At 65.0% G+C, this 57,671-nt stretch carries 48 protein-coding genes (2 of these 48 running past the window's edge); 28 read left to right on the top strand and 20 right to left on the bottom strand.

Annotated features, from left to right (window positions below; genetic code table 11):
• From ACUXH0_RS06730 to ACUXH0_RS06720, 3 genes are all read left to right on the top strand, one after another.
• Positions 1–990, top strand: partial view of a helix-turn-helix transcriptional regulator gene (locus tag ACUXH0_RS06730; protein ID WP_182594045.1) — the 3' portion only. It extends 264 nt beyond the left edge of the window; the window shows 990 of its 1,254 coding nt (coding positions 265–1,254); its start codon lies beyond the left edge, outside the window; the stop codon is at positions 988–990.
• Positions 991–1,294: 304 nt separating this feature from the next.
• The gene (locus ACUXH0_RS06725) at positions 1,295–3,382 is read left to right on the top strand and encodes a putative bifunctional diguanylate cyclase/phosphodiesterase (RefSeq protein ID WP_182594044.1); all 2,088 of its coding nucleotides are present in this window, start codon (positions 1,295–1,297) and stop codon (positions 3,380–3,382) included.
• A gap of 413 nt (positions 3,383–3,795) precedes the next feature.
• The gene (locus tag ACUXH0_RS06720) at positions 3,796–4,104 is read left to right on the top strand and encodes an H-NS histone family protein (RefSeq protein ID WP_004627393.1); all 309 of its coding nucleotides are present in this window, start codon (positions 3,796–3,798) and stop codon (positions 4,102–4,104) included.
• Positions 4,105–4,224: 120 nt separating this feature from the next.
• On the opposite strand, the gene ACUXH0_RS06715 is transcribed toward ACUXH0_RS06720, so the two are convergent.
• From ACUXH0_RS06715 to ACUXH0_RS06700, 4 genes are all read right to left on the bottom strand, one after another.
• Positions 4,225–5,766, bottom strand: coding sequence for a methyl-accepting chemotaxis protein (locus ACUXH0_RS06715; RefSeq protein ID WP_182594043.1), 1,542 nt, complete (start codon positions 5,764–5,766; stop codon positions 4,225–4,227).
• Between the two features lie 180 nt (positions 5,767–5,946).
• On the bottom strand, positions 5,947–7,374 hold the full coding sequence (locus ACUXH0_RS06710) for a PAS domain-containing protein (protein WP_182594042.1): 1,428 nt from the start codon (positions 7,372–7,374) through the stop codon (positions 5,947–5,949).
• Between the two features lie 38 nt (positions 7,375–7,412).
• On the bottom strand, positions 7,413–8,438 hold the full coding sequence (gene galE, locus ACUXH0_RS06705; protein ID WP_004627399.1) for a UDP-glucose 4-epimerase GalE: 1,026 nt from the start codon (positions 8,436–8,438) through the stop codon (positions 7,413–7,415).
• 167 nt (positions 8,439–8,605) lie between these two features.
• Positions 8,606–9,586, bottom strand: a complete 981-nt coding sequence (locus ACUXH0_RS06700; protein WP_182594041.1) for a tyrosine-type recombinase/integrase — start codon at positions 9,584–9,586, stop codon at positions 8,606–8,608.
• 86 nt (positions 9,587–9,672) lie between these two features.
• On the opposite strand from ACUXH0_RS06700, the gene ACUXH0_RS06695 reads away from it, so the two are divergent.
• The 4 genes from ACUXH0_RS06695 to otsA all read left to right on the top strand — a co-directional run bounded on the left by ACUXH0_RS06695 (position 9,673) and on the right by otsA (position 14,427).
• Positions 9,673–9,879, top strand: a complete 207-nt coding sequence (locus ACUXH0_RS06695) for a hypothetical protein (protein ID WP_012430284.1) — start codon at positions 9,673–9,675, stop codon at positions 9,877–9,879.
• Positions 9,880–9,986: 107 nt separating this feature from the next.
• The gene (locus ACUXH0_RS06690) at positions 9,987–12,038 is read left to right on the top strand and encodes an NADPH-dependent 2,4-dienoyl-CoA reductase (protein WP_182594040.1); all 2,052 of its coding nucleotides are present in this window, start codon (positions 9,987–9,989) and stop codon (positions 12,036–12,038) included.
• A gap of 161 nt (positions 12,039–12,199) precedes the next feature.
• Positions 12,200–13,000: a trehalose-phosphatase gene (otsB, locus tag ACUXH0_RS06685; protein ID WP_004627408.1), complete on the top strand. Its 801-nt coding sequence runs from the start codon at positions 12,200–12,202 to the stop codon at positions 12,998–13,000.
• Positions 12,997–14,427: an alpha,alpha-trehalose-phosphate synthase (UDP-forming) gene (gene otsA / locus ACUXH0_RS06680; RefSeq protein WP_012430282.1), complete on the top strand. Its 1,431-nt coding sequence runs from the start codon at positions 12,997–12,999 to the stop codon at positions 14,425–14,427. The genes otsB and otsA overlap by 4 nt, the downstream gene beginning before the upstream one ends.
• Here the strand turns inward: otsA and ACUXH0_RS06675 are convergent, their stop codons facing one another.
• The 3 genes from ACUXH0_RS06675 to ACUXH0_RS06665 form a co-directional block, all read right to left on the bottom strand.
• Positions 14,428–15,204 carry a Mut7-C RNAse domain-containing protein gene (locus tag ACUXH0_RS06675; protein WP_024974702.1) on the bottom strand — a complete coding sequence of 259 codons (777 nt, stop codon included), beginning with the start codon at positions 15,202–15,204 and terminating at the stop codon, positions 14,428–14,430.
• Between the two features lie 148 nt (positions 15,205–15,352).
• Complete coding sequence (locus ACUXH0_RS06670; protein ID WP_012430280.1) at positions 15,353–15,610, bottom strand: hypothetical protein; 258 nt, start codon at positions 15,608–15,610, stop codon at positions 15,353–15,355.
• Between the two features lie 97 nt (positions 15,611–15,707).
• Complete coding sequence (locus ACUXH0_RS06665; RefSeq protein ID WP_004627418.1) at positions 15,708–16,652, bottom strand: LysR family transcriptional regulator; 945 nt, start codon at positions 16,650–16,652, stop codon at positions 15,708–15,710.
• Positions 16,653–16,992: 340 nt separating this feature from the next.
• Here ACUXH0_RS06665 and ACUXH0_RS06660 point away from each other — a divergent pair, with 340 nt between their 5' ends.
• From ACUXH0_RS06660 to ACUXH0_RS06635, 6 genes are all read left to right on the top strand, one after another.
• On the top strand, positions 16,993–18,084 hold the full coding sequence (locus ACUXH0_RS06660; RefSeq protein WP_012430279.1) for an alpha/beta hydrolase: 1,092 nt from the start codon (positions 16,993–16,995) through the stop codon (positions 18,082–18,084).
• Positions 18,085–18,199: 115 nt separating this feature from the next.
• A complete protein-coding gene (locus tag ACUXH0_RS06655) occupies positions 18,200–19,510 on the top strand; it encodes an efflux RND transporter periplasmic adaptor subunit (protein ID WP_012430278.1) in 1,311 nt (436 codons plus the stop codon).
• Positions 19,511–19,539: 29 nt separating this feature from the next.
• Entirely contained in the window at positions 19,540–22,746 is a 3,207-nt protein-coding gene (locus ACUXH0_RS06650) for an efflux RND transporter permease subunit (protein ID WP_182594039.1), read from the top strand.
• 25 nt (positions 22,747–22,771) lie between these two features.
• Positions 22,772–24,340 (top strand): efflux transporter outer membrane subunit, encoded by a 1,569-nt coding sequence (locus ACUXH0_RS06645; RefSeq protein ID WP_310735951.1) that lies wholly within the window; start codon positions 22,772–22,774, stop codon positions 24,338–24,340.
• Positions 24,341–24,591: 251 nt separating this feature from the next.
• Positions 24,592–25,278: a molybdate ABC transporter permease subunit gene (gene modB / locus ACUXH0_RS06640; protein WP_004627431.1), complete on the top strand. Its 687-nt coding sequence runs from the start codon at positions 24,592–24,594 to the stop codon at positions 25,276–25,278.
• Complete coding sequence (locus tag ACUXH0_RS06635) at positions 25,275–26,018, top strand: sulfate/molybdate ABC transporter ATP-binding protein (protein WP_012430275.1); 744 nt, start codon at positions 25,275–25,277, stop codon at positions 26,016–26,018. The genes modB and ACUXH0_RS06635 overlap by 4 nt, the downstream gene beginning before the upstream one ends.
• 2 nt (positions 26,019–26,020) lie before the next feature.
• On the opposite strand, the gene ACUXH0_RS06630 is transcribed toward ACUXH0_RS06635, so the two are convergent.
• The 4 genes from ACUXH0_RS06630 to ACUXH0_RS06615 form a co-directional block, all read right to left on the bottom strand.
• Entirely contained in the window at positions 26,021–26,518 is a 498-nt protein-coding gene (locus tag ACUXH0_RS06630; RefSeq protein WP_012430274.1) for a flavodoxin family protein, read from the bottom strand.
• 7 nt (positions 26,519–26,525) lie between these two features.
• A complete protein-coding gene (locus ACUXH0_RS06625; protein ID WP_012430273.1) occupies positions 26,526–27,338 on the bottom strand; it encodes a TOBE domain-containing protein in 813 nt (270 codons plus the stop codon).
• A gap of 58 nt (positions 27,339–27,396) precedes the next feature.
• Entirely contained in the window at positions 27,397–27,900 is a 504-nt protein-coding gene (locus ACUXH0_RS06620; protein ID WP_012430272.1) for a DUF6622 family protein, read from the bottom strand.
• Between the two features lie 123 nt (positions 27,901–28,023).
• On the bottom strand, positions 28,024–30,774 hold the full coding sequence (locus ACUXH0_RS06615) for a sensor domain-containing protein (protein WP_012430271.1): 2,751 nt from the start codon (positions 30,772–30,774) through the stop codon (positions 28,024–28,026).
• 714 nt (positions 30,775–31,488) lie between these two features.
• On the opposite strand from ACUXH0_RS06615, the gene ACUXH0_RS06610 reads away from it, so the two are divergent.
• The 4 genes from ACUXH0_RS06610 (at position 31,489) to ACUXH0_RS06595 (ending at position 33,844) form a co-directional block, all read left to right on the top strand.
• Positions 31,489–31,851: a hypothetical protein gene (locus ACUXH0_RS06610; protein WP_012430270.1), complete on the top strand. Its 363-nt coding sequence runs from the start codon at positions 31,489–31,491 to the stop codon at positions 31,849–31,851.
• Positions 31,848–32,279, top strand: coding sequence for a hypothetical protein (locus tag ACUXH0_RS06605; protein WP_012430269.1), 432 nt, complete (start codon positions 31,848–31,850; stop codon positions 32,277–32,279). Before ACUXH0_RS06610 ends, ACUXH0_RS06605 begins: the two co-directional genes overlap by 4 nt.
• A 52-nt stretch (positions 32,280–32,331) precedes the next feature.
• Positions 32,332–33,249, top strand: a complete 918-nt coding sequence (locus ACUXH0_RS06600) for a helix-turn-helix transcriptional regulator (RefSeq protein ID WP_004627447.1) — start codon at positions 32,332–32,334, stop codon at positions 33,247–33,249.
• A gap of 154 nt (positions 33,250–33,403) precedes the next feature.
• Entirely contained in the window at positions 33,404–33,844 is a 441-nt protein-coding gene (locus tag ACUXH0_RS06595; protein WP_012430268.1) for a universal stress protein, read from the top strand.
• Between the two features lie 61 nt (positions 33,845–33,905).
• On the opposite strand, the gene ACUXH0_RS06590 is transcribed toward ACUXH0_RS06595, so the two are convergent.
• The 3 genes from ACUXH0_RS06590 to ACUXH0_RS06580 form a co-directional block, all read right to left on the bottom strand.
• Positions 33,906–34,478 (bottom strand): Spy/CpxP family protein refolding chaperone, encoded by a 573-nt coding sequence (locus ACUXH0_RS06590; protein ID WP_012430267.1) that lies wholly within the window; start codon positions 34,476–34,478, stop codon positions 33,906–33,908.
• 105 nt (positions 34,479–34,583) lie between these two features.
• Entirely contained in the window at positions 34,584–35,243 is a 660-nt protein-coding gene (locus tag ACUXH0_RS06585) for a response regulator (protein ID WP_004627453.1), read from the bottom strand.
• On the bottom strand, positions 35,227–36,783 hold the full coding sequence (locus ACUXH0_RS06580) for an ATP-binding protein (RefSeq protein ID WP_012430266.1): 1,557 nt from the start codon (positions 36,781–36,783) through the stop codon (positions 35,227–35,229). Before ACUXH0_RS06580 ends, ACUXH0_RS06585 begins: the two co-directional genes overlap by 17 nt.
• A 260-nt stretch (positions 36,784–37,043) precedes the next feature.
• On the opposite strand from ACUXH0_RS06580, the gene ACUXH0_RS06575 reads away from it, so the two are divergent.
• On the top strand, positions 37,044–37,823 hold the full coding sequence (locus ACUXH0_RS06575; RefSeq protein WP_015855709.1) for an AraC family transcriptional regulator: 780 nt from the start codon (positions 37,044–37,046) through the stop codon (positions 37,821–37,823).
• Between the two features lie 92 nt (positions 37,824–37,915).
• Positions 37,916–38,833, top strand: coding sequence for a DMT family transporter (locus tag ACUXH0_RS06570; RefSeq protein WP_012430264.1), 918 nt, complete (start codon positions 37,916–37,918; stop codon positions 38,831–38,833).
• Here ACUXH0_RS06570 and ACUXH0_RS06565 read toward each other — a convergent pair.
• Positions 38,830–40,410, bottom strand: coding sequence for a TerC family protein (locus ACUXH0_RS06565; RefSeq protein ID WP_004627460.1), 1,581 nt, complete (start codon positions 40,408–40,410; stop codon positions 38,830–38,832). The two genes, ACUXH0_RS06570 and ACUXH0_RS06565, sit on opposite strands and share 4 nt — an antisense overlap.
• A 123-nt stretch (positions 40,411–40,533) precedes the next feature.
• Positions 40,534–41,925 (bottom strand): cytochrome-c peroxidase, encoded by a 1,392-nt coding sequence (locus ACUXH0_RS06560; RefSeq protein WP_012430263.1) that lies wholly within the window; start codon positions 41,923–41,925, stop codon positions 40,534–40,536.
• Between the two features lie 274 nt (positions 41,926–42,199).
• Here ACUXH0_RS06560 and acpA point away from each other — a divergent pair, with 274 nt between their 5' ends.
• Positions 42,200–44,362 (top strand): acid phosphatase, encoded by a 2,163-nt coding sequence (gene acpA / locus ACUXH0_RS06555; protein ID WP_012430262.1) that lies wholly within the window; start codon positions 42,200–42,202, stop codon positions 44,360–44,362.
• 65 nt (positions 44,363–44,427) lie between these two features.
• On the opposite strand, the gene ACUXH0_RS06550 is transcribed toward acpA, so the two are convergent.
• Positions 44,428–44,676 carry a dodecin gene (locus ACUXH0_RS06550; RefSeq protein WP_004627468.1) on the bottom strand — a complete coding sequence of 83 codons (249 nt, stop codon included), beginning with the start codon at positions 44,674–44,676 and terminating at the stop codon, positions 44,428–44,430.
• 353 nt (positions 44,677–45,029) lie between these two features.
• Between ACUXH0_RS06550 and ACUXH0_RS06545 the strand changes: the two genes are divergently transcribed.
• Positions 45,030–45,308, top strand: coding sequence for a hypothetical protein (locus ACUXH0_RS06545; RefSeq protein WP_004627470.1), 279 nt, complete (start codon positions 45,030–45,032; stop codon positions 45,306–45,308).
• 18 nt (positions 45,309–45,326) lie between these two features.
• On the opposite strand, the gene ACUXH0_RS06540 is transcribed toward ACUXH0_RS06545, so the two are convergent.
• The gene (locus ACUXH0_RS06540; RefSeq protein ID WP_137910632.1) at positions 45,327–45,683 is read right to left on the bottom strand and encodes a DUF3175 domain-containing protein; all 357 of its coding nucleotides are present in this window, start codon (positions 45,681–45,683) and stop codon (positions 45,327–45,329) included.
• 152 nt (positions 45,684–45,835) lie between these two features.
• Between ACUXH0_RS06540 and ACUXH0_RS06535 the strand changes: the two genes are divergently transcribed.
• The 3 genes from ACUXH0_RS06535 to ACUXH0_RS06525 all read left to right on the top strand — a co-directional run bounded on the left by ACUXH0_RS06535 (position 45,836) and on the right by ACUXH0_RS06525 (position 52,019).
• Positions 45,836–47,134 (top strand): MFS transporter, encoded by a 1,299-nt coding sequence (locus tag ACUXH0_RS06535; protein ID WP_012430260.1) that lies wholly within the window; start codon positions 45,836–45,838, stop codon positions 47,132–47,134.
• Positions 47,135–47,273: 139 nt separating this feature from the next.
• On the top strand, positions 47,274–49,322 hold the full coding sequence (locus ACUXH0_RS06530) for an ATP-binding protein (RefSeq protein ID WP_024542573.1): 2,049 nt from the start codon (positions 47,274–47,276) through the stop codon (positions 49,320–49,322).
• A 267-nt stretch (positions 49,323–49,589) separates the two neighbouring features.
• A complete protein-coding gene (locus ACUXH0_RS06525) occupies positions 49,590–52,019 on the top strand; it encodes a penicillin acylase family protein (protein WP_012430258.1) in 2,430 nt (809 codons plus the stop codon).
• A gap of 327 nt (positions 52,020–52,346) precedes the next feature.
• Here the strand turns inward: ACUXH0_RS06525 and ACUXH0_RS06520 are convergent, their stop codons facing one another.
• A complete protein-coding gene (locus ACUXH0_RS06520) occupies positions 52,347–53,273 on the bottom strand; it encodes a sugar kinase (protein ID WP_012430257.1) in 927 nt (308 codons plus the stop codon).
• Between the two features lie 12 nt (positions 53,274–53,285).
• Positions 53,286–54,563, bottom strand: a complete 1,278-nt coding sequence (locus tag ACUXH0_RS06515) for an amino acid deaminase (protein WP_012430256.1) — start codon at positions 54,561–54,563, stop codon at positions 53,286–53,288.
• A 162-nt stretch (positions 54,564–54,725) separates the two neighbouring features.
• Between ACUXH0_RS06515 and ACUXH0_RS06510 the strand changes: the two genes are divergently transcribed.
• The 4 genes from ACUXH0_RS06510 to ACUXH0_RS06495 all read left to right on the top strand — a co-directional run.
• Positions 54,726–55,595, top strand: a complete 870-nt coding sequence (locus tag ACUXH0_RS06510; protein WP_024542574.1) for a MurR/RpiR family transcriptional regulator — start codon at positions 54,726–54,728, stop codon at positions 55,593–55,595.
• Between the two features lies 1 nt (position 55,596).
• Positions 55,597–57,081, top strand: a complete 1,485-nt coding sequence (locus tag ACUXH0_RS06505; RefSeq protein ID WP_182594038.1) for a D-aminoacylase — start codon at positions 55,597–55,599, stop codon at positions 57,079–57,081.
• Positions 57,082–57,122: 41 nt separating this feature from the next.
• A complete protein-coding gene (locus ACUXH0_RS06500; RefSeq protein WP_009240594.1) occupies positions 57,123–57,509 on the top strand; it encodes a RidA family protein in 387 nt (128 codons plus the stop codon).
• Positions 57,510–57,589: 80 nt separating this feature from the next.
• Positions 57,590–57,671 carry the 5' end (the start) of a GntT/GntP/DsdX family permease gene (locus ACUXH0_RS06495; protein ID WP_009240593.1) on the top strand. It continues 1,271 nt past the right edge of the window, so 82 of the gene's 1,353 nt are visible here — the first part of the coding sequence; its start codon is at positions 57,590–57,592; its stop codon lies beyond the right edge, outside the window.

The following is a 57,671-nucleotide window of genomic DNA, read 5'->3' as shown; positions in this document are numbered from 1 at the left end:
GGCGCCGAAAGCGCACACTATTTCGTCTGGGACAAGCACACCGACACGCCGCGCCACGGCGTTTCGTCGGGCTGGTGCCAGCACTGCCCGCAGCCGGGCCACTGCAACAGCTTCTGTCACGATCCGCAACTGATGAGCGCCGCGCCGCCCGAAGAGACGCCTTCGGCAGGCATGACACTGATCGATACGCCCGACATGCGCGGCACGATGCGCCTGCGCACGCGCGACGACGATGCATCGGAAGTCAGCACCATCGAACGCGAAACCCGCCTGCAGCGCGTGCTGCCGCACCTGCAACGGGCTGCGCGCATGCAGCAGCGCAATCTTGAGCTGAACGAACTCGCCGCACTCGGCATGGCCGGGCTGGATACGCTCGACTTCGGCGTGATGGTCATCGAGCGCACCATGCGCGTGAAATACGCCAACGCCTGGGCGCGCACGATGACGACGGAAGACGACCGCTTGTCGCTCGATGGCAGCCTGTTGCATTCGGCTGATCACACACACGACGCGGCGCTTCGCAACCTCATCGAACATGCTGCCGGGTCACTCGGCGTACAAGGCGCGGCCGGTTCGTGGATGTACCTGGCGCGCGATGGCCGCCCGGTACCGTTCATTGCCACGCCGCTCACGCCTTCCGATGCGATGCGTTCGGCCTGGGCCTCGCCGCTGGCGCTGGTGCTCGTCGGCAACTCCGAGGCACGGTCCGTCATGGACGCCGGCGTGCTCGCCTCGCTCTTCGGGCTGACCAACAAGGAATGCATCGTCGCTGCACGGCTGGCCGCAGGCGAAACCCTGCAGGAAATTGCCGAGCGCGAATTTCTCTCGCTGCACACGGTGCGCGTGCATATCCGCGACATCCTGCGCAAGACCGGCACGCATCGCCAGTCTGAGCTTGTGCGCCTGCTGCATCTGTTGCCCAGCGTCGATCTGGAACGTGCTGGCGCTGCCACTCCGGCTGCGCGCCGGCGGGGCCGCCTCAACGCCTGAGTACGTGCGCGATTTTCCTCCCCACTTCGCCTGACTTCCGACGCTCAATCACGAGCGGCGAGCCATCCGCGTATACCCGGCTCACGTTTCGGCGGTTTCTGCCGATCCCCCAAGACAGGCGTGGCGCCGTCATGCTGGCTTGATGCGAAGCGGTAACGGCGAATGATCCCGACGCATTCTGTGAATAACGCGCAACAAACGCGCCTTTTCGCGGCCTGAAACGACAGGTTTTTGCGCTATCCTCGCCGCAAAACACAGACTAGGCGCTGGTCGTAGATCGGGGGGCCGCGCCGGATGCGCTCGCATGCATAACGATTTCCATATTGCGCTGCTGCTGTTTGCGTGGGTCAGCACTGGGCTGACCACGTTTGCCGCACTGGACGCTGCGACACGTCTGCCGGGGGGCTCGACGATCGCAAAACGCCGCAACTGGCGCATCGCCTGTGCGGTCATTCTTGGCATTGGGCTGTGGGCGGGGCTTTGGCTCGGCCAGCTCGGCCTGCATCGGCAGGTCGGTGCGGCCGTATCCGCGCCCATTGTGGCGACACTCGTGACAGCGCTGGCGGCCTCGCTGGCGGCTTTCTCCATCGTGTTGCCGGACACTTCGGCTTCCAATGGCGCACAGGCTCCGCAACGACGCAGCATTGCCATGGGCGCCGTGGCGCTTGCCATCGGCCTGTTGACGATGGAGCTGTATATGACACGCCCCTGGGTGCATGACCAGGCATTGTCGCTGCGCCGCGCCGTGCTTGGCTGGGGCGGCGGCACGCTGGTGCTTGGTGCAGGCGTGTGCTTGGCGATGTGCATGGCATTTCATATGCCGCCCGCGCAGCGCCGCGCCGCCGTGGGTCTGCGCGCACGTGCCGCAGCCGTGCTGGCGACAACTGCGGTGCTATCGCTCGTGCTGTGGCCGTGCGCCGCCGCTTGGCCGGCCGATGAATCAACGATGCATATCGTGCCCGTCATCATGCTCAGCGCCGGCGGCGTGTTGATCGCACTGGGCCTGCACGCGGTGCTGATGATGCTCGAGACCCGTGTCGACTCGGCGCAGGCGCACCTGGAAGCTTCGCTGGCGCGCGTGGCAAACCAGACGCCCCGGCCCCAACTCCACGACGCGCTGACCGGCCTGCCGAACCGCCTGCATCTGCGCGAAGCGCTGGAGGCGGCAATCCTGTCGTCCACGCGACGCGGGCGTCCGTTTGCTCTCTTCTATCTGGATCTCGACAATTTCGGGCAGATCAACGACCAATACGGCCGCAACGCCGGTGACCGTGTGCTGCAAATCATTGCCGAGCGCCTGCGCCAGGCGATTCGCGGCGAAGACACCGTGGCACGCCTTGGCGGCGACGAATTCGGCATCCTCGTTGAAGGTCTGGCGCTGCCCGAGTCTGCCGCCACCATTGGCGACAAGCTGCTGTTCCGCCTGCGTGAATCGGTGGAAGTGGAAGGCCGGCGCCTGCGCGCGACCGCCAGCATTGGCGTAGTCGTTCATCCTCACAACGGCGCGACAGCAGACACGCTGCTTGAACATGCCGACACGGCCATGTTCGATTGCAAGCAATCCACCGGCAACGCCTACCGCTTCTTCGAGCCGCGCCTGAACACCACGGCACACCGCGTGCTGCAGATCCAACGTGCGCTCTCGCATGCGGCCCTCAACGGGCAGCTCTCCGTGTACTACCAGCCAAAGTACGACGCGCGCACGCAGGCCATGGCCGGCGCCGAAGCACTTCTGCGCTGGAACCACCCGGAGCTTGGCCCGGTGTCGCCAGCGGAGTTCATCCCGTTGGCCGAACGCACCGGCACCATCGTCGAACTGGGCGACTGGGTGGTCGAAGAAGTCTGTCGCCAGATCATGCACTGGGATGCCATCGGCATGGCGCCGCAGCGCATTGCCGTCAACCTCTCACCAAGGCAATTCCAGCAACCTGATCTCGTGCAGCGTCTGTCGCAGATCCTGCATCGCTATCAGGTTGCCGCACATCGGTTGATGTTCGAGATCACCGAGACCGCGGCCATGCGCGATGCGAGCCAAAGCATCGCGGTCATCCGTCAGATCCAGTCGCTCGGCTTCGAGGTGGCCATTGACGATTTCGGGACCGGTTATTCCAGCCTCAGTTATCTGCAGCGATTTCGCGCCCAGCAGATCAAGATCGATCGCGCATTCGTCTCCGCGCTCGATGACGATCCGCCCGAGGCAGCCGCCATCATTCGCGCCATTTGCGCGATGGCGCACTCGCTGGACATGACCGTGGTGGCGGAAGGCGTGGAAACCGAAGCGCAAATGCAGGCCCTGGTGAATCTGCAATGCGACCAGGTTCAGGGCTATCTGCTGGCGCGTCCGATGCCGGCCAAGGATTTTCAAGGGTTGCTTGTAGTCGAGTACGCCTGAACAGGCGGCATCGAATAGGCGGCACAGAAAATGCGCCATTTTGATGCATTCGGCATCGCGCTTCAGCAACCTTTCATCTTCATATTCGCCGATATTAGGCCAAGACCACCGGCAATTGCCGAAGCAATGAAGCAGTCACATAAGAAAAGAATTGAGTAGGGATTGCGTAGTTGGTGCGTTGCATCGATTGCAATACGGCCCAATGGTTTTGTAATGGTTCATATGTTTATGATTTCGACACATCGCGCAAACGCCCATCCCATGCAGGTTAGCGCAAAGAACGGTGCAGCAGAAAATCCACGTCGTTGACATGAGGTCTTAACGAAATTCAATTCTCAATGGCAAAGTCGTTATAATGCGCTGGGCTACGGGGAGCGTGCCCGCGTTTCAATTGCAAAGTTGAGGAATCCATAATGCCGACTTACAAGGAAATCGTTCAGAAGATCTCTGAACTGCAGCGCCAAGCCGATGAACTTCGGGCAAATGAACAAGCGACGGTGATCGCTGAAATCAAGCACAAGATCGTGGAATACGGCCTGACCGCCGAAGACCTCGGTTTTGGCGCCAAGGGTGCCGTGGCCTCGAAGAAGGCTGGCCGTAAGGTGCCGGTGCGTTACCGCGACAACAACGGCAATACCTGGACGGGCCGTGGCAAGCGCCCGGGCTGGCTGGTAAAGGAGCTGTCGTCGGGCCGGAAGATGGAGGATTTTCTGGTCGCCTGAGCAGCGCTTCCAGCGCAGCATTCCGAGCCCGCACAAAGAGGCGCGCCGGAAACCACAAAAGAGAAAGGCCGGCGAATTTGCCGGCCTTTTGCATGTCTGCCTGACAGTGGTCAGGCGCAGTTATACCTGGAAGCGCCCCACAGCCGTACGCAGCAATTGCGCCTGCTCTTCCAGCGACAGCGCAGCGGCCGCCGCCTGCTCCACGAGCGCAGCGTTCTGCTGCGTCACTTCGTCCATCTGGTTCACAGCCTGGTTGACCTGCTCGATGCCGGAACTCTGCTCGTCGGACGCCGCAGAAATCTCGCCCATGATGTCCGTTACGCGCTTCACGGCAATCACCACGTCCTGGATCACCACGCCAGCCTCTTCCACCAGCGCCGAGCCGTTCTGCACCCGGCCCACCGAATCGCCGATCAGGTCCTTGATTTCCTTGGCAGCGCTCGCCGAGCGCTGCGCCAGGCTGCGCACTTCGCCCGCCACCACGGCAAAGCCTCGGCCCTGCTCGCCCGCGCGGGCGGCCTCCACGGCAGCGTTCAGCGCCAGGATGTTGGTTTGGAAAGCGATGCCCTCGATCACCCCGATGATGTCGGCAATCTTCTTGCTGCTTTCGTTGATGCCGGACATTGTCTCGACCACGCGCCCGACCACCTCTCCGCCCTTGACCGCAATATCCGACGCATTGACGGCCAGTGTGCTTGCCTGACGCGCATTGTCGGCGTTCTGCTTCACGATGCTCGTCAGTTCCTCCATGCTCGACGCCGTTTCTTCCAGCGACGAGGCCTGCTGCTCCGTACGCTGCGACAGGTCGGCATTGCCGGCAGCGATCTGCTTGGTGGCGCTGGCAATGGAATCCGCCGAGCTCTTGATGTTGCCGATCGTGCCCGTCAGCTCACGCTGCATCTGCGCCATGGCGTAGAGCATGCTGTCGCGATCCCCCGAGCGGGTTTCAACCGGCACAGCCAGATCACCCGCGGCGATGCGGCCGGCAATGCGGGCAGCATAAGCGGGCTCGCCACCCAACTGGCGCTGCAGGCTGCGCGTAACGGCCACGACCACCACAGTCATCAGCAAGCCGACACCAAACAGCAGCCCCAGCGCCTTGATTAGCGACGCGTGGAATGCGGTCTCGATGTCGTCCATATACGTGCCCGTGACGAGGCACCAGTCCCAAGGCTGGTAATACAGGACGTAGCTCTTCTTCGGCTGCGGCGCTTCCGCGCCGGGCTTGGGCCATAGGTAATCGACAAAGCCGCCGCCGCTCTTGCCCACGCGAGAGATTTCCTCGAACAGATGATTCCCTGCCGGGTCGGTAAAACCCGACATGTCCTTGCCGTTCATTTCGGCTTTGATCGGATGCATCACCATCACCGAGTTGGTCTGGTTGATGCTGAAGTAGCCATCCTTGCCGTAGCGGATCATCTTGATGCGCGCGAGGGCCTGGGCGCGCGCCTCGTCGGCGGCGAGCTTACCGTCTTGCGCCATCTGTCCGTAGTCTTTGATGATGCTGAATACGGATTCACTGATGTTCTGCAAGTCGCGCTGGCGTTCTTCCAGGCGCAGGGTGCGGGTCTCCCAAGTGCTCCACAATGTGATCAACAACAGACAAAGCCAACTCAGGACAAGTGGCAGCCACAGCTTCTGACGAAGCGTGAGTCGATTCATCTTCCTTCCTCCAAGCGTTTTCTCTTTGTCCGCTAGGCACAGGTACCGATCGCGGCGCTCCCCTGGCGCGATTACACGCGCTCTGCTTGAGCTATCGAACACATATGCGAAAAACTTGAGTAGGACATCTACCCAAGTGCCAAGTCACCGCGGAGGAAAGGGGACACAGAGAAAGACGCCTCAACGCAAGGCGTCGGGATTGATGCTGGGAAGCGCGCCGCCTGTGGACGTCGTAGTGGGCCCAGGCGGTGATGTCGATTCTGTCTGCGGTGCGACAGCTTCTGCGGCGGGATGATCGGCAGGCGACCAGGATTCCCACAAGCCATGGCGACGCAGCGTTTCCGGTGCCTCGGCAACGATCGAAGCGGCTGAGCCGGCAACCCCCGCCGAGGCTGCTTTTGCAGCCACCTCGATATGCGACCCTGCCATGCGCACGGCATTACCACCGGCGTCGCGCACTGCCACGCCGTGCGCGGCAATCTGGCGATAGCTGCCGTCCTTGTGCCGCATGCGGAATTCCGCCACGTAAGCCGGCGTATTGCCGTCAACATGCGCCTGGATGCGATTGAGCACCATGGGCAGATCATCCGGGTACACCAGACGGAGATACTCGCTCGTGCTTGGACCGATCTCCTTGAGCGTGTAGCCCAGCATGGCGGCAAAGCGCGCGGAGAACTGCGCAGCGCGGGTGACCAGATCGAACTCCCACAGACCGACATCTGCGCCGTCGAGCAGCAGTTGATGGCGGGCAACGAGTTCGGCCTCGCGGCGGCGGTAGCTCTGCTCCAGGTCGTTGAGCGCCTGCACGGTTTCCTTGCGCAGACGGATTTCGCGAGTGGCAACGGCGGCCGCTGTGTCGCCTGTTGCACGATCCCGATAGCCCAGCAGCAAAGCAGCGAGCAATGTTGCAGCCGCACCCACCACGAGCAGCAACCGCAACCCTGCCGGCGCATTGCCGGGCATGTCGGAAAGCGTCGAAAACGAGCCTGCGAGCGACGCCGTGTACACCGCATCCGCCGTCAACGCAACGCCAAACAGCACGCTGACAAACAGACTCACGCCCGGACGGCGTACCGCTACCCCGGTCGCCCCCGACCGCGCCGAGAGCGCAAATTGCAGCGCCGCAGCACACGCCATCGCCGACAGAGCCATGACGATACCGAGCAGCCCGGCGTCTTCCCAGGCGGTGGCGCTGAAGCTGGTCACACCCGCCAGCAGCAACACCGCCACGGGGCCGCTTACGCTCAGCAACACGCCGAGCAACAGGGCGCGCATCAGGCCCGCACGGCCGCCCAGCACACACCACAGCGCCGCCACGGCCAGGCTCCAGCAGAACGACGCGAGCGTCATCACAAGCACCGCGGGACCTTCGTGCAGCGGCCAATGCGCAAGCAGCGGCAGCAGCGGCACTGCCCACAGCCCGACCGCCGAGAACAACGCTGTCATGACCAGCGGCACGCGCGTGCGCGGGGCCGTCGCACTGCGCAAGTCATCAAGCAGACGCAGCAGCAGACTGCCCGCGCCGCAGGCCACGACAAACGGCAGCAACGCAGGCAACAACGCGTGCGCCAGCGTATTGACCAGGTGAGCGATGAACGGCTCATCCACGACGGGGCGTCTCCTTTGGGTTCGAGTAGTTCAATGAATCAGCCACGGGTTTGAAAGCCGTCCGGATTCATGCTTTGCCAACGCCACGAGTCTTCACACATGCGCTCGATGCCGTATTGCGCGCGCCACCCCAGCAGCGAGGCCGCCAGTGCCGGATCGGCATAGCACGCTGCAATATCGCCGGGGCGGCGATCCACGATCTGGTACGGAACCGGCTTGCCGCTGGCGCGCTTGTAGGCCTCCACCACTTCCAGAACCGAATACCCGCGGCCCGTGCCGAGGTTGACCGTAAAGCCGCGGCCATCGCGACGCAGCGTGTCGAGCGCCGCAAGGTGCCCGCGCGCAAGGTCCACCACGTGGATGTAGTCGCGCACGCCGGTGCCGTCAGGCGTTGGCCAGTCACCGCCGTAAATGGAAAGCTTCTCGCGCTTGCCCACCGCCACCTGCGCCACATACGGCATCAGATTGTTGGGGATGCCGCGCGGGTCTTCGCCGATCAGGCCGCTGTGGTGCGCGCCCACCGGATTGAAATAGCGCAGGTAGGCGATTTGCCACGCCGCATTGGAAATCTCCAGATCGCGCAGCACCTGTTCGCCCATCACCTTGGTCTGGCCATACGGGTTGGTGGCCGACAGCGGAAACGATTCGGTGATCGGCACGGTGTGCGGATTGCCATACACCGTTGCCGACGAGCTGAAAACGAGCTGGCGCACATTCGCATGCGCCATGGCCGCGCATAGCGTGACCAGCCCGCCCATGTTGTTGTCGTAGTAGGCCAGCGGCTTCTGCACCGATTCGCCCACCGATTTGAGCGCCGCAAAGTGGATGACAGCTGAGATGCGCGAACTGGCAAACAGGTCATCTAGCAGGCGGCGGTCACGCACGTCGCCCTGCACGAACTTAGGCGTCTTGGCGGTGATCTGCTCGATGCGGGAGAGCACGGTCGAGCTGCTGTTGCAGAGGTTGTCGAGTCCGATCACCTGGTAGCCCGCATCCAGCAATTCAACCCAGGTGTGCGAGGCGATGTAGCCGGTAGCGCCGGTCAGCAGAATCGTTTCTGTCATGGGGTGCGAGGTATCGAGGAAGGAGAGAGCCAGCGTGCCGGTTTGAGCCCGGCATCATCGTTCTACGCTGCGCCGACCTGCTCCGCAGCGCGCAAAACAGCGCGATCATAGCAAAGCCAGCCAACGGCTAGCGGCCAGTTTGAAGCCTCGGTTGTCCAAAAAATGCACTACGGCTGGCCATCTGGATGGGCGGCCGCCTGCCACTCAGCATAGGCTGCGCGCAGACGCCATGCCGAAGTCGCATCGCGCAGGCCCAGTGCGTACCCCACCTCGGGAGGGTTTGCGCCTGCGTCGAACAGCGCGGCGGTGTAGCCATTGCGCAGCGTCTGCGGCGACAGCCGCTCGCTGCGGTGCAACAACGCCGGCAGCGCAGCCAGCCAGGCCTCCACGCGCCGGTACACCGACGCTGCGTGCATGACGCGCCCGCCGGCATCGGCAACGAACACGCGCTCGCCCGGCACCTCTGCGTGTGCACGCACCGCCAGCCAGGCGGCCAGCGCGGGGCGTGCAGCTTCAAGCATGGGCGCCTTGTACGACGGGCCGCGCGGGCGCTCGACGACGATCGCCTCAAGCGCCGCATCCACCTGGCGGAGCAGCAACGATTGCACCTGCGCGACCTTCAACCCCGCGCCATGGCAAACCGCAACGAGTGCGCGGTCGCGCGCCAGCTTGAACGCGCTGGCATTGGCGGCGGCCTCGCTGGCCTGCGCGTCCACCTCGAGGGAAGCCTCGATCGCCGCGCGCTCGGCAAAGGAGAGAAACGTGGTCGGATCGTTTTCGCCTTCCGCCAACTTCTGCTGCACCGCCGAGCTTGCAGGGTTGTGCGTGCCCGTGCGTTGTTGCTCGATCTGATGGAAGACGCGTTCGATCAGGCGCGCGTAGCGGTAGCGATGCAGCTTGGTCAGACCCGATTCATCAAGAAAGGCGGCGATGTCGCCCGCGCTCCAGTTGGCCAAGGCGCGTTGATGCGACTCGGCCCAGCGCAGCCATTTGCGCCACATCGCGCGATACACCGTCGCCGACGATTCGCGATAGCCTCGCCCGGCCAGCCAATGTTCGAAGGCTTGCGCGGGCCGCTCGGCCCAGTCTTGCAGGCTGGGCTCAAACAGGTCCGGAACGGGCGTGGCGGGCGGCGTGAATGAGGTCAAAGCGGTAGCGGAAATGCTGAAAAACGGGCGTGGGCGGACCGAGGGTGTGGCAATTCGCGTATCCTGCCGAGCGTAACACGCAGCTCATGTATCCCATTGCGGACCCCATCGTGAAGAAAACCGACCTCGAAAAACTCAAGGGCCTGAAAATCGCCAACAACCTCAAGCGCAACAGCCAGCGCACCGGCAAGCCCGGCCAGGGCACCGGCAAGGCGATTCCCCAGAACAAGCTGCTGAAAGCGCTGCTCGGCAAGCCAGCTGAAGACGACGCGAAAAAGTCGGAAAAATCCTGACGCGCAGTCCACACATCTAGAACCCCGCCCTGTTGTTCCAACGGGCGCTTGGGTGCTACCGTCCGGCGCGTTTCCACATCATCGCAGCGCCTCTCCCTGCGCCGGACATGCCAGCCTCCACGCCCTCCTCGCCGTACCCCCACCTACTGAGCCCGCTCGACCTTGGCTTCACCACGCTCAAGAACCGCGTGCTGATGGGGTCGATGCATACCGGGCTGGAAGATGGCAACCACTTCGACCGGCTCGCCGCCTACTTTGCCGAGCGCGCACGCGGCGATGTCGGGCTGATGGTCACGGGCGGATTCGCGCCCAATATTGCCGGTTGGACCAAGCCCTTTGCCGGGCGCCTGGCCACGCATGGTGCGGCCCGCCGCCACCGCGCGGTCACCAACGCCGTGCATGAAGAAGGCGGCAAGATCGCCCTGCAGATCCTGCACACCGGCCGCTATGGCTATCACCCGTTTGCGGTCGCGCCCACGGCGCTGCGCTCACCCATCAGCCCGTTCACGCCGCGCGAGTTGTCGGTGCGCGGTATCGAGCGGCAGATTCGCGCCTTCGTGCATTGCGCCCAGTTGGCCCGCGAAGCCGGCTACGACGGCGTCGAGATCATGGGTTCCGAGGGCTACTTCATCAACCAGTTCCTCGTCACCCACACCAACAAGCGCACGGACGACTGGGGCGGCAGCTATGCCAACCGCATGCGCCTGCCCGTGGAAATCGTCCAGCGCACGCGCGAGGCGGTCGGCAAGGATTTCATCATCATCTATCGCCTGTCGATGATCGACCTGATTCCCGACGGCAGCTCGTGGGAAGAAGTCGTGCAGCTCGGCAAGGCCGTGGAGCGCGCGGGTGCCACCATCATCAACACGGGCATCGGCTGGCACGAGGCGCGCATCCCGACCATTGCGACGAGCGTGCCGCGTGCGGCGTTTGCGTGGGTCACGAAGAAGATGAAGGGCGAGGTCGGCATTCCGCTGGTGACGTCCAACCGCATCAACACGCCCGAGGTGGCGGAGGCCGTGCTGGCCGACGGGTGCGCCGACATGGTTTCGATGGCCCGGCCGCTCTTGGCCGATGCCGACTTCGTACGCAAGGCCGCCACGAACCGCGCGCAGGACATCAATACCTGCATCGCCTGCAACCAGGCGTGCCTGGACCACGCGTTCAAGGCCAAGATTGCGAGTTGCCTCGTCAATCCGCGCGCATGCCACGAGACGGAACTCGTCATTCGACCGACGCCCGCCAAGCGTCGCTTTGCAGTGGTGGGCGCCGGGCCTGCGGGGCTATCCGCGGCGATCACCCTGGCCGAGCGTGGGCACGCCGTGGACCTGTTCGACGCGGCATCTGAACTCGGCGGCCAGTTGAACATGGCCAAGACGATCCCGGGTAAAGAAGAGTTTCACGAGATGCTGCGTTACCTCACCCGTCGCGTCGCCACGACGGGCGTGACGCTGCGCCTCGGTACACGCGTGGATGCGCAGCAGCTTCTTGCGGCCAAGTACGACGAGATCATCATCGCGACGGGCGTGTCGCCGCGCAATCCGAGGATCCCGGGGCAGGATCATCCGAGCGTGCTGTCGTACATCGATGTGCTGCGCCATCGCAAGCCGGTGGGCAAGCGCGTGGCGATTGTCGGAGCGGGTGGCATCGGCTTTGACGTGGCGGAATTCCTCGCGCTGGACGGCCACTCGCCCACGCTGGATCTGCAAACGTGGCGCGCCGAATGGGGCGTGGGAGATCCGACCGAAGTGCGTGGCGGTGTGGATGGCATCCGCCCTGAACCCCAAACACCCGCGCGCGACATCGTCCTGCTGCAGCGGCGTGCCGGCAAACTCGGCGGCGGTCTCGGCAAGACCACGGGCTGGATTCATCGGACCAGCCTGAAGAACCTGGGCGTGCGCATGGTGGGCGGCGTGAACTATGAGCGCATCGGCGACGAAGGCCTGCTCGTGAGCTACGGCGAAAAACGCGAGGCCGCCGAATGGCTGCCGGTCGATTCCGTCGTGCTGTGCGCCGGGCAAGAGCCACTGCGCGAACTCGTTGCGCCGCTGCAGGCGGGCGGAGCAAAGGTGCACGTCATCGGTGGTGCAGACGAGGCGCTCGAACTGGACGCCAAACGCGCGATCGACCAGGGAACGCGTCTGGCTGCATCGCTGTGACGTCTTGGGCACGCGGGATGTGAAGGTTTTGCATCACGTGCCCATTTTTACAATCTCGCCACCCTCTCCCGCCCGTTGCGAATGCCGAAATGACAACGGCTGGCGTGGCCGGCCCGGTTCTTGCGTGAACAGGCGCATCACGCACATTCACAAGAACCGGTTTGTCCAAGAACGTCTCTCCCCAGTCTTCTGCCAACGCGGCGCCCCTGCCCTCGCTCGACCTGGGCCGAACGGCCTTCCTGCTCGACTTTGACGGCACCCTCGTCGATATCGCGCCGCAACCCGAAGCGGTGCATGTTTCTGCGCCGCTGCGCGAAACGCTGGCCGCGCTGCATGCCGCCAGCGGGGGCGCGTTGGCGATCATTAGCGGGCGCACGGTGCATGACGTGGAGTCGCGCCTGTCTCTGCCCGGCCTCGTCATCGCCGGTGTGCACGGCGCCGAACGCCGCTATGCAGACGGCGGCTTCGTCCGCCTGAACGCTGACGCAGATGCACTCGCGCAACTGGAGCGCGAGTTGCGCGCAGAACTCACGCAGTTGTCGACGCAGTTTTCGGGCGTGGTGCTGGAAAGCAAGGGAATTGCGTTTGCCCTGCACTACCGCCACGCGCCTGAAGCCGAGAACGCCGTACTGACGGTAGCGGACCGCCTCGCGCGCCGCTATGCCGACCACGTGCGCCTGCAGGCCGGCAAGATGGTCGTCGAACTCAAGCCGCGCGGCGCCAGCAAGGGCGACGTAGTGCACACGCTGATGACCGAACCGCCCTTCATGGGCCGCACGGCGCTGTTTGCCGGCGACGACCTGACCGATGAAAGCGCCTTCGATGCCGTCAATGCGCTGGAGGGCTGGTCGATCAAGGTGGGGACGGGCCCAAGCCAGGCGCGTTGGCGCGTGCAAGACGCGGCGGCATTGCGGGCCTGGCTGGCAACGCTCACGGCCCCGTCCAAGCGAGGTGCCGCATGAGCCGACTCATTGTGGTTTCCAACCGCGTTGCGCCCGTTGCCGAAGGCCAGGGAACGGCCGGCGGCCTGGCCGTGGGTGTGTTCGATGCGCTGCGCGAAACCGGCGGCATCTGGTTTGGCTGGAGCGGCGAAAGCGCAGCCACTGTTTCACACGAGCCGACCATCGTCACCAAGGGCAATATCACCTATGCCACCGTCGGCCTGAACCGCAAGGACTACGACCAGTACTACCGCGGTTTTGCCAACGCGACGCTGTGGCCAATCTTCCATTACCGCGTGGATCTGTCGCGCTACGAGCGCCAGGAGTACCACGGTTACCGGCGCGTCAATGCGCAGTTTGCGCATCAGCTCAAGGCGCTGGTGCAACCCGACGACATCCTTTGGGTGCACGACTATCACCTGATCCCGTTTGCCGCAGAGTGCCGCGCGCTGGGGCTGACCAACCGCATCGGGTTCTTCCTGCATATTCCGTTTCCGTCGCCGGAAATCCTGACGACGATTCCGCCGCATGAAGACCTCATGCGCGCGCTGTGTGCGTACGACCTGGTCGGTTTCCAGACAGAGACCGACCGCGTGGCCTTCTACGACTACATCGAGCGCGAGGCGCGCGGCTACATCGAGCAGAAAGAGCAGAACGGCCCGGTACACGCCTATGGCCACACGCTGCGCGCGGAGGTCTACCCGATCGGCGTGCATCCGGACGAGATCGCGCAGCAAGCCAAGGCGTCGCTGGCACGGCGCAATCCGTTCATGCGGCATGCGGGCGCGCGCGGCGAGCGCATTGCGCCGCAGGGGCAAGGCCAAGGCCAGCCGCCCACGAAACTCATCATGAGCGTCGATCGGCTCGACTATTCCAAAGGCCTGCCCGAGCGCTTCCGCGCGTTCGAGCAATTGCTGGACGATTTTCCGGACCATCGCCGGCACGTGACCTTCATCCAGATTGCGCCCACGTCGCGCCAGGACGTGCAGAGCTATCAGCAGATCCGGCAGCGGCTGGAGGCTGAATCGGGCCGCATCAACGGCAAGCATTCGGAACTGGACTGGACGCCCATCCGCTACATCAACAAGCAGTACGAACGGCGCGTGCTGATGGCGCTTTTCCGCAGCTCGCAGATCGGTTATGTCACGCCTCTGCGTGACGGCATGAACCTCGTCGCCAAGGAATACGTGGCCGCACAAGACCCGGAAAACCCGGGCGTGCTCGTGCTGTCGCGCTTTGCCGGCGCGGCGCGCGAGTTGGATGCCGCACTGATCGTCAACCCGTATGACACCCGCGGCATGGCCGAGGCACTGAACCGCGCGTTGACGATGCCGCTCGAAGAACGCAAGGCGCGCTATGCCCACATGATGGATCGGCTGCGGTCGGCCAACCTCACCATCTGGCGCGAGCGGTTCGTGACAGACCTGCGCGGCGCGCCGTCGCGATAGTCAGGCGCCCGCGCTGCCGGTGCGCGGCATACGCTCGGCAGCTTCTGCTGTGTCTGTGGATGCGTCGGCCTCGGGCGAAAGCATGTCGGCCAACACGGCATTCATGCGCGCCCAGTGCGAACCGGGCCAATAGACGCGGCGGCAGACATCACAGGTGCTAAAGAGCCGCTGGCGCTCACGCACGCGGGGCGGCACGCTGGCGGAAGCCTCTTCCGGGCTCAGCATCCGCAACGGCACATTGCATTCGAGACAGCGAGAGAACGGCCTGGCCACATCGGCCAGCCGGAGGCGCATGACGATTTCGCGCATCTGCGCTTGCGGCTCACGCGCACGGATGAACGCGCCACGACGGATGCCACGTCGCTTGAGGAGTTCACGATCACGCGAGAGCACGATCCAGTCTTCTCCGTTCGCGAGAGCTTCGATGGCCGCGTCGGCGTAGTTGTTGTCGTAGGCGGTATCGAAGCCGGCCATGCGCAGCAAGCGCGCCGTTGCGCCCAGGTGGGCGTCGCACAGAAAGTGCAGCGGCGCGGTGGGCAACAGGGGCTCCACCGCTGAAACGGCAATGTAGCCCCGGGCGGGCAACATGGCCTCCAGCGCCATGGGCCGGCCGTCCACCAGGACTTGCCCTACTTCCGTATGCGGCACGCCAAGTGCCTCGATAGCGTGCTTGAGCGTGGCGCCGTCTGCCCACGCGCGTGCAACGGGATGCCCGCGCAACGCCTGCGGAAGAAGCGGCGTCAGATTGGAATCGAACGTGAGGACGACGGTTTGCATGCCTGCCACGATACTCCCAACCCAACATGGGTGCCTTGGCACGGTCGCGCCGCAAGGGTTTTGCCGGGCGCCTGAATAATAAAAATGCGGCGTGACCGCTCAAGCCACGCCGCAAACAGGGAGGAAAAAAATTCAGTCGATGCGCGGTTTATGCGCGCGATGCAGCGCCGCCGTTCGGATAGCTCGCATCTCCGTTCCACGACAGGTAGCCATACGTGTCGGCCTGGCGGTCAGTGCCTTGCGTGTACGGATCAAAGCGACCAGCCTGCGTTGCGGCCGGAGCGTCAAAGTTGGGCTGGATGGACGCCGTTGCGGGCTGCGACAGCAGCGTGGCGGAAGCCGACACGGTGGCCACCATGGCCAGGACAGCGCGGCGGGAGAAGGCGGAGAAGAGGCGGGAGTTCATGATCTGATCCTTGTTCGTTTGCGCTCGTTGTTGCGCTCGGAGGGCAGAATAGATCGTTGCTCCCGTCTAATAAATGCGACTTTGCAGAAATAACTGTTCAGGCGGCGCTAACAATGTGCAGTCGCGGATTTTCCTTGAGCTGCAGGCACGGGTGGTCGGCAAACAGCGTCGCAACCCAGTCCACAAACACCCGCACCTTGGGCGACAGATGCCGGTTGTGCGGATACACCACCGATACGGGCACCGCTTCGGAAATATGATCCGGCAGCACTTCCACCAGCGCGCCCGACATCAGGTGCTCATACACCAGGAAGCGTGAAGTCTGTAGCAGCCCCAGGCCATGCAGGCCACACGCCACCGCCGATTCGGCATCGTTGACGGACACCATGCTGCGCACCTTGTGAATCTGCTTCTGCCCGTCGATTACGAAATCCCAATCCATGCGGCGGCCGTTGCGCGCAGAGAAGTAATTCACCGCCGTGTGGTCCTGCAGGTCTTCCAACGTCTTGGGCGTACCGCAGCGGGCCAGATATTCGGGCGACGCGCAATTGACCATCGACAGCTGGCCGATGCGGCGCGCGACAAGGCTGGAGTCCTGCAACTCGCCACCGCGCACGGCGCAATCCACGCCCTCCTGCACGAGGTCGACGGTGCGATCGCTCATGCCGATCTCCAACTGAAGATCGGGGTACGCCTCGTGAAAATCGCGAATGCGCGGCACAAGCAACCGTTTGCCAATCGACGCAGGCACGTCGATGCGCAAGGTGCCGCGTGCGCCCGACGAGCTTTGCGAGAACGCAGCCTCGGTCTCTTCAAGATCGCCGAGCAAGCGTACGCAGCGCTCGTAATACGCAGCGCCATCGGCGGTGACATTCACACGGCGTGTGGTCCGGTGCAGCAGGCGCACGCCAAGGTGTGCCTCAAGGCTTTGCACCAGGTTCGTCACCGTGGCGCGGGGTAACTGAAGGCTGTCGGCAGCCTTGGTGAAACTGCTGGCTTCCACGACGCGCGTGAAAACCTGCATGGCCTGCAAGCGATCCATCTGCGGCTCCTTAGGGACGGACTCCACGGGGCGGGCGCACTGCCCGAATCAAAACGGCCAATGCGCCGGACTTGTGGAATCAAGGGGTCTGCTCATGTTCGAGAACACGCACGCGTTCTGAGCAAGAGACGCGATCAGGAAAGCTGCGACTACGGGTTTTCGCAGTGCAACAAGATCGGCCTTGAGCATGGACACTTTGTAGCACAACCGTAAATTCTGATTGTTCGGCTGCAACTAATAGTGATGTCTGATTATAGGCATTTATCCGCGTTCGTCTAATCACCATCATTCAGCCCATCGATATCCGGGTTATCCGCAAAGGTAAGCCCTGCCTGACATCATGGGTTCTTCTCCACCGCGCCTCGTTGTTTCGGATCGCTCGCTGCCCAGCGATGCGGCATCGGCCGCTGTTCGCCCAGCACAACCGTACGCAACGCCCGCTCCCACAAATGTTGCACTGAATAACAAATTGCGCGGCGCAGCATCGACGCTGCCTAAGCAAGCTTCTGCGTGCAAGGAAACGGCCGGCGCGGCGCCGTTGCCGCGCGAGGTCACGGCCGAAGACTATTGGACGCAGGGCTACGCGGGCCGTATCCGCCTGCGTGTGTTCCGCCCAGAAATGCACGCCGACGATGCCGCCGCACCGCTGCGCCGCCCTGGCGTGCTGTACCTGCATGGTGGCGGTTTCGTGCGCGGCTCCATTGATGATGCCGATGCGCCGGGACGCTACCTGGCCGCCACATTGCCCGCCGTGGTGGTCACGGTCGGCTATTCGCTGGCGCCCGCCGCGCCCTTCCCCGCCGCACCGGAAGACGTGTACGCCGCACTGTGCTGCATGGCCGACCATGCCGACGCATGGGGTATCGACCGCCGCCGCATCGCAGTGGCCGGGCACGACGCCGGCGGCAACCTGTCGGCCGCGCTGACGATGATTGCGCGCGACCGTGGCGGCCCAAACCTCCGTGCGCAGGTCCTGATCGCGCCGATGCTCGATCCGACCATGGCTCGCGTGCGCCCCGACCACCTGGCCAACGCAGACAACTCGGCTGAAGTCTGTGCCGATTGCTATCGCCAGTACCTGCCCCGCCCGACCGAGCGCGTGCATCCCTACGCCGCGCCGGTGGAATCGCGCCGCCTGCAGGGCCTGCCCCCCGCCCTGCTGCTCACTGCGCCGCAAGACCTGCTGCGCACCGAAGCAGAACGCTATGCCGCGTGCCTTATTGAAGCTGGCGTGGTCACGCAGGTCGTGCGCGTGAACGAGGCCTGCCATGACTCGATCGCCATGAGCGCCGTGGCGCAAGACGAGATGACGTGCTTCCTGCGCTGGCACCTTGGCATGACGCGCCAGACGGCGGCACCACGCAAACGCCGTCCACGTGCGGATCGGAAGGACCGCACTTCCATTGACCCGACCGGGGAGACGCCTGGCTGAACCCAGACAACAAGAAACGGAGTGCAAGGCCGCCCGCGTATTTCTACGCTGCGGCCAAAGCGCTTTTACCCAGTCTTTTTCTCTTTGCTTACCCAACAAAATCGAGAGAGTCATCATGAGCCTGTCCAAACGCACACTCGCCATTTCGGTTGCCGCCGTGCTCGGCGTTGCAGCTGTGGGCACCTACGGTCTGGTCTCCAGCGCCGGCGCATCGCAACAGCCGGCAGCCGCCCCCGCCGCCACGCCGGTGGATGTGGCGCCGGTGCTGGCCAAGAACGTTTCCGAATGGGATGAATTTTCCGGCCGAATCGAAGCCGTTCAACGCGTAGAAGTCCGCCCACTGGTGAGCGGCACCGTCACCGCCGTCCACTTCAAGGACGGCAGCATCGTCAAGAAGGGCGACGCGCTGTTCACCATCGACCCGCGCCCCTACGCGGCGGAAGTGGCCCGCACGCAAGCCGCACTGACCGCCGCCAAATCGCGCGTGGCCTACACCACGTCGGAGCTGGACCGCGCGCAGAAGCTGGTGGCCGACAACGCCATCGCGCGGCGCGAGTTCGAAGAGAAGGAAAACGCCGCCCGCGAGGCCCAAGCCAACCTGCAAGGCGCCGCCGCCGCGCTGGAAGCCGCCAGGCTGAACCTGGAGTACACGCACATCGTGGCGCCGGTCGCGGGCCGCGTGTCGCGCGCAGAAATCACCGTCGGCAACGTCGTCTCGGCGGGGGGTGCTGCGCCGGTATTGACGACGCTGGTGTCGGTCTCGCCGATGTACGTGGCGTTCGATGCGGATGAACAAAGCTACCTGCGCTACTCCGCCAAGGCCGCCCAGGGCGCCAAGACGCCGGTCTACATCGGGCTGGCCAATGAAGACGGCTACACGCGCGAAGGCGCCATCCAGTCCGTCGACAACCGGCTCGATGTGCGCTCGGGCACGATCCGCGTGCGGGCCACGCTGGACAACGCCGACGGCCGCCTCACGCCGGGCCTCTACGCCCGCGTGCGCATGAGCACCGGCGCACCGCACGACGCCATCCTCATCACCGACAAGGCCATCGGTACGGACCAGGACAAGAAGTTCGTCCTGGTGGTGGATGCGGCCAACAAGACGAGCTATCGGCCGGTGGTGCTGGGCGCCTCCATTGACGGCCTGCGCGTGGTGAAGTCGGGCCTGAAGGCGGGTGAACGGATCGTCGTCAATGGCATCCAGCGCGTGCGCCCCGGCGACGCCGTGGCACCCAACACGGTGACCATGGATAGCCTGGTCACCAAGCGCGTGGTGCTGCCCGGTGCACAACCCGAAGCGCCCGCAGCACCGGCCGAAGCCAAAGCCGACACAACGACTGCACCTGCTGCCAAGGCCGAGGCCAAGGCCGCCAACGCCAAGACCGCCGCTACCGCGCAACGCCTGCCGGCCGACCGCGCTTGATTTGCGACTGAACCTCATCGCTCACAGCCATGAACTTCTCTAAATTTTTCGTGGACCGCCCGATCTTTGCGGGCGTGCTTTCCACGCTGATCCTGCTGATCGGGATCATCTCGATCTGGCGATTGCCGATCTCGGAGTATCCCGAGGTCGTGCCGCCTTCGGTGGTGGTGCGCGCGCAGTTCCCGGGCGCCAACCCGAAGGTGATTGCCGAGACCGTCGCCTCGCCGCTCGAAGAGCAGATCAACGGCGTCGAGAACATGCTCTACATGCAGTCGCAAGCCAACAGCGACGGCAACCTGACCACGACGGTCACCTTCAAGCTGGGCACCGACCCGGACAAGGCACAGCAGCTCGTGCAGAACCGCGTGTCGCAGGCGCTGCCGCGTCTGCCCGACGTGGTGCAGCGCCTGGGCGTGACCACCGTCAAGAGCAGCCCCGACCTGACGATGGTGGTGCACTTGCTGTCGCCCAACGACCGCTACGACATGACGTACCTGCGCAACTACGCCGTGCTGAACGTCAAGGACCGCCTTGCACGGATCAGCGGCGTGGGCCAGGTGCAGCTGTTCGGCTCGGGTGACTACTCGATGCGCGTGTGGCTCGACCCGAACAAAGTGGCCGAACGCGGCCTCACGGCCAACGAAGTGGTCAAGGCCATCCGCGACCAGAACGTGCAGGTGGCAGCCGGTGTGATCGGCGGTTCGCCGTCGGTGCCGGGCACGGACCTGCAACTGTCCGTCAACGCCCAGGGCCGCTTGAAGACCGAGCAGGAATTCGGCGACATCATCCTGAAGAGTTCGCCCGATGGCGCCGTCACGACCCTGCGTGACGTAGCCCGCATCGAACTGGCTGCGTCGGAATACGGCCTGCGTTCGCTGCTGGACAACAAGCAGGCGGTGGCCATTCCGATCTTCCAGGCGCCGGGTTCCAACGCGCTGCAGATTTCGGATGACGTGCGCAAGACGATGGCCGAGCTGAAGGAAGACTTTCCCGAAGGCGTCGACTACCGCATCGTCTATGACCCGACGCAGTTCGTCCGCTCGAGCATCGAAGCCGTCACGCACACGCTGCTGGAAGCGGTGGCGCTTGTGGTGCTGGTGGTGATCCTGTTCCTGCAGACGTGGCGTGCGTCGATCATTCCGTTGCTGGCGGTGCCGGTGTCCATCATCGGTACGTTTGGCCTGATGCTGATGTTCGGCTTCTCGATCAACGCGCTGTCATTGTTCGGGCTGGTGCTGGCGATCGGGATCGTGGTGGACGATGCCATCGTGGTGGTGGAAAACGTCGAGCGGAACATCGCCGAAGGGTTATCGCCACGCGAGGCCACGTACAAGGCCATGCGCGAAGTGAGCGGCCCGATCATCGCCATTGCCCTGACGCTGATTGCCGTGTTCGTGCCGCTGGCCTTCATGACGGGCCTGACCGGTCAGTTCTACAAGCAGTTCGCGCTGACGATCTCGATCTCGACCGTCATCTCGGCCTTCAACTCGCTCACGCTGTCGCCGGCGCTGGCCGCCCTGCTGCTCAAGAGCCACGACGCGCCGAAGGATTGGCTGGCGCGTGCAATGGACAAGGGCCTGGGCTGGATCTTCCGTCCGTTCAACCGCGTGTTTGGTGCGGCGTCGGAATCGTATGGCCGCAGCACGTCGCGCGTGATCGGCCGCAAGGCCGTGATGCTGGGCATCTACCTGGCGCTGATCGGCGCGACCGCGCTGCTGTTCAACAAGGTGCCGGGCGGCTTCGTGCCGATGCAGGACAAGCAGTACCTGGTGAGCTTCGCGCAGTTGCCGGACGGTGCCTCGCTGGACCGCACGGAAGACGTCATCCGCCGCATGTCGGACATCGCCCTCAAGCACCCCGGCGTGGAAAGCGCCGTGGCGTTCCCGGGCCTGTCGATCAACGGCTTCACCAACAGCCCGAGCGCGGGCATCGTGTTCGTCACGCTCAAGCCGTTTGACGAGCGCAAGACCCCCAACCTGTCGGGCGGTGCCATCGCGGGGCAACTGAACCAGCAGTACGGTGCGATCAAGGACGCGTTCATCGCTGTGTTCCCGCCGCCGCCGGTGCAAGGCCTCGGCACGGTGGGTGGCTTCAAGCTGCAACTGGAAGACCGCGGCTCGGTCGGCTACGAACAGCTCTTTGCTGCCACGCAAGCCTTCATGGCGAAGGCACGCAAGACGCCTGAGCTGGGCCCGTCGTTCTCGAGTTACCAGATCAACGTGCCGCAGTTGAATGCCGACCTGGACCGCGTGAAGGCCAAGCAGCTTGGCGTGCCGGTGACGGATGTGTTCGACACCATGCAGGTGTATTTGGGCTCGCTGTACGTGAACGACTTCAACCGCTTCGGCCGCACGTATCAGGTGAAGGTGCAGGCAGACGCGCCGTTCCGCGCGCATGCAGAAGACATCCTGCAATTGAAGACGCGCAACACCGCGGGCGAGATGGTGCCGCTGTCTTCGCTGCTGCGCGTGTCGCAAGGCTTTGGGCCTGACATGGTCGTGCGCTACAACGGCTACACCGCTGCCGATATCAACGGTGGCCCGGCCCCGGGCTTCTCGTCGGGCCAGGCGCAGGCGGCCGTGGAACGCATCGCGCATGAAACGCTGCCCAAGGGCGTGCGCTTCGAGTGGACGGATCTGACGTATCAGCAGATCCTGGCCGGCAACTCGGCCGTGTGGATCTTCCCGATCTGCGTGCTGCTGGTGTTCCTTGTGCTCGCCGCGCAGTACGAAAGCCTGACGCTGCCGCTGGCCGTGATCCTGATCGTGCCGATGAGCCTGTTTGCCGCCATGCTGGGCGTGTGGGTCTCGCATGGAGACAACAACATCTTCACGCAGATCGGTCTGGTGGTGCTGGTGGGGCTGGCGTGTAAGAACGCCATCCTGATCGTGGAGTTTGCGCGCGAGCTGGAGCTGCAAGGACGCACCATCGTGGAAGCCGCCATCGAGGCTTGCCGCCTGCGTCTGCGCCCGATCCTGATGACGTCGATCGCTTTCATCATGGGCGTGGTGCCCCTGGTGGTATCGACCGGCGCCGGTGCGGAAATGCGTCATGCCATGGGCGTGGCCGTGTTCGCGGGGATGTTGGGTGTGACGCTGTTCGGCCTGTTCCTCACGCCGGTGTTCTACGTGCTGCTGCGCACGCTGGCGGCACGCCGCGGCCAGCGCTCGGAAGACGCCCCCGATCGTGATCTGGACCTGGATGGCACGCTGCCTGTGCCGTCGACCCAGCACTAAGGTCAATACTCATCAAGACATCGCTATGAACGCGTCGACACAACAACAAACAGGTCCGGCCATGCGCGCGGGCCGCTGGACTCCGCTGGCGCTGGCCGCCGCGCTGTTCCTCGCGGCCTGCTCGCTCGCCCCGACCTACGAGAAGCCGGACGTTGGCACACCCAACGCCTTCAAGGAAGCAGCGCAACCAGCACAAGCGACCGATGCACCGCTGGCGGCAAACGAGCAAGGCAAGTGGAAGACCGCCGAGCCCGCCCTGCCCGCCGACGGCGCGTGGTGGAAGATCTTCAACGATCCGACGCTCGACAAGCTCGAAGCGCAGGCCGCTGAAGCCAGCCCCACGCTGGCCGCCGCAGCCGCGCGTGTGAACCAGGCGCGCGCCTTCGTGCAGGCCAACCGTGCATCGCTGGTCCCGGAACTGGATGCGGGCTTCGGCCCGACGCGCCAGCGGGCTTCGGCGGCATCGGCGGGCCTGCCGGTCGGCGCGCCCGTGCAACCGCAGACGTACTGGCGCGCGCAATCCACCGTGGCGTATGAAGTCGACTTGTTCGGCCGCGTGCGCAACAACATCGATGCCGCCGGCGCCGACGCCGAGCGTGTCGAAGCGCTGTACCGCGCCGCCCGCCTGTCATTGCAAGCCGACGTGGCGCAGACGTACTTCAGCCTGCGCACGCTGGATGCGGAAGAAGCCTTGCTGTCCCGCACGCTGGTCGGCCGTGAAGAGGCGCTCAAGCTCGTGCAGCGCCGCTTCAACACCGGCGACATTGGCGAGCTGGACGTCGCCCGCGCTGATGCCGAACTGGCCACGGCACGCTCCGACCGCATCGGCGTACAGCGCCGTCGCGCGGTGCTCGAGCACGCACTGGCAACGCTGCTGGGCAAGGCACCGGCCGATTTCACGATGGGCGCAGACCCGCTGCAATCGGCCGAAGTGCGCGTACCGGCGGGCCTGCCCTCCGCCCTGCTGGAACGCCGCCCCGACGTGGCCGCTGCCGAACGCTCGATGGCGGCTGCAAACGCACGCATTGGCGTGGCGCGCGCGGCGTTCTTCCCGCAACTGCAGCTCACGGGCGGCTTCGGCTACGAGTCGCACGACATCGGCGACCTGCTCAAGTGGGGCAGCCGCACGTGGATTCTCGGCCCGCTGGTCGGCACCGCGCTGTCGCTGCCGATCTTCGACGGTGGCGCCCGCAGCGCCGGCGTGAAGCAGGCCCGTGCCGCGTATGAAGAGAACGTCGCCAACTACCGCGAAAGCGTGCTCGTCGCCTTCCGCGAGGTGGAAGACAACCTCTCGGAACTGCGCCTGCTGGCCGATCAGGCCAAGGCACAGGACGACGCCGTGCGCGCGTCCACGCGCGCCGCGCAACTCTCGCGCACGCGCTACAACGCGGGGTCGGTCAACTACCTGGACGTGATCGATGCCGAGCGCAACATGCTGTCCGCCGAACGCATCGGCGTGCAACTGGCCGGCAGCCGCGTGAACTCCACGGTGGGGCTCATCAAGGCGCTTGGCGGTGGCTGGGGGGATGTGCCGCCGGCTGCACCGGCTAACGCAGCCACCGCGGCCCAGCCCGCAACGGTGGCGCAGCAGTAAGAATTTCTCTCCTCTCTCTCTGGAAAGCGAGATCTGCGCGGCTTCGGCCGCGTTTTTTTTTGCTTTGGACTGCCTGCGACCTACGGCCATGCGACTTTCGCGCAGTGCTGCGTAACATGCCAGGATTGACCTGGCGTTATATCCAACCCTATATTTCGGATAACTCACCCAATCTGTCGCCGGCACCCAACGCACCGCGCCGTTCGCGGGCATGACCCGGCCGGCCGATGGCACCTTCCCAACGTATCCGCATGTCCGCTTCCATCTGGACGCCTCTGCTGCTCTCACTCAAGGTGGCGGGCTGGGCGACCGTCCTCAACCTCGTGCTGGGCGTGGGCGCGGCCTACGCGCTCGCACGCACGCGCAGCCGCCTGCGCGAGGTCATCGATTCGGTCTTGACGCTGCCCCTGGTGCTGCCGCCGACGGTGCTCGGCTATTACCTGCTGGTGCTGCTGGGCCGGCGCGGCACGATCGGCGGGTGGCTCGACAGCATGGGCATCCAGCTCGTCTTTACCTGGCAGGGTGCGGTGATCGCCTCCACCGTGGTGGCGTTTCCGCTGGTCATGAAGTCGGCACGCGCCGCCTTTGAAGGCGTCGATCATCAACTGGAAAACGCGGCGCGTGTGCTGGGCCTGCCCGAAGCCGCCGTGTTCTTTCGCGTCACGCTGCCGCTGGCTGCACGCGGCATTGCAGCCGGTGTGCTGCTGGCCTTTGCCCGTGCCCTGGGCGAATTTGGTGCCACCCTCATGATTGCCGGCAACCTGCCCGGCCGCACGCAGACGCTCTCCGTGGCCATCTACGAAGCCGTGCAGGCCGGCGACGACGCCACGGCCAATACGCTGGTGCTGATCACCTCGGTCACCTGCATCGTGGTGCTGGTCGTGGCCAGCCGCCTGCTGCAAGGGCGCGCACCGAGCCTGCAGGAGCAGCTGGCATGAGCGGCGGCATGATCGATCTCGTCGTGCAAAAAACGCTTACGAGCGCGGCGCGCGTGTTCTCGCTCGATATTGCTGTGCGCTCGGACAGCCGGCGCGTGGTGCTGTACGGACCGTCTGGCGCCGGCAAGAGCCTTACGCTGCGCGCCATTGCCGGCCTGATGACACCCCAACGCGGCCGCATCGTGCTGAACGGCCGCACGCTATTCGACCACGCCGACAATATCAACCTGAGCGCGCAGGAACGCCGCGTCGGCTATCTGTTCCAGGACTACGCGCTCTTCAACCACCTGACGGTGGCGCAGAACATCGCGTTCGGGCTCAAGCGCGGGTGGTTCAACCCGCCGCGCCGCGCACATGACCCGCGCGTTCAGCAGTGGATCGACTCGTTCGAGTTGGGCGCCGTTGCCGCCAATTACCCGTCACAGATTTCCGGCGGCCAGCGCCAGCGTGTGGCACTGGCCCGCGCGCTCATCGCCGAGCCGTCCATGCTGCTGCTCGACGAGCCCTTTGCCGCGCTGGACCCGGCGTTGCGCACGCGCATGCGCTCCGAGCTGTCTGCCCTGCAAGCGCGGCTGCAGGTGCCGATGCTGATGATTACGCACGACCCGGCCGATGTGGAGATCTTCGGGGACCACGTATTCGAGCTGCGCGATGGCCGCGTCGTAGCCGATGCCGTGCGGGCGCCCGATGCGCCGCCACTCTCGCCGTATCCGCATCTGACGGCGGTGGTGAACCGCTAGCGTCAGAACACGCCCAACGCGAGCCCCGTTGCCAAGGCCTGCCCGAGGGCACGGCAGCGCTCCAGATCCTCTGCGCCAATCTGCTTTGGCGCCAGGATGGCCTCGGGCGTCTGCGCATGCGTGCAGACGATGATCGGCTCGGCCACGGGCTTGAGCCGCCAGCCGGTGGCAATGCGTTCAATCTGACGCACCGCATTCTGGCCATCGCTGCCCGCGCAGATCAAGCACGCGTATGGACGACCGTTGATGCGGTCGAGCGCAGGGTAATAGCAGCGATCGAAGAAATCCTTGAGCTGGCCGCTGATGGCGGCGAGGTTTTCGGGTGTCGCGAAGAGATAGCCGTCTGCGGCGAGCACATCGTCGGGACCCGCCTGCGCGGCGTGCAGCAAGCGCACAGTCACGCCGCCCTCTTCTGCCGCGCCGGCCTGCGCGGCCTCGGCCATCTGGCGCGTGCCGCCCGTCATCGAGTGGTAGACGATCAGCAGGGTTTTCGGCGTCATGAGGGCGTCAGGCCAATCCCAGGATCACGCTCGACGCCTCGAACACCGCCACGGCTTCCACGCCTTCAGCCAGCGCCAGCGTTTGAACCGCCGTGCGCGAGAGCATGGCCACCAGCACGGTTTCCGCCGCCGACGGGTCGCTTACATCCAGCAGGCGCAGCCGCACTTCGGCCTGCACCGCACCATCGCGGATTTCCGTGACCACGCACGGCAATTGGTTTTCTGCCGAGACGCGCCACTCGCCGGCGCCGCGCATCAGCATCACGGCAGGCGCCTTGATGAGCGCGACGGCCTGCACACCCGGCGCCAGCCCCAGCACGCGCGTGCTCTCCTGGGTGATGGTGGCAGCGACAGCCTGCCCGCCGGGCAGGCGCAGCGTCACCACATCGTTGACGGCGCCCGGCGCGACCGATTCGACCGTGCCGAACAGCGTATTGCGCGCGCTCGTGCGCAACATGAGGCGGCGCAGCAGGTGGACGTCTTCACTGGCGGCCTGCGCGGCCGCATCCAGGCGCTCGACAAAGCGGCGGTGCTCGGCTTCCAGCACGCGAAAGCTCTCGATCAGCCGTTGCGCACGCGGCGTCAGCACACTGCCGCCACCACCCTTGCCGCCCGTGGTGCGCACCACCAACGGCTCGCCGGCCAGGTTGTTCATGGTGTCGATGGCGTCCCAGGCGGCCTTGTAGGAAAGGCCCACGGCTTTGGCGCCTGCCGTGATGGAGCCGGTCTGCCCGATGGCAGCCAACAGTTCGATCCGGCCACGCCCGCCCCAGTTGTCTTCACCGGCGCGCAGCCAGATGGTGCCATCGAGTTCCAGCATGTCGTCCCGTCTTGAATGGAGATTGCAACATGCCGGATGTTAACGCCGATTTGCTGGTTCAAGCCGCCGCCAGGCGCGGCGTACGCACATGCAGCAGCACCGAGCGCGAGAGCAGCAGCCCGCCCAGGAAGCCGAACAGCGCACTGAACAGCGCCGTGAAGCTGCCGGAGTGCGAGACTTCCGGGCGAATCGCCAGCATCACGTTGTAGGCATAGCGGGCGGCGAACAGGCCCACGATCACGACCATCTGCACCCAGCTGCCCGGCACACGCACAGTGCGGGCCGTTTCAGAGACGGCGCCGTTGGGCGGCGACATATACGTCACCAGGAACGCCACGACAACCGCGACCAGCCACATCGTGAGCGCAAGCGGGCTGCCATGGCTTGCCATCGACACGCCGTAAAGCGAATACGCGGCCACCACGAGCGGCAGCACGATCAGGCGGCGGCGCGACACGATGCGGGGCTGCATCTGACGCACCCCAATGGCAATCAGCACCGCAAACACGACGAACACCCAGGCGGGCGTATGCGAGACGATGGAGGCGATCGATTCGACCATGGCGGTCTCCCTGTTGGAATGACGCCAGCGTAGGTGCCGGCCCCCCGCACGCGGGAGCGGATTGCGACGAACGGCAGAAACGCCGGTGTGAACGGTGGGAAAAGCGCGATTCGGGTCGGGCGGTCAGCCCAGCGCGGCGCGCACGCCGGCATCCACAACCGACAGGTGCGCCCGCAGCAAACGGTCGAAACCTTCGGCCGTGACCGGCTTACCGATGTAGTAACCCTGGATTTCCTGGCAGCCCGCCTTGGCGAGGAACTCCACCTGGTCTGCGTCTTCCACGCCCTCGGCTGTGACCGTCATGCCCAGGGCGCGGGCCATGGCGACGATGGCCTCGGTCAGCGCCACCGAATCCGGGTCGTGCGGAATGCCGGTGATGAACGAGCGGTCGATCTTCACGTTGCTGATCGGGAAGCGCTGCAGATACGACAGCGATGAATATCCGGTACCGAAATCGTCGATGGAGATCCGGATGCCCTGCGCGGTGAGCGCATCGAACATGGGGCGGACTTCATCCGCACCACCCATCAGCAGGCTTTCGGTAATTTCGACTTCGAGCGCGGTGGGCGGCAGGCCAGAGTCGGCCAGCGTCTGCTCGATCATCGGCACCACATCGCCGGCCTGGAACTGGCGCGCCGACAGGTTGACCGCCATGCGGAAGTCGTAGCCCAGTGCTTCGTACCAGATCACGGCCTGCTCGCAGGCACGGCGCAGGACCCATGCGCCAATCGGCACGATCAGCCCCGTCTCTTCCGCCACCGGAATGAACTCCACCGGCGAGATCGCTCCGAGCTTGGCGCTGTTCCAGCGCAGCAGCGCCTCGGCGCCAACGATGCGATGGCTGGCCAGGTCGTACTTGGGTTGATAGACGAGCTGCAGCTCGTTGTTCTCGCGCGCGTCACGCAGCGCGTTTTCCAGCATGTAGCGACGTTGCAGGCGGGCGTTCAGTTCAGCCGTGTAGAACTGTGCACGGTTACGGCCGTTCTGCTTGGCCCGGTACATGGCGGCGTCAGCCGAACGTAGCAGGTCGGAACCCGAAATGCCGTCGTGCGGATACAGCGCCACGCCAATCGACACGCCCAGGTAATACCGCCCGTTGACGGTATCGAACGGCTCGCGCATGGCCTGCAGCAAGCGCTCAGCCAGCAAGGCAATCCGCTTTCCCTCGACACGCTGGTCGATGAGGATGACGAACTCGTCGCCGCCCAGACGGGCGATCACGTCGCCGGGGCCGATGCAGTCGGTCAGGCGTGCGGCCGCGCTCTGCAGCAGCGTGTCGCCGCAGGCATGGCCCGCGGTGTCGTTCACGCTCTTGAAGCGGTCAAGGTCGAGGAAGAAGAGCGCCAGTTCGCGGCTCTCGTCGCGCGCGCTCTCAATGGCGCTTTCCAGGTGCGCGATGAAGAAGCTGCGGTTGGTCAGCCCCGTGAGCGCGTCGTGCGCGGCCAGATGGCGCAGGCGCTGCTCGGCGCGCTTGATGTCGGTGATATCGGCAAACGACAGCATCACGCTGCTAGGCGTGGGCTCGGCGTGACGACGGATCGGAATGATGTTCTGCCGCACCCACATCAGTTCGCCCGTCTTGAGCAACAGCCCGTAGACGCGGCCGAAGATGGGCTCGCCAGTGCGCAGCACCTGCCCGGACGGCATCATGGTCGAACCGATTTCCTTGCCGTATTCGTCCACCACGCGTTGAATCGGGTCGAGCCGGTTACGCCCGACAAGCTGCCCCGGGCGGACGCGCAAGATTCGCTCGGCGCTGGCGTTGGCGGCCTGCACCACACCGTCCGGCGATATGATGACGACGCCTTCGTGCAGGTTCGAAATCGCCAGCCGGTAGCGCTCTTCGCTTTCGGCCAGACCACGTTCGACGTTGTCTTTCTGGATGGCAACGCCCGCCAGGTGCGTGACGTCGTCAAGGAAATGCTGTTCTTCTTCCACGGGCATGCACGGCTGTCGATAGAACAGCGCGAGCACACCAAGCTTGTCCCCGCGCGATGAACGGATCGGCAACGCCCAGGCGGAAGCAAAACCCGCCGCCAGTGCTGCCGTGCGCTCCCGCTGCCAGCGCGGGTCGGTCGCAATGCTGTCGATGAACACGGTGTCGCCCAGGTACATGGCACAACCGCATGCGCCCGCCTCGGGACCGACAGGCGAGTTTTCCAGCGTGGCGGCATAGGCCGCAGGCAACGTGGGTGCAGCGGCCACACGCAGGGTCTGCGAGCCTGCATCCAGCAACAACAGCGCCGACATGGCATTCGGGTAGACCTGCTCGACGTACAGGCACAGGTGGCGCAGCACGGTCGACAGTGTCGCGTTGGAGGCAAGTTGCGCAAGCACGGCATTCTCCGAAGCGAGCAGGCGGCGCGCATGCAGCGCCTCGGCGCGCGCCTGAACGGCGTGTCGCTCCAACGCATGGCGCGACACGGCTTCGCGCAGCACGAGCATGACGGCGGGCTGGCCTTCGTGCTCGCACGCGGCGGCTTCGCTGGCAACCAGAACATGCGTGTAGTCGGCACGCACGAGACGGTGCTCGACGGGCTGGGCAGACACGCCGCTGCTCACCATGCCCGCCAGGCGCGGCACCACCTGGGCAACGTCATCGGGATGAATCAGGCCGGCGAGTTGCAGGCCTGCCAATTGCGCTGGATCCTGCGCGCCCAGCAGACGGGCAGCGGCCGGGTTGGCTTGCACCAGGCGCCCATCCACGGTCAGCAATACCGCGTCGGACGACAGCCGCGACAGCGCGTCGAAATCGGTATTACGCCCTTCGGCCATCGCCCCGGCCGTAACCGCCACCGGACGTTGGGCGGCCTCGGGGCTGGGCGCAACGTCTGCAGGAGAGGCTCCGGCCTGAGCCGGAAGGAACTGGGTCATGGGCAATGCGATGGCGTGAGCGATAACGGCAACAGCGACGGCAATGAGAAAGCGAGTCGCGAGACTACACGTGTCTCGACCCTAACCACAACGGCGCGCTGATGGAAAACTGAAGGGTGTCGCCTGCGATACCCCTGACGCGCATGTGGTGGCCACCCTACGTTTGCATTGCCCAAGAAAAAACCCGCGCTCAGTTGACGAGGCGCGGGTTGAAATCTCTGGACCGTGTCGATCTGTTCCAGAGAGGAGAACCGACCCATGGGGCAATCGACGCAGTAACGCGTTGCATCGCCATGTTGTAAATCATAGTGGCCCCCTTGGAAAAACAAAGGGCGGAAAAGACCGGGTATTCCATCCCATTTTCATTTCCGCCGACCCCTTTGTTTTGGCACTGCACGAACCCCGTTGCTGCTTATCCCGCCTGCTTGCATCATCGGCATGTGCGAACTCATGTGCGGCCCGTTTCGCGATACAAAGGACGCCGGAGAATATCCCCCCGACTTATTAGTTGGTCGCTACATGGGTGAGAATGTTCCGACCTGCCCGATTATGTCGTTCACGTGAAGTCGCTTTGCGCAGGCAAAATCACGCGAGAGTGACCCATGAGGCAGATTGCCGCGTCAAGTTCGCGCGCGGCGTGCCGTTATTGATCGAAAGAGCGCGTCTGCCCCGTGACCTAGCAGGCGCAATTTGGATGCCCGTGCCTGGACTGTCATGCCGTCTCTGTCCTCCCCCAATCGATCGCTTTCACGGCGCACCACGCGGTTGCTGATTGCCGTGAGCGTGCTGGCCGCACTGGTTGCGTTGCCGCGCGCGCACGCTTCCACGCCGCCTGCGGCTGCGGCAGTGGCCGCCCCAATTCCGGCCGCTAAGACCCAGAAGGCCACTACCGTTGCCTCTACGGCCCCGACCTGCCAAGCGATCATGCAGCGCCTGTCGGGCAGTCTGGCCGCCACGCCCAGCACGGCCGACAAGCCCGGTACCGTGATGATTGACGTCGACAAGGCGGGCGTGATGATGGCCTGCAGCCACTCCGACTCGATTGCCATCCCCGTACCGGGCGGCAAGCCCCGATGACACCCTTCGCCTTCGCGCACCGAGTCATGGCGGGCATGCTGGCAGCGCTGGCGGCGCTGTCCATGCCGGTGGCCGGCGCGGAGCGCTGGATCCCGCTGCCCAATCAGCCGGACAGCTACGCGTCGCTCGACGTCAGCAGCATCCAGCGCATGCCCAGTGGCCCAGTCAGCGCATGGGTGCGTGTGGAAGCGTCGAACCGCGCGGGCATGCGTTCGCTGCAGCGCATGTTCGGCGCCTTTCGCGGCGATATGGCCGATTTCTTGTACACCGTCGATTGCCGCAGCCGGCAGTTTTCGGTCTCGCAAGCCAAGCTGTACCAGGGCGCGCTGACCGTCAGCGAAAGGCAACTCGCCAACGACGCCGGCTGGCAACGCGTGGATGGCATCGGCCTGGCGGGCGAAGTCGCGCGCCAACTCTGCGGCGGATAGCACCCCGACGCGTTGCGTCGCATCGCGGTGCCATCGTTGGTAACATCGACGCGTGCGCCGCGCCCCCACGTCCCCATCGACCCAACCTGCTGATCCTCGCGTAACCGCAGACGCGAGCGTCTTCGGCACGCTTGCACGCGGCTCGCGCGCATCGCTCGAGCGCGTCACCAACCTGGGCGATGGCGTGACCGCCGCCATCTGGCGCAACGAGCACGACGAGGCCCGCTACATCCAGCCCGGGCACCACACGCTGTCGGTCTATCTGCAAGGCGGCTACACGACGCACCGGCAAGATCTGCCGCACCTGTTCGGCGCGCCGGGCCGCGTGTGCATGCTGCCGGCCGAACACCAGTCGAGCTGGGTGATCGAGCAACCGATGCGCTTCGTTCATCTGTATTTCGCGCCCGACGCGCTGGCCGGGCACGCCGTGCGTCTGCTCGACGCGGAGCCTCGCCTGTTCACGCTGCACGACCGCACCTTCATCGAAGACGCGCATCTCGCACAAGCCTGCGCGAACATCGCCCAGCTCGATTGGACCGACCTGGACGACCGCATGCGCGCCAACGCGCTGGCCAACGACACGCTGTCGTATCTGGTCCAGACACAGGGCCGCACGCGGGCGCTCGCCGTGCGTGGCGGGTTGGCGCCGCACGTGTGCCGGCGCATTGCCACGCGCATCGATGCCGAACTGCATCTGCCCCTGTCGCTCGGACAACTGGCGGCAGAAGCAAATCTGTCGGAATTCCATTTCGCGCGGATGTTTCGCGCGTCGTTCGGGGCCGCGCCGCATGAGTGGGTGATGCAGCAACGCATGGCGCGTGCACAAATGCTGCTGCGCACCACCACCCTTGCGCTGGCGACGATTGCCGAGCGCTGCGGCTTTGCCAGCCCGAGCCATTTCAGCCGGCGATTTGCACTCCAGCTTGGCGCGTCGCCATCACGCTACCGGCAGGCCTGGCAACGGGGGTAGGCCGCAAGCTGCCACGTCAATATCCGAACGTCCGTGCACCGCGATCGACCGGTCGTCATATCGGCCGAAATGCTGTGCTGCACTAGCGTTTTCCACGATAGAGGCGCATTGGCCGGCGCAGTAACGTGGAGATGGGTTCCCCATGGAGACCGCCATGTTTACCCATATCCTCCTGCCGACCGACGGCTCCGAGCAGTGCCGCAAGGCCATCGACGGCGCACTCGAGCTGGCGCGAGCCACCGGCTGCCGCCTCACCGCCTATACGTGCATTGAAGAATTTCCCAACATGGCCTATTCGGCAGGCGTGGGGGAGTGTCCGCATGCGTACTACATGGAAACGGTGCAGGGCTACGCCAAAGACTGCATCGAGCGCATTGCAGAGCGGGCGCGAGAAGAAGGCGTGCAGTTCGACAGCGATGTGTCGCAGTTTGCCGAGCCTTACCTGGGCATTCTTGACGCGGCCGAGCGGCACGCGTGCGACGTCATCTTCATGGCATCGCACGGGCATCGCAGCCTGATGGGGCGACTGTTGATCGGCAACGAGACGCGCAAGGTCCTGACCTACGCGCACGTGCCAGTGGTGGTCTACCGCTAGGAATCCGTTCACGGGCCGCTCGCCGCCGACCGAGAGCGGTTCCAACGCTGATCGCGCTTTATTACATCGCAGCCAGTTCCGGCGGCGGAGCACTTTCGTCATATTCAAGTGGGCGTTCGGCAACACGCCGGGCCTCACGATCGGCAACCTGCTTGCGCTGCTCAGGGGTGAGCACCTGCATGACCTTGGCGCCGGCCTGCGCACGCAGTTGCGCTTCGCGGGCCACGGCGCGGCCCAGCGATTCGGTCAGACCGCGTGCCCGCGCTTCGTCGTATTGGCCCGATGCCACCATCTGATGCAGATCGCGGCGGGCATGCTCGATGGCCTTGTGCTGCTCGCGTGCTTCCGGCATCTGCGCATATTCGATGGCGAAGATCTTGTCGCGCTGCGCTTCAGTCAGGGTGAGGCCGCGCAGGAAAGGCGCGCCACCATGATGCGGGCCCATGGCGTGCGGACCGCCTGGGCCGAACGCGGGGCCCGGCCCTCGCCCCACCATGCCGGGGCCGTGCGGCGGCACTGGCTGCATCGGCGAGAGCGGAGCCGCGCCCGGTGCGGCAGTCTGGGCCACCGCGGCACATGAGAAAACAAGCCCGGCAACAACGGCGACCAGGCGGCGGGAAGTCACAGCGATCATGATGAGGCTCCTGATGAGATCGTCGGCCGGACACGCCAGCCTTGTGCTCACTGTAGCCATCGACACTGCACCGAAGGTGTGCAAACAGAGGAGTTTTCTTGAACCTCAGGCGTCGAGCCGGTAACCCACGCCATAGACGGAATGGATCATCTCGGTGCCCGGGCTCACCTGCTCCATCTTGCGGCGCAGATTCTTGATGTGCGTATCGACCGTGCGGTCGGTCACGATGCGGTGGTCGTCGTAGATCTGCTCAAGCAGATTCGAGCGTGAGAGGATGCGCCCCGGTGCGCCCGCAAGCGCGGCCAGCAGGCGAAATTCCACCGGCGTGAGGTCGAGGCGCTGGCCGCGCAGCGTGGCGGCATAGGCAGCAGCATCGATGTGCAACGCGCTCTCCGGCACGCCGCCACCGCGCTGTACGCGCCGCAGGATGGTCTTGATGCGCGCCACCAGTTCGCGCGGGCTGAAGGGCTTGCAGACGTAGTCGTCGGCGCCCAGCTCAAGGCCGAGCAGGCGGTCGATTTCTTCCACGCGCGCCGTCACCATGACGATGGGCACCTCGCTGAAGGCGCGCACCTCCCGGCAGATCTCCAGGCCGTCCTTGCCGGGCAGCATGAGGTCGAGCAGCACGAGTTCGGGTGCCGTCTCGCGAATGCGCTGCGCTGCGTGCGTGCCATCGGCCAGCCACTCGGTCTCGTAGTGGGCGGCGCGCAGATAGTCGGTCATCAATGCAGCCAGCTTGGGTTCGTCTTCAATGATCAGAATCATGGTCGGCTAGCGGATCAAGCACATCAAGAACAGGCAGGCGGATGGCGATCCACAGCCCGCCCAACGGCGAATGTCTGGCTTCAATGGTGCCGCCGTGTGCAGCAACGATGGTCTGGCACAGGCTCAATCCGAGGCCCGCCCCGCCTTGTGCCCGGCTGCGCGAGGCATCCACCCGGAACAGGCGATCGAAGATGCGCGGCAGCATCGTTTCGGGCACGCCCGGCGCGCTGTCCTGCACGTCGATCTGCTGCCAGTCATCTTCCTGATGGACATGCACGCGCAGCGTGCCGCCGGCATCGGTATAGCGCAGGGTGTTTTCCAGCAGGTTCTGCATGACCTGCCGCAGGCGCTGCGCATCGCCTTTGACCATCGTGGCATGCGACGGCGCTGCCGACACATCCAGCTGCAGCGCAATGCCCTTTTCCATCAGGCGTGGCGTGAAGCCTTGCACGGCGCCGCACACGGTATCGGCCAGGTCGAGCGGCTCCATGTGGAAAGCAAGCGCCCCCACATCGGCCAGCGAGAGTTCGTACAAGTCGTCGATGAGCTTGCTGAGCGTCGACACCTCGGCCTGCAATGACGCGAGCGAGGTGGCCGTCAACGGGCGCACGCCGTCTTCCAGTGCTTCCAGTTCGCCGCGCAGCACGGCCAGGGGCGTGCGCAGCTCGTGCGAGATATCGGCCGTGAGCTGACGGCGCATCTTCTGGTTGGCCTCCAGCGACGCGGCAAGGTGGTTGAAATCCGCCGCGAGCCCGCCAAGTTCATCGCGCGAATGCACGTCGACACGAGTGGCGTAGTCGCCGTCGGCCATGCGGCGCGCGGCATCCGTCAGCCGGCGCATCGGGGCCAGCAGACCGCGTGCGAGCAGCACCGCCATGAACGCCGCCAGCAGGACCGACAGCCCCGCGATGATCCACGTGGCGCGCAACTGCTGCACCTGGAATGCCTGGTCGGCGCCTTCGGGCACCCGTACGCGCGGCGGCATGGCCAGCCAGCCGACGGTCTGGCCGTTGTGGTGCAGTTCCTGCCATCGCGCGTTTGGGCCCAGCGGCAGCCCGTCGCCAATGATGACGTTGCGCTGGGCATCAAACAGCCAGATCGGCGAGTGCGGCATCGGCGGCTCGTCGGCCGGGTGCGGCGGCATGCTGCCTGCGGGAGGCGGGCCGGGCGGCGGCGGCATGTCTCTGTCCATGCCACGGTCGGCGCCGGGTGGGAGCGGCTCGAAGCGATGGCCCGGTGGCAGGTCGAAGCGGTCGCCGCCCATGCCGTTGGCGCGGGCCCGGGCGCCTTCGCGGCGCAGCAGGCGGAACCACGCCATGCGATCGTCGCGCAGGAAATCCCAGCCGCCGTGCTGCGTGTAGGCGGCCTCCACGCTTTGCGCGAGCACGGTCATGCGCTCGGATTCGCGCGCGTTCACGTAGTCGAGAAAGTTGGCGTCAAACCGCCAGCGCACCGCCGTGCCCATGGCGAGCGCAACAAAGATGCTCAGCATGAACAACGCAACGAACAGCTTGGGGGTGATACCGAAAGACGGTCGCATGGATCAGTCAGGGACGGTCGGGCGCCGTTGGCGGTCGCGATTCCCGCGCTGCCCGGCTGCAGGCACGGCGTGATCTTACCGGGCGCATTGCCGCAGAAAGCCGCAGCATACCAACCGCCTGTGGGCAAAAAATGAGCGAAATGCGAAGAAAGCGTATGCTGCGGCCACGCTGCACCCACAGATTCGCGTATTCCCCTCACAAGGAACCGCCTTTGCCCAACCGGCCGGCCAACCTCGCGTTTTCAATGCATCGCTGCGCCATGCGCGGTGTGGAAGCCGTCGCCGCAGATTCCGGTCACACCTTCCCGCGCCACACGCATGGCCAGTTTGGCATCGGCATCGTTGATCGCGGGGCGCAGAAATCATTCAGCGGACGCGGCACCGTAGAAGCCGGCGCGGGTGACGTCATCACCGTCAATCCGCTTGAAGTGCACGATGGCACACCCATCGGCGATGCCGGGCGCGCGTGGCGCATGCTTTACCTCGACCCGGGCGTGGTCGCCGACTTGGCGACGGATCTGCACCCCGGCCACGACGGCGACGCTGAGTTTGACCGCCCGGTCATCCGCGACTCCAATCTCGCACCGCGCGTCCGTCTGCTGTTTGCGCAGATGACGATGCCCGCCACCCGAAACGACTCGCTGCTGCGCGAGCAACTGCTGCTGTCCGTACTGGCGGCGGCGCTGCATCCCGCGAACCGGACGACCGGCAAACATGGCGATGCAGCACCCGATGCCATCCGGCTCGCCCGCACCCGCATCGATGATGACCCGGCCGCGGCCATCTCCCTGCTCGACCTCGCGCACGAGACCGGCCTGAGCCGCTTCCAGGTATTGCGCGGCTTTGCCCGCGTCACGGGCCTCACGCCCCACGCCTATCAGGTGCAGCGTCGCGTGGCCCTGGCGCGTCGGCTGATCGCCCAAGGCCAGCCGTTGGCGGAAGTGGCGGCCGCCTGCGGCTTTGCCGATCAAAGCCACATGACGCGGCAGTTCGTGCGCAAGTACGGCGTATCGCCGGGCATGGTGGCGGCGGCACGCTAGCCGCATCTGCCGCCCCTCCCCCCTGCAATTTCGTTCAAGACGCACGCATCGCGTGGGCCCATCCTGCGGCTTCCACACACGCGGGATGCGATATGTCAAAACTGTCCAATCGACTCGAAGGCTGCCTCTACCTTGCGCTGGCCATGGTGCTGGTGGGCAGCACCGTGGCCGCCAGCAAGATCATCGCGGCGGGCTTGCCGCCCTTTACGGCGACAGCGTTGCGCTTTGCGATGGCGCTGCCGATGTTCCTCGTCATCATGCGCATGACCCGCACGCGCTGGCCCGTGCTTGCACGCCGCGATTGGGTACTGCTCTTCCTGCAGGCAGCCGCCGGCAGCGTGGGCTATACGACGCTGCTCATTTCGGGCCTGCGGCACACGTCAGCGGCAGATGCAGGCGTCATCGTCGGCACGCTGCCGGTCATGTCGGCGCTCATCGCGATCGTGCTGCTGGGCGAACGACCCGGCCGCGCGGTGCTGGGGGCGATTGGGCTGGCCACCGCCGGCGTGTTGGCCATCGCCCTGCAGCCGCGCGGCGACGCGACACATCCGCTGCTCGGCAACCTGCTGGTGATGGGCGCCGTGGTGTGCGAGGGGCTCTTCATCCTGCTCAACAAGCGGCTGCGCACGCCGGTGCCGCCGCTTGCGCTGTCGGCATTGATGAGTGCGTTCGGTTTGCTGACGGCGCTGGTGCCCGCGCTGTGGGAAGCGCCTTGGCAGTTGCACGCATCGGTGCAGACAACGCACGCGCTGATGGCGGTGGCCTACTACGCCATCGTGCCGACAGTCGGTGGTTTCATGCTCTGGTATACCGGGGCTGCGCGCGTCAGCGGTGCGGAGGCATCGCTGTTCACCGCGCTGGCACCCGTGGCAGCCGTGCTGTTCGCAGCAACGCTGCTCGGCGAGGCCGTCAGCACGCGTCAGGTAGGCGGCATTGCGTGCGTGCTGGCAGGTGTGCTCAGCCTTGGTTTGGCGCGCGCACCAAGGCCGCTTTCATCGACGACGTCTTAGGCTTCCGCCTCGGGTGCCGTCACATCTTCCATGCGCTCGATGCGCACGCGCACGATGCGGCGGCTGCCGGCTTCGAGGATCTGGAAACGCAGATCGTGGCGCACCAGCGTGTCGCCCACTTCAGGCAGGCGGTCCCATTGGTTGAAAAGATAGCCGCCCAGGCTCGTGGCGCCGCCGCCTTCGTCAAGCAGCCACTCGACGTGCAGCACGTCTTCGAGCTGGCGCAGGTCCGCCTCGCCGGCGACTTCCCAGCAGCCATCGCTGACTTCCACTACGCCAAGGCGTTCGTCTTCATCGGGGAATTCACCCGCAATGGCTTCGAGCACGTCGATGGGCGTCACCACACCTTGCACCACGTCCAGCGGATCGGTCACCACCAGCATGCGCCCGCGCGCACGCTTGAGCTGATCCATCAGGCGCAGGATGCCGATGTTGTCGGACACCTTGAGCGCGGGCTTCACGCTGCGGTCCACGTCGATGGAGCCGCGCGTGTCGAGATCGCCCATCAGGTCTTTGGCGCGCGCCACGCCCAGCAGGTCATCCAGCCCGCCGCGGCACACCGGAAACTGGTTGTGCGGCACCGCCAGCAGCAACTTGCGCGTGACGGCCACGTCGGCATCCAGATCCACCCACGAAATATCGTGGCGCGGCGTCATGATCGAGCGCACCGAGCGCTCGGCCAGGTCGAGCACGCCGCTGACCATGCTGCGCTCTTCCGGACGGAACACGGTCTCGGGCACGGACTGGCCAGCCGCGTGCGAAACCGCTTCGTGCGATTCGGACTCCGCCGGCGCGCCACGGCGGTCGCCCAACAGGCTCAGCACCGCATCGGCGGTGCGCTCGCGCAGCGGGCGGCGGCGCTCGTAGCGCACGGTATTGCGCTGGGCCATCTGGTTGAAGAACTCGATCAGGATCGAGAAACCGATGGCCGCATATAGATAGCCCTTGGGAATATGAAAGCCCAGGCCCTCGGCCACCAGCGAGAAGCCGATCATCAGCAGGAAGCTCAGGCACAGCACCACCACCGTGCGATGCGCGTTGACGAACTCCGTCAGCGGGCGCGAGGCAAACAGCATGGCGCCCATGGCGACCACCACGGCCGCCATCATCACCGGCAGGTCGTTGACCATGCCCACGGCAGTGATGACGGAGTCGATGGAGAACACCGCATCGAGAATCACCACCTGCACAATGACATTCCAGAACTTGCCGTGGCCGCTGCCATGGCTTTCGTCTTGCGGCTGGCCGTCCAGGCGTTCGTGCAGTTCGGACGTGGCCTTGAACAGCAGGAAGAAGCCGCCCAGCAGCAGGATGATCGATCGGCCCGACAGATCGACCGGCCCAAGCGTGAGCAACGGCCTGGTGAGCCCGATCAGCCAAGACATGGCGGCCAGCAGCACCATGCGCATCAGCAAGGCCAGCCCCAGCCCGATCACGCGGGCGCGGTCGCGCAGCGCCGGCGGCAGCTTGTTGACCAGGATGGCGATGAAAACGAGGTTGTCGATGCCGAGAACGATCTCGAGCACCACCAGGGTAAACAGGCCAATCCAGACGGACGGGTCAGCAAGCCAGGTCATAGCGGGAAGTAGAAGACAGCAGAAAGACGATCCGCCGATGATAACCGCAGCGCAAGCACGGCTTTGCGCGAATCCGTCGCAAGGTGTTGCAACAAACGGGCCGCGGGGCTTGGATTGCGAGGCTTAGCGCTGTGCGACGCGGCTGCCGCCTTGGCTGCCGGATTGCGTCGCCCGCACGGGGCGATAGCCGTCGGTGAGCGTCTTGAGAAACGCAACGATGTCGCGCACGTCGGCCTCGGACAGCACAGGCTTGTCGCCCGGCTTGCCGCCAAACGGCGGCTCCATGTTGACGTTGGCGCGGTACTGGGTCGGCAGATCATCGAACTTGTCGACCGTGCCGTCAGCCTTGCGCGGGTACCACTTCTGCGGCTGCGTGTCGCGCTGGGCGTAGAAGCGCACCGCGTCTTCCAGCGAGTGGATGGCGCCGTTGTGGAAGAACGTCTTGCGCAGCGCCACGTTGCGCAGCGACGGCGTGCGGAAGCGGCCGCAATAGTCCGTGCGGTCTTTGAGATCGGTCCGGTCGGGGCCGCACAGGCCCAGGTCGAAGAACTTCGGATCCGCATTGGCGGCCAGCGAGCGATTGCGTGGCACGCCCACGGCGATGTGGCCAAAATCGGTGAAGGCCGGGAACGCCCCGTCCTGCTTGATGGCGCTCACGTGGCACGACGCGCAGTTGCCCTTGGCCGGATCGGCAAACGCCTTCAGCCCGCGCAACTCCTGCGGCGACAGCTTCACCTGCTTGCGCAAGAACGCGTCGTACTTGCTGTCATACGGATAGAACTCGGACGGTGTTTCCTGGAAGACCTCGAGCACCATCAGTGCCGCGCGGAAGGCGGTGTCTTCGTTGTCGAGGATGTCGTTGCCGAATACCTGGCGGAACGTCTGCGCGTGGCGGCCATTGCGCAGCTTGGCCACGACGCTGGCCTGCGTTCCGTTGGCCATCTCGTGCCCCGACAGCAGCGGGATGCGCGCCTGGTCGTGCGTGGACGACACGCGGCCATCCCACGTGTAGCCGCCGGTCGGGCCCTGGTCTTCCGAGTCGTTGCCGTCGCTCTCGTAAAAGTGTTCGGAGAACGGCGGCACCTTCTGCAGATAGCGCAGCGATGGTGCTGCGCGCACGCCCGTCTTGTTCATGCCCGTGCCGCCAAGCTGGACCGACAGATCGTTCGGTGGGCCATAGGCATGTGTCGGGCTATGGCAGCTGGCGCAGGCCTGCTTGCCCGAGGCAGACAGGGCAGGATCGAAGAACAGCGCCTTGCCAAGCGCCGCCATTGCAGGCACCGACGGGCGGCGCGTAGCCATCATCGTGTAGAAGGCTTTCTCGTAGGCAGGGGCCGCTGCGGGCTTTACGCCCGCCGCCGTCGATGGCGCCACCGCTGCTGGTGCCGAAGCCGCCACGGTTGCGGCATGGGCCGCAGGATCGCCCCGCCCGCACCCGCACAACACGACGACCACGCCGGCAAGCGCCGATACGGCGATCACGCGAAACGTTGCAGCGGGCAGCACACGGGACATTTTCGACAGGCGGGATTTTGCAAACCTTGCAACTTAGCACGGCGGCCATGACACTTTGATGTCGTCAAACGTCTGTCACGTCAGCCCTTGGAGATGACCCGTGGTGGCAAATGTCTTCAAACGATCGGTGGTACCCCTGCTCATCCTGACGATGGTCATCACGCTCAACTGGGGCGAAATCAGCTCCACGCCAGCGTTCTCATCATCAACTTGTCACACACGAAGCACAGACTCCGGCTCGCTTTCGTCCCCCACACAACAATCCAGGGAAATCATGAGCCGAGCGCTTCGTCTTTTGCCGCTGACCGCGTTGGTTGCTGCCAGCATGTCTGCCTGTGGTGGCAGTGATTCGAACAGCAGTGCCTCCGCGTCCACCTCTGGCGTGGTGACCGGCAGCTACTTCGAACATGCCAAAGTTTGTATCGACGCCAACAACAACGGCAAGTGCGATTCGGGTGAAGCCAGCACCTATACCGATGCCAACGGCGCGTACTCGCTGTCGGGCACGGGCGCCATCACCGTGGAAATCGGCACGGACGCTTTCCGCAACGACCCGGACAAGGGTACGCATACGGCCATCACGCAGCCGCTGGTGTTCCGCGCACCGGCCGGTGCCAATGCTGTTGTCAGCGCCATCTCGACCGAACTGGCGGTGCTGATGGACAGCAACGGCGGTGACATCAACGCTGCCAAGACGGCACTGGCCGCTCGCCTTGGCGTGACGATCGACAAGCTGCTGGAAGACCACAACAAGGAAACCGACGCTGACACCAAAACTGCGCTGCAGGCTGAGATCGACCAGGCCATCGATCTGATCGCTGACGCCGTTGCCAATGGTGGCGACATCGACAAGCGCCTGCACGACGGGGTGACCAAGCGCATGGCGCTGGCAAACAACGTCAAAACGATCGTGGTCATCTACGCAGAAAACCGCGGTTTCGACAACCTGTACGGCCTGTTCCCGGGCGCCAATGGCATCCCCGGTGTGAACCCGACCTCGACGGGCACTGCCGTTGCGCAGAAAGACTTCGACGGCTCCGTGCTGCCGACGCTGCCGCCCACCTGGGGTGGCGTGACCGCCGCCGGCCAGAGCGTGCAGATCACGCAGGCTTCCACCGCCAACATGCCGAACCAGATGTTCCAGATCGACAGCCCGTCGGGCTTCGGCAGCACGGGCACGGTGGTCGGCCAGAACGTCATCACGCGTGACCTCTGGCACCGCTTCTATCAGAACCAGATGCAGATCAACGGCGGCAAGAACGACAAGTTCGCCGCCTTTGCCGATGCCGGCGGCCTGACCATGGGCTACTACGACGGCAGCAAGATGGCCATGTGGAACATCGCCAAGCAATACACGCTGGCGGACAACTTCTTCATGGGCGCCTTCGGCGGTTCGTTCCTGAACCACCAGTACCTGGTCTGCGCGTGCGCACCGATCTACCCGAACGCAAAGGCGTCGCCGGCGGTCAACAGCATTGCCAACGTCAAGACGAATGCAGACGGCAGCCCGACGCTCATCCCGGCTGCAAGCTCGGTGATGGCCGGTGCGCCGACCTCATACGCAGGCGCTGGCGACGATGGCAATCCCACGAAGGACGGCAGCCTGACGCCGGTCGACAGCAACGGCAACTCGTACGCCGTCAACACGATGCAGCCGCCGTACCAGCCCTCGGGCAACGCCGTAGCCAGCGGCAACGCAGCCTATGCTGATCCGACCAAGGCGTCGACGATGCCGAAGCAGTCGACCACCAACATCGGTGACCTGCTGACCGCCCGTGGCGTGGACTGGGCCTGGTACGCCGGCGCCTGGAACGCGGCCATCGCCGACGCTCCGAACACCACGCGCAGCGTGATCTACAGCGGCGCGATCCAGTTCCAGCCGCACCACCAGCCGTTCAACTACTTCAGCCGCTTCGACCCGGCCACGACCACCGGCGCCGCCGAGCGTGCGGCCCACCTGCGCGACTACGACGCCGCCTTCCTGCAAGACGCAGCCGCAGGCAAGCTGCCCGCCGTCACGTTCTACAAGCCGCAAGGCAACCTGAACCAGCACCCGGGCTACGCCAATGTGGCTGACGGCGACGCGCACATCGTCAACGTGATCGCCCAGCTGCAGAAGAGCCCGCAGTGGAAGAACATGGTGATCGTCGTGACGTATGACGAAAACGGTGGCTTCTACGACCACGCCACGGTGCCGAAGGCCGACCGCTGGGGCCCGGGCACGCGTATCCCGGCGATCATCGTCTCGCCGTTCGCCAAGAAGGGTTTCGTTGACCACACCCAGTACGACACGGCTTCGGTCCTGCGCCTGATCACGCACCGCTTCGACCTGCCGACGCTGCCGGGTATCAAGCAACGTGACGACGCGCTCGTCTCCAACGGCAACAAGCCGATGGGCGACCTGACCAACGCGCTGGATTTCACGCAGGCTCAATAACGCTGCAACGCAGTCATCGTGAAAAAGGCGGCCGGAGCAATCCGGGCCGCCTTTTTCTTCACCCGCTATTTGCCCTTCTTCTTGCCGGCGGGCTTTTCGCTTTCCAGCGTCTCCAGCCGCATCCCGACCTTGAGCGTCACCTGCCAATGCGCGATCTTGCCGTCGACGAGATGGCCACGCGTTTCCAGGACTTCAAACCAATCCAGATGGTTGAGCGTTTCGCTTGCCCGTGCGATGGCATTGCGTACCGCCGCATCGCTGGACTCGGGAGAAGAGCCGACCAGCTCGATCAACTTGTAGGTATGGGAACCCATATTGCCTCCTTATTGGCATGGTTGGAACGTCGGCAGGGGTGCCTGCAAGGCGCGATGTGCATGTGGTTGGTTTGATGCGCGCGGCATGGCACTTACCAGAATGGCACCTGTCCCCCCGCCTTGATAGCCCGGATTTACACGGGCCTAAAATTTTTGGCGGTTAATTGCGTTTACAAATCTGACAAATATCGTCAACGGACCGACGCGTGACGTCAAACCCGCGCGCATGTCGAGCGCCCCGCTGCCGTTGATGTGCCACTTTTCGGGCGGCCACTCGGCATGTCCGCGCCCAACGGGGCTGGTACGGAACCTGCGTTGGAGTGCATATCCGTTTTCCCCGAAGAGGAGGCGCCATGCGCCACCCCGAACAACAAGCACTCGCCTCATACCCGCCGCTGTCGGCCGTGCCGCCCTCACCGGCCACGCAAGAAACCGCACGGCTGATCGCTGAGACCATCCCCTTCAATCTCGAGCGCGGCGGCCGGACCATCGAAGCCACCTATTCAACCCGCAACGGCATCGTGACCGTCAAATACCGGGGCAAGACACTGTCCACGTATTCGCCGCAGAGTGACAACGCCGACTACAAGGCGGTGGCTCGCCAACTGCTCAGCGTCATGCTGACCATCTGAGCGGCGTCGCCCCTTCCATCAATGCCGGGCCTTGGCCGTGCTTTGGGCACGGCGGCCAAATTCGGCTCGCAGAGCATCCTTGGCACGTTCCAGAATCCGGCGACGCCCGCCGCTGAGGTTGTGCCCCGCCCGATTGATATAGAACGTCAGCATTGACATGGCCGACTGGAATGCCGTCCCCTTGCGCCGCCGGCTATGCTCGGCCGATGCCTTGAGCGACGCCGCAATCCGCGCGGGGCTGCGCAACTTGAAGATATCGGGTTCGATGTCCAGCGCGTCGCTGGTCTCCATGACGTGGCGCGACCAACGGTGGTTCTTCGGCTTGGCCGTCGATCTGGGCGGCGCCGGCTTTGACCGGGCGTTGTGCGTGGCCATGATGAAATCTCCTGTAATGATGTGCCAGCAGTTTCGCAAGCCGCGTACCCGCGCGGGCGGCTACAAGGGGGCGACTTCCGCTACGATGACGGACGCTTCACGCCTCCTTTCCGCCTCCTTCATTGATCGCCGGATACCGGCGCACATCCAACGTGTCTGGCGACGCCGGTCTTTCCCCCGCTTCCTCTTCCGCATCTGCGCAAACGCTGTCGCATGCGCCGTTTTCCTATCCCGCGTTCAGGCTGTTCTGGTTCGCCAGGCTGTCCACCACCTTCGCGTATCAGATGTTCGGGGTGGCCGTCGGCTGGCAGATCTACGACCTCACGCGCAGCGCCTATGTGCTGGGGCTGGTCGGGCTGGCGCAGTTTCTGCCGTCGGTGGTGCTGGTGCTGGCCTCCGGCCATATTGCGGACCGCTACGACCGGCGGTACGTCGTGCGCGCCTGCCAGGCCATCGAAGCCCTGGTGGCGCTCGCGCTGGCCGTCATGGCAGCCAATGGGCACGCAGGCGTGCAGCCGATCTTCCTGTGCGTGGTGGTGATTGGCGCGATGCGAGCGTTCGAGACGCCGACGCTGCAAGCGCTGTTGCCGACGCTGGTGCCCCTGCAGGCATTGCCGCGCGCGGTGGCGCTGTCCAGTTCGGCCGGGCAGACCGGCGTGATCCTGGGACCGGCGCTGGGCGGCTTTCTCTACGTGGCAGGCGCGCCGGTGGTGTATGCCACGGCAGCAGGGCTGTTCTTGCTCGCGCACGTGTTGCTGGCGCTGGTACGGATGGAGCGGGCGGCGCCCGTCAGCACGCCGGTCAGCCTCGAATCGCTGTTCGCGGGTATTGCGTTCATCAAGGGGCGGCCGGTGGTGCTGGGCGCCATCTCGCTCGACCTGTTCGCGGTACTGCTGGGCGGCGCGACGGCGCTGCTGCCGATCTACGCGCGCGACATCCTTGGCACAGGCGCATGGGGGCTGGGGCTGCTGCGCTCGGCGCCGGCGGTGGGGGCGCTGGGCATGGCGCTTTTCCTGGCGCACCGTCCGCTGGATCGGCACGTCGGCCGGGTGATGTTTGCCGCCGTGGCGGTGTTCGGGCTGGCGACGCTGGTATTTGGGGTGTCGCACTGGCTGCCGCTGTCGATGCTGGCGCTGGTGCTGCTGGGGGCGTCCGACATGATCAGTGTGGTGATCCGCACTTCGCTGGTGCAGCTCGATACGCCCGATGCCATGCGCGGGCGCGTGAGCGCAGTCAATTCCGTGTTCGTGGGCGCGTCCAACCAGTTGGGCGAATTCGAATCGGGCATGCTGGCGGGGCTGCTTGGGCCGGTGGCCTCGGTGGTGATTGGCGGCCTCGGCACGCTGTTGGTGGTGGCAGCCTGGATGCGGCTGTTCCCGGCCCTGGCGCAACGCGACCGCATGCGCGATCCGCACCCGGCGGATGCCGGACACCCCTCTTCAGGGGGATAAACCCGCCAGACCGCGCCACTGCTGGCCTGAGCAAGAATCGGGCGCTGTCTTGCAAGCATGTCAGCGAAACCCCGATGGCATCGGTGGCGGCCAATTCGTATCCTGAGGCACCTTTGGCTGCTTTATTCTCCGCCCGGTATTGCGCCCGACTGTGACGTCCATCCTGCCCTCATCTTCCCGCCCGTCGGACGCGCGCGCTGCTGACCCTGCCCGGTTGCCGGACCCTGGGCCCTTCAGCAAGAGCGGGTTCAACGATGCCCCGGCCATTCGTCCATCGGCATGGCTGGTGGCGATGGGTGCGGCCGCCGTCGGCACGATTGGGCGGTTGCTGCTCGAATCGGCAATGGGCATCCATTTGCCGTTCTACCTGGCCTTTCCGGTGGTAACAATTGCCGCGTGGTATGGCGGCTTCTGGCCGGGGATGCTGGCCATCGTCTGCTATGCGGGGCTGTTCATCGCATTGGCTGCACTGCAAAGCTGGCCTGCCGCTGTGCCGCTCACGCCGATCCAGATGACGGTGTTTGGGGTGGGCGCACTGCTTATCTGCGCCTTGTGCGAGCAGTTGCGTCGTGCCCGCGCCGGGGCTGAACGGCGCGCGCGGGCCGAAACCCAGCAACGCCTGTCGCAGCAACGCCTGCTGGCCGCGCTGCAGGCTTCGCCCATTTCGCTCTACGACGTCGACAACACGATGCACTTCACGTGGGTGCACAACCCCGTGTTCGGCCTGCAGCCCGAGCAGTTGCTGGGACGGACGGTGCGCGAAGTGTTCGGCCGCCGCGCTGCATCGCGCCTGACCGAAGCCGGCCAGCGCGTCATCGCAACGGGCACGCCTACGCGCGTGGAGTTCGCGTTCCGGCGGCGCCACACGCAGCGCGTGGTCTACGACGTGGTGGTCATGCCGCTGCGCGACGACACCGGCGAGATCATCGGCCTGACGAACGCCGTGATCGACATCAGCGAACGCCGCCAGGCCGAGGCCCGCCGCACGCAGTTGCTCGAAGCCGAATCCCGCGCCCGCGAAGAGGCCGAGCGCGCCAGCCGCCTGAAAGACGACTTCCTGGCGACCGTCAGCCACGAGCTGCGCACGCCGCTCAATGCGGTGCTGGGCTGGGCGCAATTGCTGAACATGCGCGCGTACGACGAAGCGATGTTCAAGCGCGGCATTGAAGCCATCGAGCGCAGCGCCCGCACGCAGGTCCACCTCATCGACGACCTGCTCGACATGTCGGCCATCCTTTCGGGCAAGGTTCCACTGGAGATTGGCCCCGTAGATCTGGCCGACGTGCTGGAACGCGCGCGCGAGACCATCGAGCCGATGGCGCGCCAGAAGAACATCACCATCGAGACCGAATTCCTGCCCGTGCCGATGCTGCAAGGCGATGCCGGGCGCCTGAAGCAGGTGTTCTGGAACCTGCTGGCCAATGCCGTCAAGTTCACGCCCGAGGGCGGCCACATCCGGCTCTCGGTGCATCCGGCGCCCGAAGGCGTGGTCGCCACCGTGCGCGACACCGGCATCGGCATCGAGCCCACCTTCCTGCCGCATATTTTTGATCGGTTCCAGCAGGCGGACCTGTCCAGCACGCGTCGGCACGGCGGGCTCGGGCTGGGGTTGGCGATTGCCAAACAACTCGTCGAACTGCACCACGGCCGCATCACGGCAGCCAGCAGCGGTGCGGACCGTGGCACCACCATGGCCGTGTCGTTGCCGCTGCATGCCGCGCAGCCGGGCGAACAGGCCAACCGCACGCCGGGCCTCGTCGCGGGGACGGGCGTGCCGACACTGGACGGCATCCGCGTGCTGGCAGTGGATGACAACCCCGAGTCGCTCGGCGTGATCGCGCTGATGCTCGAGCGCTACGGGGCCGACGTTGTCACCGTATCCAGCGGGGCGGCCGCACTCGATGCGCTGGAACATGCAGTCGCCAACGCCTACCCGTTCGATGCGCTGGTCAGCGACCTCGCCATGCCGGGCATGGACGGCATGCAGTTAGTGCGGGCCGTGCGCGAACGCGGTTGGACCGACCTGCCCGCCATCGCAGTGACGGCATTTGCCGACCCGATCCGCCTGAAGGCGGCGAAGGAGGCCGGGTACCAATCCGTCATCACCAAGCCGATTTTCCCGGGCGAACTGGGCCACGTGCTGGCCGCCAATGTGCATCGCAAGACCGGGCCTGAAACGCTGGTGTGACACATCGGCAACCATGCCGTGACGGAATGGTTGACTGAACAAAAGTCATTGGCGCAAGTGGCGGCGCATCCGCATACTCATAGGCCTGTGCCGATCGGTGGGCATCTCTCCCCTAGCTGTTGCCAGCACCCGCTCACACGATCGGCTAGCTTGCCCTTCCCATCAGCCGCGCTCGCGGTTGTCTGCTGCATCCATAAGAACGCCTGAACCTAGTTGCCCATCTGGGCTGCGCTGGCATTCCGGGCTCAGAGAGGAGACTGCATCGCCATGCCTATCCGTTCGCTTTCCATTCTGCTGTCTGCCGTTGCACTCGGGTTTTCCGCGCAGGCCGTTGCCAAGGATGCGCACACAGCTGCCGCCCAGACCATCGCCGTGCCCGGCCTGTCAAAGCCCGCCGACATCCTGATCGACCGCTGGGGCGTGCCGCACATCTATGCCAGGAGCGAAGACGACGGCTTTTTCGCGCAAGGCTTCAACGCCGCGCGAGACCGCCTGTTCCAGATCGACCTGTGGCGCCGCCGGGGCCTGGGTCAGCTTTCGGAAGTGTTCGGCCCGGCCTATGTGGAACAGGATCGCGCCACGCGGCTGTTCCTCTATCGCGGTGACATGCAGGTCGAATGGAACCACTACAGCCCCGATGCGCAGCGCATTGCCACGCGCTTCGTGGCCGGCATCAACGCGTATGTCGACTGGCTGGCTAAGCATCCGGAGCAGATGCCGTTCGAGTTCCGCAAGCTCAACTACGCGCCCGCGCATTGGGCACCGGAAGACGTGGTGCGCATCCGCAGCCACGGCCTGACGCGCAATCTGCAATCGGAAGTTGCACGTGCCAACGTGGCCTGCAAGGCCAACCTTTCCGACGACACCGTCCGCTTCCGCCTGCAGCCCGCTTGGCAAACCCAGTTGCCCGAAGGCCTGGACCCATGCCTGCCGAAGGATCTGCTGAGGGTCTTCACGCTTGCCACGCAGGGCGCGCGCCTCACGCCCGAATCCCTCAAGGGCGTAGACGTCGACAGCACGCGCGTGGCAGCCGCTGCCAACCTTGAAGAGACCATGGAGGGCAGCAACAACTGGGTGATCGCGCCGGGCAAATCCACCACCGGCCGCGCCGTGATGGCCAACGACCCGCACCGCGCGTATTCGGCACCCAGCCTGCGCTACATCGCCCATGTCAGCACGCCCACGCTCGACATCATCGGCGCCGGCGAGCCCTCGCTGCCGGCCGTGTCGATCGGGCACAACGGGCACGTGGCGTTTGGCCTGACCATCTTCAACATCGACCAAGAAGACCTGTACGTCTACGAACTGAACCCGGCCAACAACGGCGAGTACCGCTACAACGGCGGCTGGGAGCCCTTCATCGTGCTGCACGAAACCGTGAAGGTGCGCGGCGGTGAATCCCGCCCCGTCGACCTGACCTTCACGCGCCACGGCCCCGTCATCTACATCGATGCCGAGAAGCACCGCGCGTATGCCGTGCGCTCCGCGTGGCTGTCGCCGGGCATGTCACCCTATTTCGGCTCGGTCGGCTACATGCGCGCACGCACGTTCGCGCAGTTCAGGCAGTCCATGATGAACTGGGGTGCGCCTACGGAAAACCAGGTCTACGCAGACACGAAGGGCAACATCGGCTGGGTGCCGGGCGGCCTCGCCCCGATCCGCCCGAACTGGGACGGCCTGCTGCCAGTGCCCGGGGACGGCCGCTATGAATGGGCCGGCTTCTGGCGCGGCGACCAACTGCCCAGCAGCTACAACCCGAAGTCCGGCTATTTCACCTCGTCCAACGAGATGAACCTGCCGGCGGATTACCCGTACCGCGAACGCAAACTCGGCTTTGAGTGGACCAACGGCTCGCGCCACGTACGCATTGACGAAGTGCTGTCCAAGCTGGACAAAGTGTCGATCGAAGATTCGATGCGCCTGCAGAACGACATGGTGTCGATCCCGGCGCGCAGGCTGACGGCCCTGCTGGCGCCGCTGTCGTCCGACGACGCCGACACGCAGGCTGCGCTCAATCTGTTCAAGGGCTGGAACGCGACCATGCTGGCGGATTCTCCGCAAGCCGCGCTGCATGAGGTCTGGTTCACGCATCACCTGGGCCGCGCATTCAAGAACGCCGTGCTTTCCAAGGCCAGCGCCGAAGCAATGGCCGCGCCCGACACCGACGTCATGCTCGACACGCTGGAGCACCCGCAAGGCAGCGATCGCAAGTTCGGCGAAGACCCGCAGCAAGCCGCCGCCAAACGCGATGCCGTGCTGCTCGACAGCCTGAAGAATGCGTGGACCGACATGGTCAAGCGCCAGGGCCCGAACCCGCAAGCGTGGAACTGGGGCCAGCTGCATCACAACCTGAACGCCCATCCGTTCACCGCCATCGTCGACGAGGCAACGCGCGCCAAGCTCAACGTCGGCCCCACCCCCGAAGGCGGCAGCCCCTACACGCCGAATCAATCCACGTATCGCGCGAGCGATTTCCTGCAGACGAACGGCCCCTCGTTCCGCACGGTGGTGGACGTCGGCAAGTGGGACAACTCGCGCGCCGTCAACCTGCCCGGCCAGTCCGGCAACCCCGACAGCCCGCACTACCGCGACCTGGCACCGCTGTGGCTCAAGGGCAAGTACTTCCCGCTGCTGTATTCGCGCAAGGCGGTGGAAGCGGCGACCGAGTCGCGCGTGCATCTGGTGCCGGGGAAGTAAGCACACGATGCGCAAGAAAAAACGCCACCGCAAATACGCGGTGGCGTTTTTCTTTACCCAACAAGAACACAACTGGGCACCAACACAGGCACACGACGGTTTGGCCGTACCCTGCCCTAGATGGCGCCTTGAATTTCTGTTGCAGAGAGGAGAAAGGGCGCAGGCCTGTTTGAGCGAAGCGAGTTGCCTGCGCTCCCTCTCTGCGACATAAATTCAAGGAGGGGGTCGCCATTTCGGGCGCGCCTTTCTTTGCTTACTTTCTTTGGCAAGACAAAGAAAGTGAGTCAGCCCCGGCAGGGGATGAAATAAGGGACATACCAACAGCGCCTAATCAGCCTGAACTTGACCCAACGCCGCCCGCACCACCTCCGCCCGCGGAATCGGCGCCACAGCGCTATACCCCGTTGTAGAAATCGCAGCCGCCACATTGGCATACCGCGCCGCCTCTACCGGCGAATCTCCGGCAACAATCCGCGCCACAAACGCACCACCAAAACAATCCCCCGCGCCGGTCGCATCGACAGCATTGACCGTATGACGCGGCACCAGCGTACGGGACTCCGGTGTGGCCACATAGCAACCTTCCGCGCCCATCTTGAGCGCCACCAGCTTCACGCCCCAGCCGAGCAGCGTATCGACAATGCCGTCATGGTCATGGCAGTCGAGCAACACCGTCACGTCATCCCAACTCGGCAGGCACAGATCGCACGTTCGCATCGCTTCCTGCATCACGGCGCGGGCACGCGCCAGCGGCCACAGGCGCAAGCGCAGGTTGGTGTCGAACGAGACGAGCACACCCGCCGCCCGCGCATGGGCCATCGCCGCCAAACCGGCGTCGCATGCGGTATCGCTGATCGCCAGGCTGATCCCCGACAGGTGAAACGCCTTGGCCGCCGCTATCGCCTGCAACGGCAACTGCGCCGTCTGGAAGCGGCTCGCTGCGGAGCCCGCGCGCAGGTAGTCAAAGTGGTGACCACGCGCATCGTGCGAAACGAAGTACAGGCCCGTTGGCGCCTGCGTGTCGGTGTGCACGTAGGTGTGGTCCACGCCTTCGTCCTGCCACAGCCCGCGCAGCGCCTGGCCGAAGCGGTCGGCGCCCACCGCGCTGATGTAGCCCGTGCGTGCGCCCTGCCGTGCCGCGGCAATGCAGAAGTTCGACGTATCGCCGCCGAAGCCGAAATTCCACGACGTGCTGCCGGAATCCGCCTGGTTGAATTCGATCAACGCTTCGCCGTAGGCGAGGATGTCTGCCATGGGCGGCCCCGCTCAGAAGTAGGTCTGCACAACGTCGACCACGTTGTAGGCGTCGTCAACGACAGAAATCTGGCGCCACTTGTCGAAGGTGAGGCACGGGTGCGAGATGTCGAAGGCGATCATGTCGCCGACCTTGATGTCGTCGCCGGGGGCGATCTTCAGGTAGGCATGCTGATCCATCATGCCGGTGACTTCCCAGTGCGCCGGCGTGGCTGACGGCGTCTTGTCACCTGGGCGGAAATGCAGCACTGGCAGTGGCAGACCCGCGTCGAATGCGGCGTCACGCTTGCCCATTGCGATGATGGCGCGCTCAGCCTCCGGCACGGATTGCACATAGGCCCAAAGCTGGAGCGCAGGCAGCAGGCTCGAACGCATCTTGTGCGCAATCGGGTTGTTGGCGTCGATACGGGTCTGCGCCGCGCGGTAGATGCCCACGTCGTGCGTCAGGTAGCAGCCCGGGCGCAGCACCACATCCAACGGCTGGCCGATATTGGCCTTGGCGAACTCTTCGGCCACGACGTCGTACCAAGCCGAACCGGCACCGGTCAGCACGGCCGGCGTGCGTTGCAGGCGCCCGCCCTTTGCCAGATCACCCATCACCTTCACGGCGCGCTGCAGGAAGGTGCGGATATCCGCTTCTTCCTTGATCACGCCTTCATAGACTTCGACGCCCGCGAGTTTGACGGCGCCATTGGCACGCGTGAGCGCATCGAGCACCGATTGCAGTTGCGCATCGTCGCGCACGCCCGTGCGGCCGCCCTGCACGCCCAGTTCGATCAACACCTGGATCGGGCGCCCCGTCTTACCGAAGAAGGCAGCAAGCTGATCGACCTGATCCGCCGCATCCACCAGGCAGAAGAATTCGAACGTCGGATCGGCCAGCAACTCGGCGAGGATCGCCATGTTGCGCTTGCCCACCAGCTGGTTGGCCATCAGCACGCGACGCACGCCGTGGGCGTACGCAATGCGCGTCTGGTGCGCCGTTGCCAGTGTGATGCCCCACGCACCGCCGGCCAACTGACGTTGGAACAGGCGCGGCGCCATCGTCGTCTTGCCATGCGGCGCGAGTTTGGCGCCGTATTCGCTCACGAAGCGCTGCATCCACGCCAGGTTGTGCTCCACGCGGGATTGCGAGAGCACCGCTGCGGGCAGGTTCAGGTCTTCGTTCAATACATTCCAGCGCTGGGCAGCGATCTGCTCCGGCGCGCATGCGGCTTCCAACGCACCCAAGCCCTTGTCGAGCGGGTTGACGACAGCGTTGGCGTCTCCTTGGTACTTTGTATCACTCATGGGAATCGACTCGTGTTCCTTTGGGGGTAAACATCGGGTTGACACAATGATAGTGGCGAAACTATTCTCCGGGCCAGCCTGTTACAAAGTACCAAAACACTCTCAAAGCCGCTATCCGGACGACTACCGGGGGCCAGAATGCGAGACCCTAAGCCCGACCCCATGCGTGAACCGATGGACATCGTGACCCGACTCTCCCAGCGTGCCGCTGAACTGCGCCCCGCCGAGCAGAAGGTCGCGCAGACCGTCCTGAGCGACATCGCGGAGGCCGCCGCCGGCAGCATCCAGACGCTTGCCGAACGCGCCGGCGTGAGTGAGGCTAGCGTCACCCGTTTTGCCAAGGCGATGGGCTGCCGTGACGTGCGCGAACTCAAGCTCAAGCTAGCGCAGGCAGCCGCAGTCGGCCAGCGCTTTCTGGATGGCGGCGCGGACCGCCCGCCGTCCAGCGCAGACGGCATCCTGGCCGACATCAGCAACGTGCTGGAAGCCAACCGCGCCCTGGTGCAGCCGGAGGCATTCCGCGCCGCGGCCGTCGCACTGGTGGCGGCGCGCATGATTGCCGTGTTCGGCATGGGCGGTGGCTCGACCACCATGGCCGACGAAATGCGCTACCGGCTGGCCCGCCTGGGACGGCCGGTCACCACCTATCATGATTCGATGCTGCAGCGGATGGTCGCGGCCACGCTCAGCCCGGACGATGTGGTGGTCGTGTTTTCCGTGACCGGCCACGTGCCGGAGGTCATCGACAGCGTGACCATCGCGCGCGAGTACGGCGCCAGGATCGTCGCCATCACGGCCATCGGCTCGCCGCTGGCGGCGCTGGCCGATGTCTTGCTGCCGATCCAGGCCATGGAAACCGATTTCATCTTCAAGCCGTCGTCATCGCGCTACGCCATGATGATGATGATCGACTTGCTGGCCACCGAAGTCGCACTGCAGCAAGCCGATCGCAGCAAGGAACTGTTACGGCGCATCAAGTACGTGCTCGATGCGCATCGCGGCGGCGGCAATCGTCAGCCGCTCGGAGATTGACATGCAGCAGTACGACACCGTCATCCGTCAGGTCCGCATTGTGGACGGCAGCGGCCACGACCCCGAGGCCACGCTGTTCGACGTCGCCATCACCGACGGCCGCATCGCCGCCATCGCCACATCGGACTCCACCGCCTGGCTGGGCGATGAGGAAATCGCTGGCGAAGGCCGCGTCCTCGCCCCCGGCTTCATCGACGTGCACACGCACGACGACACCAACGTGATCCGCACGCCCGACATGCTGTGCAAGGTGTCACAGGGCATTACGACGGTCATCGTCGGAAACTGCGGTATCAGCGCGTCGCCGGCCACGCTCAAGGGCGAGCCGCCCGATCCGATGAACCTGCTGGGGCCTACCAGCGCGTTTGCGTACCCGACCTTCGCATCGTACGTGGACGCCGTCGAGCGCGCGCAACCCGCTGTGAACGTTGCCGCGCTGGTCGGGCACACGGCACTGCGCAATAACCATCTGGACCGCCTCGACCGCCCCGCCACCGCTGGCGAGGTTGAAGGCATGCGCGCACAGTTGCGCGAGGCGCTCGACCACGGCGCGCTCGGCCTGTCGACAGGCCTGGCCTACGCCAACGCCTTTGCGTCGACCACCGAAGAAGTGATGGGCCTGGCGGAGCCGCTGGCCGAAGCTGGCGCGATCTACACGACGCATCTGCGCACCGAATTTGCGGCGATTCTCGATGCGATGGACGAGGCGTACCGCGTCGGCAAACATGCGCGCGTGCCGGTGGTGATCTCACACCTGAAATGCGCAGGCGCTGCCAATTGGGGCCGCGCGGGCGAGGTGCTGGAATCCATCGAAGGTGCACAGCGCTATCAGCCGGTGGGTTGCGACTGCTATCCGTACACCGCAAGCTCGTCCACGCTGGACCTCAAGCAGGTGACGGACGAATTCGACATCTTCATCACATGGTCGGAGCCCGAACCCAGCATGGCCGGGCAGACGCTCAAGGAGATTGCGGCCGCGTGGGGCACCGACCTGGTGGACGCCGCGCGCCGCCTGCAGCCGGCCGGCGCCGTGTACCACAACATGTCCGCGCAGGATCTGGACCGCATCATCACCCACCCCGCCACCGTCATCGGCTCCGATGGCCTGCCGAACGATCCGAAGCCGCATCCGCGCCTGTGGGGCGCCTTCCCGCGCGTGCTCGGCTACTACAGCCGGGAGCGCAAGCTGCTCTCGCTCGCAGCCGCCATCCGCAAGATGACAGGCCAGTCCGCCGAGCGTTTCGGCCTGACCGAACGCGGCCTGGTGCGTGAAGGCTACTGGGCCGATCTCGTGCTGTTCGACCCCGAAACGGTGCGCGATGTCGCCACCTTTACCGACCCGCAGCAACCGGCGGCGGGCATTGCGGCGGTGTGGGTCAACGGCCATCTGTCATATCAGGACGGCGCGGTGCAGCCGCATCGGGCGGGCCGCTTCCTCAAGCGTGGGCCCCGTGCGCACGCAGCTGTGACCGCGGAAACTCACTGAATCCAAGTTTTGTTTGCAAGTTTGAAAGAAGGAACGTAGCGATGACGATTACCCGAATTGGCGTTGAAGGCGGCACCGGCACCGGTGGCCAGCACCTCCCCTTTGCCCGCGCAGCCGGCGCAGACGGCTGGCTGTTCGTTTCGGGCCAGACGCCCATGGTGAACGGCGAGGTGGTCGGCAACGGCATCGTCGAGCAATCGCACCAGACCATCAAGAACGTGCTCGCCATCCTGGCCGAAGCGGGCTACGGGCCCGAGCACGTCGTGCGCTGTGGCGTGTGGCTGGATGACCCGCGCGACTTCCAGTCGTTCAACAAGGTGTTCAAGGAGTACTTCGGTGCCAACCCGCCCGCGCGCGCCTGCGTGGTGTCGAGCATGGTCATCGACTGCAAGGTTGAAGTCGATTGCGTGGCGTACAAGAAGCCGTAATCCGCATTTTCGTAAAGGCGCCCTGCACGACGGGGCGCCCAGACAACAAGAGCCGTGAATATCCCTGAGGAGGAAACCCGATGGTCCCGATGCAAGGCAACTCGCTATTGCTGACCGCCGCGCTAGCGGTGGTCGCACTGATTTACCTGATTGCTGTCCAGA

The sequence above is a fragment of the Ralstonia sp. 110700041-2 genome (assembly GCF_056280165.1).
This window is presented reverse-complemented; position numbering and strand designations above follow the sequence as displayed.

Excerpts from the sequence above, each read along its gene's own strand:
- ACUXH0_RS06725 (WP_182594044.1), top strand. The coding sequence starts at position 1,295 with ATGCATAACGATTTCCATATTGCGCTGCTGCTGTTTGCGTGGGTCAGC.
- ACUXH0_RS06720 (WP_004627393.1), top strand. The coding sequence starts at position 3,796 with ATGCCGACTTACAAGGAAATCGTTCAGAAGATCTCTGAACTGCAGCGC.
- ACUXH0_RS06715 (WP_182594043.1), bottom strand. The coding sequence starts at position 5,766 with ATGAATCGACTCACGCTTCGTCAGAAGCTGTGGCTGCCACTTGTCCTG.
- galE (WP_004627399.1), bottom strand. The coding sequence starts at position 8,438 with ATGACAGAAACGATTCTGCTGACCGGCGCTACCGGCTACATCGCCTCG.
- ACUXH0_RS06695 (WP_012430284.1), top strand. The coding sequence starts at position 9,673 with ATGTATCCCATTGCGGACCCCATCGTGAAGAAAACCGACCTCGAAAAA.
- ACUXH0_RS06690 (WP_182594040.1), top strand. The coding sequence starts at position 9,987 with ATGCCAGCCTCCACGCCCTCCTCGCCGTACCCCCACCTACTGAGCCCG.
- otsA (WP_012430282.1), top strand. The coding sequence starts at position 12,997 with ATGAGCCGACTCATTGTGGTTTCCAACCGCGTTGCGCCCGTTGCCGAA.
- ACUXH0_RS06675 (WP_024974702.1), bottom strand. The coding sequence starts at position 15,204 with ATGCAAACCGTCGTCCTCACGTTCGATTCCAATCTGACGCCGCTTCTT.
- ACUXH0_RS06670 (WP_012430280.1), bottom strand. The coding sequence starts at position 15,610 with ATGAACTCCCGCCTCTTCTCCGCCTTCTCCCGCCGCGCTGTCCTGGCC.
- ACUXH0_RS06665 (WP_004627418.1), bottom strand. The coding sequence starts at position 16,652 with ATGGATCGCTTGCAGGCCATGCAGGTTTTCACGCGCGTCGTGGAAGCC.
- ACUXH0_RS06660 (WP_012430279.1), top strand. The coding sequence starts at position 16,993 with ATGGGTTCTTCTCCACCGCGCCTCGTTGTTTCGGATCGCTCGCTGCCC.
- ACUXH0_RS06655 (WP_012430278.1), top strand. The coding sequence starts at position 18,200 with ATGAGCCTGTCCAAACGCACACTCGCCATTTCGGTTGCCGCCGTGCTC.
- ACUXH0_RS06650 (WP_182594039.1), top strand. The coding sequence starts at position 19,540 with ATGAACTTCTCTAAATTTTTCGTGGACCGCCCGATCTTTGCGGGCGTG.
- ACUXH0_RS06645 (WP_310735951.1), top strand. The coding sequence starts at position 22,772 with ATGAACGCGTCGACACAACAACAAACAGGTCCGGCCATGCGCGCGGGC.
- modB (WP_004627431.1), top strand. The coding sequence starts at position 24,592 with ATGTCCGCTTCCATCTGGACGCCTCTGCTGCTCTCACTCAAGGTGGCG.
- ACUXH0_RS06635 (WP_012430275.1), top strand. The coding sequence starts at position 25,275 with ATGAGCGGCGGCATGATCGATCTCGTCGTGCAAAAAACGCTTACGAGC.
- ACUXH0_RS06630 (WP_012430274.1), bottom strand. The coding sequence starts at position 26,518 with ATGACGCCGAAAACCCTGCTGATCGTCTACCACTCGATGACGGGCGGC.
- ACUXH0_RS06625 (WP_012430273.1), bottom strand. The coding sequence starts at position 27,338 with ATGCTGGAACTCGATGGCACCATCTGGCTGCGCGCCGGTGAAGACAAC.
- ACUXH0_RS06620 (WP_012430272.1), bottom strand. The coding sequence starts at position 27,900 with ATGGTCGAATCGATCGCCTCCATCGTCTCGCATACGCCCGCCTGGGTG.
- ACUXH0_RS06615 (WP_012430271.1), bottom strand. The coding sequence starts at position 30,774 with ATGACCCAGTTCCTTCCGGCTCAGGCCGGAGCCTCTCCTGCAGACGTT.
- ACUXH0_RS06610 (WP_012430270.1), top strand. The coding sequence starts at position 31,489 with ATGCCGTCTCTGTCCTCCCCCAATCGATCGCTTTCACGGCGCACCACG.
- ACUXH0_RS06605 (WP_012430269.1), top strand. The coding sequence starts at position 31,848 with ATGACACCCTTCGCCTTCGCGCACCGAGTCATGGCGGGCATGCTGGCA.
- ACUXH0_RS06595 (WP_012430268.1), top strand. The coding sequence starts at position 33,404 with ATGTTTACCCATATCCTCCTGCCGACCGACGGCTCCGAGCAGTGCCGC.
- ACUXH0_RS06590 (WP_012430267.1), bottom strand. The coding sequence starts at position 34,478 with ATGATCGCTGTGACTTCCCGCCGCCTGGTCGCCGTTGTTGCCGGGCTT.
- ACUXH0_RS06585 (WP_004627453.1), bottom strand. The coding sequence starts at position 35,243 with ATGATTCTGATCATTGAAGACGAACCCAAGCTGGCTGCATTGATGACC.
- ACUXH0_RS06580 (WP_012430266.1), bottom strand. The coding sequence starts at position 36,783 with ATGCGACCGTCTTTCGGTATCACCCCCAAGCTGTTCGTTGCGTTGTTC.
- ACUXH0_RS06575 (WP_015855709.1), top strand. The coding sequence starts at position 37,044 with ATGCGCGGTGTGGAAGCCGTCGCCGCAGATTCCGGTCACACCTTCCCG.
- ACUXH0_RS06570 (WP_012430264.1), top strand. The coding sequence starts at position 37,916 with ATGTCAAAACTGTCCAATCGACTCGAAGGCTGCCTCTACCTTGCGCTG.
- ACUXH0_RS06565 (WP_004627460.1), bottom strand. The coding sequence starts at position 40,410 with ATGACCTGGCTTGCTGACCCGTCCGTCTGGATTGGCCTGTTTACCCTG.
- ACUXH0_RS06560 (WP_012430263.1), bottom strand. The coding sequence starts at position 41,925 with ATGTCCCGTGTGCTGCCCGCTGCAACGTTTCGCGTGATCGCCGTATCG.
- acpA (WP_012430262.1), top strand. The coding sequence starts at position 42,200 with ATGAGCCGAGCGCTTCGTCTTTTGCCGCTGACCGCGTTGGTTGCTGCC.
- ACUXH0_RS06550 (WP_004627468.1), bottom strand. The coding sequence starts at position 44,676 with ATGGGTTCCCATACCTACAAGTTGATCGAGCTGGTCGGCTCTTCTCCC.
- ACUXH0_RS06545 (WP_004627470.1), top strand. The coding sequence starts at position 45,030 with ATGCGCCACCCCGAACAACAAGCACTCGCCTCATACCCGCCGCTGTCG.
- ACUXH0_RS06540 (WP_137910632.1), bottom strand. The coding sequence starts at position 45,683 with ATGGCCACGCACAACGCCCGGTCAAAGCCGGCGCCGCCCAGATCGACG.
- ACUXH0_RS06525 (WP_012430258.1), top strand. The coding sequence starts at position 49,590 with ATGCCTATCCGTTCGCTTTCCATTCTGCTGTCTGCCGTTGCACTCGGG.
- ACUXH0_RS06520 (WP_012430257.1), bottom strand. The coding sequence starts at position 53,273 with ATGGCAGACATCCTCGCCTACGGCGAAGCGTTGATCGAATTCAACCAG.
- ACUXH0_RS06515 (WP_012430256.1), bottom strand. The coding sequence starts at position 54,563 with ATGAGTGATACAAAGTACCAAGGAGACGCCAACGCTGTCGTCAACCCG.
- ACUXH0_RS06510 (WP_024542574.1), top strand. The coding sequence starts at position 54,726 with ATGCGTGAACCGATGGACATCGTGACCCGACTCTCCCAGCGTGCCGCT.
- ACUXH0_RS06505 (WP_182594038.1), top strand. The coding sequence starts at position 55,597 with ATGCAGCAGTACGACACCGTCATCCGTCAGGTCCGCATTGTGGACGGC.
- ACUXH0_RS06500 (WP_009240594.1), top strand. The coding sequence starts at position 57,123 with ATGACGATTACCCGAATTGGCGTTGAAGGCGGCACCGGCACCGGTGGC.